This window comes from Aeromonas sp. 159, assembly GCF_963862045.1.
Classification (GTDB): Bacteria; Pseudomonadota; Gammaproteobacteria; order Enterobacterales; family Aeromonadaceae; genus Aeromonas; species Aeromonas veronii.
In genome coordinates this window covers 1-52,145 of the sequence record NZ_CAWLMI010000015.1, presented here as the reverse complement: position 1 = coordinate 52,145, position 52,145 = coordinate 1, and the positions used below count along the sequence as shown (strand labels likewise).

Sequence of the window (52,145 nt, the reverse complement as noted above, 5' to 3'; positions counted from 1 at the left end):
TGTCGGTCACGCTATCGCCATCACCATCCACACGGTCACGCTGTATTGCAGTTCCAGACTGTTCTGCCCACTGAGCAGCAGCGACAGTGATTCATCAAACAAACCGGAGTCGTCATGAGACAAGGCTTCAAACTGGGTGGTCTGCAGTTGGGATACCCCATCTACCACCACAATCTTGATGCTGAAGACCACACCTCCTTCACCATCAACCCCTTGCAGCTCGGTCGCGCTCGCTGCATTGAGGGTAATCGCACCACCTTTGGTGGCCGACAGGTTGGTGGCAACCCCCGCCTCGCCAATTCCGACAAAGCTGAAACTGCCGGTGATGCTACCTGCACCATCAGCACCGTAGCTGCCACTGCTGGTAAACAGTGACAGCAGACCACCTTCAATCGCAGTTGTAGCCCGGGCCAGTGCACCCTCTACGTCATCACTGACATAGCCGTCATTCACATCACTTTCGCTGTAGGTATCCTCTTTGCCAACCGTCTCGTCCAGACTGACCGACAATCCACCCAAATTAGCCTCTTCGGCCACCCCCACATCCTGGGTCGGCACATCATCCTGAATAACGATGTCCAGCGTTGCACTGGTTGTATCACCGTCATCATCGGTCAAGGTCACAGCGAGACTCTCACCCAATTGCAGATCAAACGCGGGTTGTTGATGGGCCTCGTTATCAAGGAGGGTATAGCTGTAGGAGACACTGCCGTTACCGGTAACGGGATCGTAGGTTATTGCAGTGATTTGCAATCCATTGCCAAGCGGAGTCTCAATGGATACAGGCAGAGCAATCACGGTGCCATTGCTGATCAACTGGATCGCCCCGATTGCCAGCGTTTGTACGCCATCAGGGGCATTAAAGGTAAACACCCCACTTTGAGTTAACGCGGCAGCGTTAGGTGCCGAACCGTCGGCCAGGTTGGCATCACTGACCAACACCTCTCCCCCTTCCAGGGTAAGCCCATCAAGGCCTACCGCCTCATCTACCGGAGTAATGGAGATAACGAGTGTTGAAGTCACTGTCTCCTGGCCATCAGTTACCTGATAGTTCACCGGCGGAACTGCACCATCATTGTTAGGAGCCGGAGTAAAGGTATAGCTCCCATCCGGATTGATGATCAGCGTGCCCACTCCGGTAATGGTGGCAGCAACACCGGCAGGGACTCCGATATTGATACCCCAGTCATATGAAACGATAGAGGCATCAGCAGGCCCATCTGGATTGGTACTATTGTCGAGCAAATTCCCACTGATCTGAGTGTCTTCCAGGGTCACGGCGGTTTCGCCCAAATCATCAAGCTGATTTTCAAGAATCAAATCTTCGGCCTGATTTTCATTGATGACAGCGGCCGTATCGTAGGTGGTATCAAACCCTGCAGCCGCTATCGTGGCATCGCCTGTTCGATCAATTGTTACGAAACCACCATTACCACTGGCCCCCGCAACTCCACCAATACCGCCACCACCACCGGCCGCTGGTGCCCCACCAGCAGCAGAAGCCTCAAAGTTTTGAGTCGGGTCAACACCCTGCAGAATCGATTCTTGCAATGCGGCAATATCTGAAGGTGCGCCTTCCTGGCTGGCCGCCACTTGCGGTTGAGCAGGTCCAGCGGACTCGGAACCTGCCGGAACATCCGATGCTGGAGTATCGTCATAAGGGGAAAGAGCCAGCTTGGCATCATCAGCTATGGCCAATTTTGCTCCGGGTTGGAGAATTTCCCCTTTTTGCAGAGGGCGGCTGCTTCCATCAGCCAGCACAATATCCACATTGCCTTCTATAGCTGAGACAACCACGGACTTGTCGATGATTTGGGTACGCATATCCATTGCTCCAAGGTGACAGATCTTGATGTCTACACCGTAGAAGGAGATAGCGCGCTGTTCCGTTGCAAAAAAGCGTACGTTCGAGAGGAATTCAACAAATGGACGGAAATAAATCGAAGAGTTGGTATTTCTTAATACAAATCAGAACCCTAGACCCAGCCCCATTCAAGGCTGACCTTGAGTTTGTTATAGAAAAATGGCGAAAAGAGAAGTGACTGGTATAAAAAAGGCCCCTATCGGGGCCATTTAATTCAAGGCAATGGGAAGGCGGGATGAACAAATCCCTGGTAACCATCGATATGCAACTTGGAAAGCAGTTCCACTTGATGTTGATCTTCGACTCGGGTTGCAATAGTCGTCACACCGGCATTGTGCGCAGCGCGACACACTGCAGCCAGGAATGAGGTGTCAGCCCCCGGCTCCATGACCTGACTGGTATAACCGTGATCAACCTTGACATAAGCCGGCGACAACTCCTCCAGATAGCCCAGAGACTGGAAGTGACGACCATAGTGGTCAACCCCCCACTGAAAACCATGAGCTTGCAAGGTGCAAACCAACGCAGCCACGTTGTCTTTATGTTTCATGATGGCAGCTTCAGGTATTTCAAATAACAACCGCTCTTTGAGCTCTGCATGCTCGGTCAGATAGCGCGTCAGCCAGGTTAAAAATTCATCCGAACAGAGCGAGCCAGCAGTGATGTTGATCGCCAGTACCAGATCAGACTGTTTTTGCAGTAATGGAACGCAAGCATCAAGCACCGCCTGGTCAAACTCGCCACCCAATTTGAACTGTTCAATCGCGGGCAAGAACTGACCGGCAAAATAATCAGTGCCATCCCGAGAGATAGAAGCAAATAGTTCGGCATGCAACCTTGCTCCATTATCAAACCGGCAAGCTGGTTGTGCTTTGAAGCGCCAAAGTTGTCGTGAAATGGCATCTTGTACCAGATCTCGCCAGGCCAAACGCCCCATCAAACCTTGCTCGGTCCCCCCTTCCATCACCACAGCACCACGGCGTTCATTGCGCGCCTTGCCAAGCGCATTATCGGCTTTGGTCAACAAGGCAGAGAGATCATCATTGCCATCACGACCAGCAATACCGATGACGGAGAGCGCATCCCCTTCGCCCATTGGATTCACCACCAGATCGGCAATGCGGCTATTAATCACTTCAGCCAGCTCTTTTAACTGAGTGAGATCGTCAGTTGGACAGAGCAGCGCATATTCCGTCGCGGAGATCCGTGCCAAGGCTGCGCCATCCCACCCTTTTAATTGCTCTTTCAAAGCCTGAGCTATCGATTTGACCATGTTGTCGCGGGCAGCAAAGCCTTCATCGCGATAGATATCATCCAGCATGTCGACCGCAACCAGCATGACGCCACCTTGGCCAGCCTCCGCGATCCATGCGTTTACCTGACCCACAAAATAGGCTCGGTTGCCAAGCCCCGACACGGCATCGACATAAACCCGCTCACGCAATTTCTCGGCCTCATCGGCTTGCTCTTTAAACTGCAACGCCAATTTGCTTGAGAGCGTGTTGATCGCCTGAACGACCTGCTTCAATTCATGGGTTTTAGGCTCCGGGATTGTATGACCGAAATGGTGCAGCTCAATCTCGACGGCTTGATCACAGATCTGTTTGAGTGGCTTGAGCAAGTAGTTGAGTGCTCTCATCAACAAAATTGTGGTGATCAAAAAGCCGACCAGAAACCAGCTCGCCAGCTCGCTCATCCCCCACCACAACTCGTAATAAGCCTGGCCGGGGTGACCCACTACTTTTAATTTTCCAAGCTGCAACCAGCCAGACGTCAGAATTGACTCGTTGGATACCTCAGGAAACAGTCCCAAATTTACAAACCACCGCGGTACCCCCTGAATATTGTTGGTATTTTCCTGCTCGATGACATCCTTTGATGCCAGCAGATCAAGGCGAACCAGTCGATAATAGCCACCATCAAAAATGGCCTGGATCACCGACTCGGCACCGACCTTGTCACCGTTTTCCAGATAGGGGGTGAGCGCAAGCCCCAGCGAGGTTGCCGTATTGATGACCGTTGTTTCCTGTTGCTGCGCCAGATAAGTGCGGGTTGAATTGAATTGCACCCAGTATGTGGCCGCAAATAACAATCCAAACAGCAGCAGCATGGTGGCTAATAACTGTCGATAGAGCGTCATAGGTTAATCATCCAAATTCACCACTGGCCGAGCCAATCGCCCCGAGGTCATGCGATTGCGTAAATCATTCCATAATCCCAAGCGGGATGATTGACCAGCCAGTTCCCCTTGGCCTCGTGCCTTCATCAACCACAAGTGACTACCGTTAAAACTGTAAATAGGCACCAGATCACGCCGCTGTGTGGCTGGGCGAATCGAGCCTATCAAATTATCCAAAATAACCGGAACGGACGAGGGTGTCTCATAATATGCCACCACCATGTGAAACTGGTTGTAATCAAGAGCCTTTACGTACACCATCCGCATTTTATCATCCGGGATCCCAAGCTCGAGCAGCGTAGAGTATTTAGCGATACTGAAATCTTCACAGTCTCCCCCGGCGGCTCCCAAAAATTCTAGCGGGGTTGCCCAATAATCCTTTTTGCGCCACAACTTGATATCGTCAATAAAACGCATCCGATTGAAAAAATTATTAACCCGCTCAAGCTTTTTTTCTTCGCTCAGGGCCCTGCCCTTCGTCTCCATGACCAACATACGCCAACTGGTTACACGCTTGCCGGCTCTGGCGCCATAGGTCTGCTCCGCCCGCTTGATCAAGTTGAGATCTTCCTGTGGCAGAGGCTGACTGGCACAGAGCAGAAGTGAGAAGGGTAACAGCAGGATCCATAAGGAGTGGCGCAGAGCGCGTAAGGATCTGTATCTCCATTCATTAAGAAGATAACACCATCGGCTACCGGTTCCGCGCTGGAGTGTCACATCATATTCCTGCTGCATTATTACTGCTGCACTCCTCAAAGCTCGTACAACAACCTGCGTTAGCCAAACATGGTGACTGCCAGCTGCAATCACCATGTTGGCGTTCATGATCCCTGCGGGATCATGAACAAACGGTTATTGCCTGGCCTGCCATTCAGCGGGTTGTTTGACGCTAAATGCATTGAGCAGACTGCCTGTCGCGTTGAGAATGCGATAGTCAGCCAGCAGTGCATCATACTCGGCAGTGATGTAGCTGCGACGCGCCTCGAACAATTCGTTCTCGGTGTTCAATACGTCCAGCAATGTCCGTTGACCCAAACCAAACTGCTTCTTGTATGCCTGTACGGTGTCATAGCTGGCGTCAACATGCTCTTTCAGGAAGGTCTTCTGCTTGGCCAGCGACTCTTTCGCGTTCCAGGCCAGACGAGTGCCTTCCTCCACCTGGCGGAACGCATTCAAATGAATGTCTTTCGCCTGAGAGTAGAGCGCCGATGTTGCATTGCTCTCTGCCACATCAGAACCGCCACGGAACAGGTTGTAACGCATCCGCACCATTGCGGTCAGATCATCGTTGCGCCCTTTGACCGCATCGATATCCTCATTCCAGTTCTGATCGACCTCGAATGTTACATTGGGGTAGAAACCGGATTTGGCACCTTCATGCTGATACTTGGCCGCTTCGATATCCTGCAGGGAAGAGAGCAGGGTCGGATGGACTTCGGTCGCTGTTTTCAGCGCACTATCGAGGCTGGTCGGGATAAGCTCGGTATTGGGAACCGGCTGTACCAGATCTTTGGGTACCTCGTTCACGACACGAATAAATTCACTCTCTGCGTCGCGATAGTTGTTTTCAGCAGCGGCCTGATTTGAATAGGCCCGGGCAACACGACCTTCAATCTGGGTCTGATCCGCAGTAGAGCCAAGACCTGAATCAGTCCGCTTGCTGATGTCGCTGCGGATCTGCTCGTGGGTTTCCAAGTTCTGTTTGGAGAGTTCCAGGATCTCCTGCTGGCGCAGCATATTGAGGTAGACCTCAGCTACTCGCAGCGCGGTATTTTCAGCTTCGGAGATCATCGCCAGACGCTGGGCATTGGCTTCAGCTTCGGTTCTGGAGACGTTGTTGCTGACATCAAAGCCATCAAACAACATTTGTCGCAGACTGAGTCCAGCCTCTTTGCGAGTCAACGAATCATCACTGTTTGGGTTAATTCTTGTCGAAGGACTGTCCGTTTTCTCGTAACCTACGCCGCCACGCAGATCGATCGTAGGATAATAGCCACCCTTGGCTCCATCATGCTGATAGAGTCGTGCCTGATACAGATCAAACGCTTCCTTTATCTTGGGATGCGTAGCAAGTGTCTGTGCCACCGACTCTTCCAGAGTCTGGGCCTGACCCAAACTCGGGATCAGGATGCAGCCACTGACCAGCATGGCAACAATCGTTTTTTTCATGTTATCTCCAGTCATGTTTTGTTTTTAGATTGTTGGCTTATCGTTCTCTCAGTGCCGACTGCTTTGCCCGTAAAATCGGCTTAAGCAAATAGTCTAGGACACTTTTTTTACCAGTAATGATATCAGCACTGGCTAACATACCGGGGATGATGGGAAGTGCGTTAAGCTCATCGCCCAAGTAACTTTTCTCTGTTCGAACCCGAACCAGATAAAAGGAGTTCCCCTCCTCATCCTGGATCGAATCCGCACTTATCTGTTCAACCTTGCCATGCAATCCTCCATAGATTGTAAAGTCGTAGGCAGTAATTTTGACGATGGCATCCAGCCCCGGTCGCAGGAAGGCGATATCTTTCGGTGACACCTTGGCTTCTACCAGCAAGGTATCCTCCAGCGGCACAATCTCCATCAAATCCATGCCGGGCTGAACCACGCCGCCCAGGGTGTTGATCTTGAGCTTCTTGATGGTGCCCTTGAGCGGTGCAATCACGCTGGTCCGGTCAACCCTGTCTCGCAAGCCAACCTGCCCTTCTGATAACTGGCCAAGCCGCCCCTGTTTCTCATTCAGTTCAGTCTGGGAATCTGCTCTGAACTTCAGCGCAATATCATTACGCTTGGAGATGGTCTCACGCAGTACCGAATTGAGTTTTGGGATCAGCAGACGGTTGCTCTCCAGCTCCCCCTGCATCTCGTTGACCTGCCGCTCAAGCTTGATTAGCTCCACTTGAGGCACTATACCTTCTTTCGCCAGCGGACGGCTAATATTCAGTTCCTGTCTGGCCAGATCCACACTGCGATTCACGGTGCGGATCTTGGCATTCAGTTCAATCAGCTCCTGCTCTTTCTGTTCGATTTGCTGACCAAGAATATAGAGCTGGTTCTTCAGGTTATTGAGGCGATCCCGCTGTACAGAGCGCTCACGGTGTGCGTATTCGGCAAAAACGGTTTCATAACCATCGGGAAACTGGATTGGCGCTTCACCTACCACGACCTGTTCACGCCACCCCAGTGCCGGGTCGTTTTTCACCTCGACGCTGGCCATCTCGGCGCGCAGACGAGCCACATCCCCCTTTAGAGTGACTACCTCTTGCTCCCGTTCTCTAAAGTCGGAGCGGAAACGGGTGTCATCAATGCGCAGCAGAGGCTGTCCCTTTTCGACGATATCCCCCTCTTTAACGAAGATCTCTTTGACGATCCCCCCTTCCAGGTTCTGGATCACCTGCAGCTGACGGGACGGAATAACCTTGCCCTGACCCACGGTGACTTCATCCAGTTCGGCCCAGGCCGCCCAGACGATGGCACTCATGAAAAAGAGGAAACAGCACCATAGCAGGATACGAGCTCCGGTCGGCGTGGTCAGCAGTACAGCTGCCGCGCCGTCATCGACAAACTCCAGATGCTCGGGTGCTGGCAATACCTCGCCGGAAGGCGTCTTTTTGCTGCGCTTGAACCAGTCCATGAGCCCCTTAACCATGGGACACCTCCTGCACGCGCACCTTGCCTTCCTTCAACTGCTGTAACACCACCTCTTTGGGACCATCAGCAACGATCTGCCCCTGCTCGATGACGATAACTCGCGATGCCACATCCAGCATCGAGGTTTTGTGAGTGATGAGGATCAATGTGGTTTCCGGGCCCAGTCTGGCGAGCTCCTGTTTGACCTGCATCTCGGACTGGTTGTCCATGTTGGAGGTCGGCTCATCCATCACCAGAATGGGGGGATCATTGAGCAGGGCGCGTGCCAGCAGGATCGACTGACGCTGGCCACCGGATAGCTGACGGCCCCCCTCGCCTATCTGCCGATCCAGCCCGTTAGGATCCCGGTTGGTAAAGTTAGTGACACCCGCCCGCTTGGCTGCGCGCAAGACTCTCACATCATCCACCAGCGGATTACCCAGCATGATGTTGTCCCGCACCGATCCAAAAAAGAGAATGACATCTTGCGGAACACAGCCGATATTGCGGCGGATCACCGCAGGCGGCAGTTGATCAAGTTCAAAACCATCGATACGTACCGAGCCATCGGTCGGTCGATACAACCCCATCAATAGCTTCTCGAGGGTCGTTTTACCCGCCCCAATCCGGCCGATAATCGCCACCTTTTCGCCCGGCTGAATGCGCAAATTGATATTGTGCAGCGTGCTGGTTTCCATTCCCGGATATTTGAAGGAGACATTTTCGAATTCAATTCGACCGGCAATCACCGGATGATGGATATATTGCTTGCCCTCCTCCTGCTCACCCGGGGTTTGCATAATTTTTTCCAGAATATCCAATGCAGATTTGGCCTGGTTATAACGGGTCGACAACACGGAGAGTTGCACCATAGGCGCAATGGCGCGGCTGGAGAGCATCACGGCAGCAATCATCCCCCCCATGGTAACCAAACCTTCGGAGATCTGGTAAACACCGACGATCACCAGACCGACCGTCACCACCTGCTGGATATAACTGGCCAGTGAGGACATGGAGTTGGTAATGCGGCGGGTCTGTACGCCCCAGGTGGAAATATGGGAGACGGCCTGTTCCCAGCGATGCTGGAACATGCTCTCGGCGCCGAAAATCTTGACGGTTTCCAGCCCGGAAATACTTTCAATCAGGTTGGCGTTCTTCTGGGACGCAAGGCGTGACCCCTCTTCGATGGACTGCTTGAGGGGCTCCTGAATATAGAAGCTGTAGGCGATGAGGATCAGCATGGCGACGATGGGAACCACCACCATTACGCCTGCAAACATCCAGATAATAAAAAGGAAGAAGACGGCAAAAGGGAGATCGATAAGAGTAGAAACCGTTGCGGAGGTGAAAAACTCCCGCACCGATTCAAATTCCTGCAGATGTTTGGCGAACGCGCCAGTGGAAGCGGGACGAGACTCCATTCTCATGCCCATCACCTTGGCGAAAATCTTGGCGGACAGCAGCACATCAGACTTTTTACCGGCAATGTCGATAAAGTAACTACGCAACTGCCGCATCACAAAATCGAAGGTAAAGACCACCATGGCCCCGACCGCCAGCACCCAGAGCGAATCAAACGCCAGATTGGGCACAATCTTGTCATAAACGTTCATGGTAAAGAGCGGACTGGCGATGGCAAACAGGTTGATCAGAATGGAGGCGATCAGCACATCGCGATAGATACCGCGGGATTCGAACAAGGTGCTCCAGAACCAGTGTCCATCACGGGTTTCCAGTACCTTGGGCGAGCGCTCGTCAAACTTGAACTGCTTCTTCACGTAGAAGAGGCGTCCCAGATACTCATCACCCAACTGGGCTGCTGTCAGCCATTGCGCGGCATCACCGGCCTGCGGGAAAATCACTTTCCCCTGGCTGCGATCTTCGTTCCATTCCAGCAAAATGCAGGCACCACCACTGCGCATCTGCAATACGCAAGGCAGCAGCAAGGGAGAAATATCGGCCAGTGGCTGGATCACTTCACGGGCGGATAACCCGCCCCGCTCGGCAGCACGGCAAAAGAGTGCGGTAGTCAGGCGTCCGGAGACCAGTGGCAACCCTGTCGTCAGGGCATCCTGGCTGTTGGGCACACCATAAAAACGGGTCAAGAAGACCAGACACTCCAATAACTCATCAATACGACTTGTTTCTGCTTGCATAGCATCCTGTCACTGCATAAATGAGGTAGATAAGAGCGTTCATCGCTCATATTTCCCTGCTATAGCCACGCTAAAACCGAGTGGCCTTCCCGCTGATGAGACTGATCAGGGGATAAACCTGTCCAGATAGATCGCGACACTCATCCCCAATTTCCCAGCACAGCAGCAATGGCGGCATGATTCGTTATTGGTAAAAATAATCGGCTCATCAACACCATGCTAACACTGCAATCAGGGTGAATGTTGGAGTTAATTGATAATGACATTTATTATGGCGCACCACTATATCAACCGGCACGTACCAAAACTATAGTTTAGGGTATGAAGTTTTTTATATAACCCTATGTTTTACGTGAAAATAATAATCTGGCGCTCAATTATAGGTCAGGAAGTATGAAGGGTCTGCCCAACGCGTGACCTTGCGGGCCATTCAATGAGAGTGCTTTGGCAATATCCGCCATGGCAGTCCAGCGATTTTCACACCAGGCTGGCGCCAACAGGGTTGGACGGCGCGCGGAGGCCGAAATCCGGTGATACACCACCTCGGGCGGCGTGTGCTGGATCATGGCAACGGCCGCCTCCACATACTGCTCCAGCGTCAATACCTCAAGGCGCCCCACCTGCCACGCTTTGCCAAGAGTACTGCCTTCAACCACATGAAGCGGATGCAACTTGATCCCCTCCACGCCGGTCTCAACAATACGATGCAGGGTATCGAGGCTGTCCATTGGCACCTCGCCCGGCAGGCCGACGATCAGATGAGCACATACCTTGATGCCGCGCTGATGGGCACGTCTTACCGCATCCTCATAGGCGGCATAACCGTGGCCGCGGTTGATCCGTTGCAGGGTCTTGTCATTGGCGCTTTGCAGCCCGAGCTCCAGCCACACCTCGTAACCCCGGGCCTGATAGCCCGCCAACAGATCCAGCACCGCATCCGGCACGCAATCGGGGCGAGTGCCCACACAGAGCCCCACCATATCGCTCACCGACAGCGCCTCTTCATACATCCGCTGCAGATATTCGACCTCGGCATAGGTACTGGTATAGGCCTGAAAGTAGGCAAGATAGCGCTTGGCACGGGTGACTTCGTCCCGGCGAGCCAGCAGTTGTTGCACCACTGAGAGTTGCTGAGCCGACTCGTCGGCAAAAGAGGAAACGTTACAGAAGGTGCAGCCACCACGGCCCAGGGTGCCGTCACGGTTCGGGCAGGTGAAGGCCCCGTGGATGGATAGTTTGTGGATCTTCTGACCATGACGCTGCTTGAGATCCTGACCGAATGTATTGACGAGTTCGTGTAACTGCATGACACCTCCGCTAAAGGAGCGCCATTGTACGAGCTTGCGCAAAACAGGGGCTGAGCTGGATCAAGCTAGCGGAGAGGGTAAAACATATAAATACCCGACCAATTTTGAATAAATATAGAGGAAAAGCGCAAAAAAAGGATTTTTACAGTTCTTTGACGATTCAAACAGTAAACATCCATATGAAAATGAGACCTGATAACCCACTGTTGAACAATGAAAAATTCAAAGAGACCCGACAGCACACAATTGCAAGCATGGGATATTGAAAATGTGATCCCTTCCGCTGTCGGCCACATCGGGTTGGTAAAATTACTACATTCGCCCATCGTCGCCGAGCGCACCATTGAGCCCGTCAATGGCGATATATTTAACCAACAAAATCAAACCACACAGAATAAACACTCCATAACTGCGAGCTAATCCCCCTAACCCGACATTTTGTTATGCGAATGTAACCATGAAGACAAACCTGACCTGCGATTGACCTCGCCAGAAAATCCCATTAGTTTGGAGATTCGCCACGTCAGGCAGACGGAACCACAAGAGCCAATCGCAATTTATGCAGTCAGGTGATGACTGTGCGATACAAGGCCGAGCAAGGGAGAAATGCAATGTCACTATATGATCCAAAGCTGGAGAGGGATAACTGTGGCTTCGGCCTGTTGGCCCACATGGAAGGGGAAGCCAGCCACAAGCTTGTCCGTCTCGCGATGTCAGCATTGGCTCGCATGCAGCACCGCGGCGGGATCTCCGCCGATGGCAAGACCGGCGATGGTTGCGGTCTGCTGCTGCAAAAACCGGACAGCTTCTTCAGAGCTGTCGCCGAGGAGAAGGGATGGCACCTTGGCCGCAACTATGCGGTCGGCATGCTGTTTCTCAACCCTGACCCCGTATTGGCCCAGCAGACCCGCGACATCATCGACGAAGAGTTGGAAAAAGAGACCCTGAGTCTGGTCGGCTGGCGCAAGGTGCCCGTCGATACCAACGTACTGGGTACCATCGCCAAAGCCTCCCTGCCCAGCATTGAACAGGTCTTTGTCAACGCCCCGCCCGGCTGGGTCGACAAGGATCTCGAGCGCCGTCTCTATATCGTGCGTCGCCGCATCGAAAAGCGCGTCAACGACGACTACTTCTACGTGGTCAGCCTCTCCAACCTGGTCACCGTCTATAAAGGGCTGTGCATGCCGGTGGACTTGCCGCGCTTCTATCTGGATCTCGCTGACATCCGTATGCAGGCGGCCATCTGCGTCTTCCACCAGCGTTTCTCCACCAACACCAGCCCGCGCTGGCCGCTGGCCCAGCCGTTCCGCTATCTGGCCCACAACGGCGAGATCAACACCATCGCCGGCAACCGCCAGTGGGCCAAGGCACGCAGCTACAAGTTTGCGACGCCGCTGATCCCCGATTTGCAGGAAGCGGCTCCCTTCGTCAACACCACCGGCTCTGACTCCTCCAGCCTCGACAACATGCTGGATCTCTTCCTCGCCGGTGGTATGGATCTGTTCCGCGCCATGCGCCTGTTGATCCCGCCAGCATGGCAAAAGCACCCGAACATGGATGACGACCTGCGCGCCTTCTACGACTTCAACTCCATGCACATGGAGCCGTGGGATGGCCCCGCTGGTATCGTTATGACCGACGGTCGCTACGCCACCTGCGCACTAGATCGCAACGGTCTGCGTCCGGCCCGCTACGTCATCACCAAGGACAAGTTCATCACCCTCGCCTCCGAGGTCGGCACCTGGGACTACACCCCGGACGAAGTGCTGGAGAAGGGCCGGGTCGGCCCGGGCGAGCTGTTCGTGGTGGATACCAGCAACGGCAAGGTGTGGACCAGCTTCGAGATCGATGACGATCTCAAGACCCGCCACACCTACAAACAGTGGATGGACAAGCATTGCCGCCGACTGGTCCCCTTCGAGCAGATGGACGACAGCAAGACCGGTAGCCGCGAGTTCTCCGACGACCAGTTGAAAACCTATCAGAAGCTGTTTGGCTACTCCTTCGAGGAGCTGGATCAGATCATCCGGGTTCTCGGTGAAAATGGTCAGGAGGCGGTGGGCTCCATGGGGGATGATACCCCGATGGCGGTGCTCTCCTCCGGCCCGCGTACCCTCTATGACTACTTCCGCCAGATGTTTGCGCAGGTGACCAACCCGCCCATCGACCCGCTGCGGGAAAACCACGTGATGTCGCTGGCCACCTGTATCGGTCGCGAGCAGAACGTCTTCAACGAAACCTTCGGCCACGCCCACCGGGTGCTGTTCCAGTCACCGATCCTGCTCTACTCCGACTTCCACCAGCTGCTGGCACTGGAAGGTGAGTACTACCGCCATCAGGTGATCAGCCTCAACTTCAAGCCCGAAGAGGGGCTGGAAGCGGCCATCGTGCGCATCTGCGAGGAGGCCAAAACTGCTGCCAAGAGTGGCACCGTGCTGCTGGTGCTGTCGGATCGCGATATCAGCGCCGACACCCTGCCGATCCCGGCCGCCATGGCGGTGGGCGCGGTACAGCGCACCCTGGTGGACAACAACCTGCGCTGCGACGCCAACATTCTGGTGGAGACTGCAAGCTGCCGTGACCCGCACCACTTCTCTGTGCTGCTGGGCTTTGGCGCGACCGCCATCTACCCCTATCTCGCCTACGAAACCCTGGCCAAACAGGTTGAAGAGGGCGTGCTCGCCATGTCCCTGCGCCAGGCCATGGTCAACTACCGCAACGGCATCAACAAGGGGCTCTACAAGGTGATGTCCAAGATGGGCATCAGCACGGTCGCCAGCTATCGCTGCTCCCAACTGTTCGAAGCGGTGGGTCTTGCCAAAGCCGTGGTCGATACCTGCTTCCGCGGCGTATCGAGCCGTATTCAGGGTGCCGATTTTGCCGATATCCAGCAGGATCAGCACAATCTGGCCCGTCAGGCCTGGCTGGCCCGCAAGCCCCTCCCCCACGGCGGCCTGCTCAAGTTCGTGCACGGCGGCGAGTACCACACCTACAACCCGGATGTGGTGCAGACCCTGCAAGCGGCGGTGCGCTCCGGCAACTATGCTGATTACAAGGAGTACGCGCGTCTGGTGAACGAGCGCCCGGTTGCAACCCTGCGCGATTTGCTGGCCCTGAAGAAAGTCGACAATCCGGTCGCGCTGGATCAGGTTGAGCCAGCCGACAAGCTGTTCCCCCGCTTCGACTCCGCCGCCATGTCCATCGGAGCCCTCGGTCCTGAGGCCCACGAGGCGCTGGCTGTCGCCATGAACCGCCTCGGCGGTCAGAGCAACTCCGGCGAAGGTGGCGAAGATCCCAAGCGCTTCGGTACCGAGAAGAACTCCCGCATCAAGCAGGTAGCTTCCGGCCGCTTCGGTGTCACCCCCCACTACCTGATGAACGCCGATGTAGTGCAGATCAAGGTGGCGCAGGGTGCCAAGCCCGGCGAAGGTGGCCAACTGCCCGGTGACAAGGTGACTGCCCAGATCGCCCAGCTGCGTTATTCCGTGCCCGGCGTGACCCTGATTTCACCGCCGCCGCACCACGACATCTACTCCATCGAGGATCTGGCCCAGCTCATCTTCGACATCAAGCAGATCAACCCGAGCTGTCTGGTGTCGGTGAAACTGGTCTCCGAGCCTGGCGTCGGCACCATCGCCTGCGGCGTGGCCAAGGCCTATGCCGACTTCATCACCATCTCCGGTTATGACGGCGGCACTGGCGCGAGCCCCCTCACCTCGGTCAAATATGCCGGCTCCCCGTGGGAACTGGGTCTGGCTGAAACCCAGCAGGCGCTGGTCGCCAACGGTCTGCGCCACAAGGTGCGGCTGCAGGTGGATGGCGGCCTCAAGACCGGTCTCGACATCATCAAGGCGGCCATCCTCGGCGCCGAGAGCTTCGGTTTTGGCACCGGCCCCATGGTGGCACTCGGTTGCAAATACCTGCGTATTTGCCACCTGAACAACTGCGCTACCGGCGTAGCCACTCAGGATGAGAAGCTGCGTCGCGAGCACTTTACCGGCCTGCCGGAGATGGTGATGAACTACTTCAAGTTCATCGCCGAAGAGACCCGCGAGCTGATGGCCCAGCTCGGCGTCACCCAGCTGACCGACCTGATTGGCCGCACCGATCTGCTGGAAGCCCTGCCCGGCCTCACCGCCCGTCAGGCCAAGCTGGATCTCTCCGGCATTCTGGCCCGTCCGGTAGCACCGGCAGGCTCCAGCCTGTTCAGCCAGCAGCACAACCCCACCTTCGACAAGGGGCCGCTCAACCTGAAAATGGTGGAGGATCTGCTGGAAGCGGTGGAAACCTCAAGCGGTGGCGAGTTCCGCTACGACATTCGCAACACCGACCGCTCGGTGGGTGCGCGCCTCTCGGGCGAGATCGTCAAACGTCACGGCAATCAGGGAATGGCGGCGGATCCGGTCAAGGTGCACTTCAACGGCACCGCAGGCCAGAGCTTCGGCGTCTGGAACGCAGGTGGCCTTGAGATGATCCTCACCGGTGACGCCAACGACTACGTGGGCAAGGGGATGACCGGCGGCAAGCTGGTGATCAAGCCCCATGTCGGTGTGGCGTTCAAATCCCATGAAGCGGCCATCATCGGCAACACCTGCCTCTACGGCGCCACCGGCGGCAAACTCTACGCCGCGGGCACTGCCGGCGAGCGTTTCGCGGTGCGCAATTCCGGCGCGCTGGCGGTAGTCGAGGGGATTGGCGACAACGGTTGTGAATACATGACCGGCGGCATCGTCACCGTGCTCGGTCAGACCGGCGTCAACTTCGCGGCGGGCATGACCGGCGGCTTTGCCTACGTGCTCGACGAGTGCGGTAACTTCGCCAAGCGCACCAACCCCGAGCTGGTGGAACTGCTGGACGTGGCGGATCTCGCCATCCATCAGGAGCACCTGCGCGGCATTATCACGGCGCACCTCAATGAGACCGGCAGCTCGCGCGCCGAGGAGATCCTGGCCAACTTCGACTCCTATGTGCCCAAGTTCAGGCTGATCAAACCCAAGTCCAGCGACGTGAAATCGCTGCTGGGTCACACCAGCCGTTCCAGTGCAGAACTCAGAATCCAGGCGCAATAAGGAGGGAACCCTATGAGCCAGAACGTATTTCAGTTTATCGATGTCCAGCGGGTCGACCCGCCCAAGAAGCCGCTCAAGATCCGCAAAATACAGTTTGTGGAGATCTACGAGTCCTTCAATCAGCCGCAGGTACAGATGCAGGCGGATCGCTGCCTCGAGTGCGGCAACCCCTACTGCGAGTGGAAGTGCCCGGTCCACAACTACATCCCCAACTGGCTGAAACTGGCCAAAGAGGGGCGCATTCTGGAGGCGGTGGAGCTCTCCCACCAGACCAACAGCCTGCCGGAAGTATGCGGTCGGGTCTGCCCGCAGGATCGCCTCTGCGAGGGCTCCTGCACCCTCAACGATCGCTTCGGCGCGGTGACCATCGGCAACATCGAAAAATACATCACCGACAAGGCATTCGAGATGGGCTGGAAGCCCGATCTCTCGAACGTGGTCAAGACCGACAAGCGGGTCGCCGTCATCGGCGCCGGCCCTGCGGGTCTTGCCTGTGCCGATGTGCTGGCACGCAATGGCGTTACCCCGGTGGTGTTTGACAAATATCCGGAGATCGGTGGCCTGCTCACCTTCGGCATCCCCTCCTTCAAGCTGGAAAAAGAGGTGATGCAGCGTCGCCGCGAGATATTCCAGGGGATGGGTGTGGAGTTTCGTCTCGAGACCGAAGTGGGCAAGGACATCACCTTCGCCGACCTGCTCGGCGAGTTCGATGCGGTCTTCCTCGGGGTCGGCACCTACAAATACATGAAGGGCGGCTTTGCCAACGAAGAGGCGCCGGGAGTCTATGACGCCCTGCCCTACCTCATCGCCAACGCCAACCGCTTGCTGGGGTTCGAGAAGGCACAAGCCGACTACATCGACTTCGCCGGCAAGCAGGTGGTGGTGCTGGGCGGTGGCGATACCGCCATGGACTGCGTGCGTACCGCCATCCGTCAGGGGGCTGACAAGGTGATCTGCGCCTATCGCCGCGACGAGGAGAACATGCCGGGCTCCAAGCGGGAGGTGAAAAACGCCCGCGAGGAGGGGGTTGAGTTCATGTTCAACCTGCAACCGGTGGCGGTCGAGCTGGATGCCAGCGGTCGCACCGTCGGCATCAAGGTGGTAAGCACCGAGCTGGGTGAACCCGACGCCAATGGCCGCCGCAATCCGGTGGTTATCGAAGGCTCCGAGCAGGTGCTGGCCGCCGATGCGGTGGTGATGGCGTTTGGCTTCCAGCCCAACCCCCAGCCCTGGATGGCAGAGTTCGGCATCGAGCTCGACAACCGGGATCGCATCAAGGCCCGCGAGCAGGCGGAATACGCCTTCCAGACCAGCAATCCCAAGGTGTTCGCCGGTGGCGATGCGGTACGTGGCTCCGACCTGGTGGTGACCGCCATCTACGAAGGGCGCAAGGCAGCCGAAGGGATCATGGACTATCTGGCGGTCTAATCCGACCGGCCAAGGCCATGATGAGCTTTCACAATCAGCCCCGCCAATGCGGGGCTGATTTTTTGTAGCTACCCCTACAAACGCACCACCAGCCACTCCCCCTTGCCGACCGGCACCAGCGAGGTGGTAAAAGCCGGATCCTGCCCGACCTCGTTCATCCACTCCACCATCTCGCTGCGATGGGAGATGGCGTTATCGACCACCAGCAAGCCACGGGGTGCCAGCAGGCGGCGGATCTGCGGCCACCATGCCCGGTAGTGCTGACGATCCGAATCGAGGAAGATGAGCTGATAGCCGCCTTGCGGCAAGGTCGGTAACAGCTCGCCTGCATCCCCTGCCAGCAAGGTTACCCAGGGGGCCAGCCCTGCCCTCTGAAAGTTGTCATGGGCCAGCACGCGCTTATCCTCATCCAGCTCAATGGTGGTAACGTGCCCCTCCAGCCGACGCACAGCTTCTGCCAGCCATAGTGTGGAGTAACCATTGGAGGTGCCGATCTCCAGCACCGCCTGCGCCCCACGGGTCTGCACCAATACTGACAGCAACTCCCCCGTGTCGCGGGTGATATTGAGCAGCTTGCGGTGGCGTGCCTGCTGCATGCTGTCATTGCGCTCGCCAAGCTGCTCCAGCTGGCGTTTTAACTGTTCCAGTTCCATCAATATCCCTTTCGTCCTTGCCCAAAACCGTTAGCCCACACCTCCAAGCTTGGCATTTGGGAGTCAAATGATTGCTTTCAACCGTCATTCACACCACAAAGGATGAGAAAAGGACAACCATTTGAGGCAGAATTTGTGACGTCTATCTGTTACACTTCGCGCCCGCCATTTTCCGGCTCACTCTCTGACTTGATGTCAGGCGCAGCCGTCGGTGGTTACAACCTCCGTCTCGCTCATGCCGAGCTAACCAAGCCAAACACAGCCCAGCTGGAACACAGGAACCCATTATGAGATTTGAATCGTTCGATTTTGCCCCCGAGATTTTGCGTGCTGTCTCAGATTGCGGTTATCAGGAGATGACCCCTGTGCAGCAACAGGCGATCCCGGCCATTCGCCGTGGCCGCGATGTGCTGGCCAGCGCCCAGACCGGTACCGGCAAGACCGCCGCCTTCGCCCTGCCCATCTTGCAGCGTCTGGTAGACAATCCGGCGCCGGTCCAGCCTTCCAACGCCCGTGTGCTGATCCTGACCCCGACCCGCGAGCTGGCGGCTCAGGTGGCGAGCAACATCAATGACTTCGCCAAGTATCTCGATATCACCACCATCACCATCGTCGGCGGTGGCAAGCAGGACGTGCAGGCCAAGAAGCTCAAAGCGGGCGCTCACATCATTGTGGCCACCCCGGGCCGTCTGCTGGAGCACCTCACCGCCTGCAACCTCAGCCTCTCCGGCGTCGAGTGTCTGGTGATGGATGAAGCGGATCGCATCCTCGACATGGGCTTCAGTGCCGATGTGCAGAAGATCCTGCAAGCGGTCAACAAGACCCGTCAAAACCTGCTCTTCTCCGCCACCTTCTCCGATGCGGTGAAGAAGCTGGCCAACCTGATGCTGGATCGCCCGCAGATCGTCAGCGTCAACAAGCAGAACTCCACCGCCGACACCGTCAGCCACACCGTCTATCCGGTCGAGCAGAAGCGCAAGCGCGAGCTGCTCTCAGAGCTGATTGGCAAGCAGAACTGGCAGCAGGTGCTGGTGTTCGCCAGTACCCGCGAGAGCTGTGATGTGCTGGTCGAGGAGCTGAACCTCGACGGCATCAAGTCCGCCGTGGTCCATGGCGAGAAGGCCCAGGGCAACCGTCGCCGCGCCCTGCGCGAATTCATGGAAGGCAAGGTACGGGTACTGGTCGCCACCGAAGTGGCCGCCCGTGGTCTGGACATTCCGGATCTGGAATACGTGGTCAACTATGATCTGCCGTTCCTGGCGGAAGATTACGTGCACCGCATCGGCCGTACCGGTCGTGCCGGCAAGCGCGGCATGGCCATCTCCTTCGTCAGCCGTGAAGAGGAGCGTACCCTGCTGGAGATCGAGGCCCTGATCGGCCAGAAGATCCGCCGCATCATGGTGCCGGGCTATGAGGTGAGCAGCCGTGACGAGCTGATCAAGCAGTTGCAGGAGCGTCGCCGCTTCGGTAAGCGCCCGCAGCGTGAAGATAACGCCGTGGCCCAGGTGATGGCCGAAGCCAAGCTGCAGGGTCAGCGCCTCAAGCGTCTGGCCGCCGCCAAGAAGCCCCGTCAGCCGAAATAAGGCGGGCAGTTGCTCTATTGAACCGCAAAGGCGCCACTGGCGCCTTTGCCATCTCTGTCATCGGTGTTGACCTGTGGTGGTCAACTCAAGGATTGCTTATGACCTCTCCAACCTACAATCAGGCCCTGCTCGAGATGGCCACCCAGAGCCTGGCCGAACTGGCCCGCACCGCCGAGCAAAAGGCGGGCAAGCGCACTCCGGCGCAAGAGAGCCACTTTCTCTGCACCTGGATGGCCGACTCCCTCAAGGAGAAGCGCTTCTCCCGTCTGGTGATGGAAGATTTGAAAGCTTGGGTGCAGCTTGGCCGCACCCTGGGCGCGGGTGCCGATCTCAAGGGGCTACTAGAGCGCATCGCCTTCCAATACCAATGCGCCATGACCAATCCGCAGCAATTGGGGGCCAAGCTGGCAGCCCTGCTGGAGGAGCTGGCAACGGCAGGCTGGCTGGTGCTGACCGAAAGCGAGGTAAACGCCAAGCTGCGCCTGCAATCGGGCGGTCAGGCCAGTCTGGTGGTAAGCCACAGCGAATATGAAGGCCATATCGAGGACGGTGAGCTTGTCAAACCCCTCACCCTCTATGTGCGCGGTGACGAGAAGGTGCTGGCCGAGGCGGCCTTCAAGCACGGCCTGCTGCTGAGCCAGGGCAACAAGAAGACCACCCTGGTCAAGCACCACAAGGCCTACCGGCTGATGCCGGACAACGCCCAACCGGCGCTGGCACTGCTGAGCGAGGCTCGCCAAGGCGCCTGATCCCGCCTGTTTTCAGCAATAAAAACGGCAGACCCTTGCGCAGGATCTGCCGTTTTTTATTGTTCGATCTTTGGTGATGAGGTTGGGTAGTCGTTTAGCGGATCTTGATGCCAATCTGGCCCGCGTCACACCACTCGAACATCACCTCTTCGCTCTTGCCGCAGCAACTGCCACCACAGACCCGGCTTTCACGCTTGATGACCCGCCCCTTGCGCATCCAGACGCCGAGCATGGCCTCCACCGCATCTTCCGAGGTATGGAAGTGGCGAGCCAGATCACGCCGGCTCACCTTCTGCTGCGCGGCGAGGTAATCCCCCAGCTCGCGCAGGATCATAAGGTCACCACCTTGCGGGCAACGATGTCACCGTGACGGCGACCAGCCCACCAGAGCAGTACCAGAGAGAGGCCGTAGCTGACGATCCAGAACAGGCTCTGCTCCGGATGAGTGGCAAAGGTCGCGACCTGATAGAAGAGCGTCGCGCACATAAAGGCCATATAGTTGCACCATACCGCCGTCATTAGCGCCCACTGACGACCGGTTTCCCGCACCAGCGCGCCCATGGCGGCGGCGCAAGGCATGTAGAGCAGCACAAACAAGAGGTAGGCAAAGGCACCGGCCGCCCCGTCGAAGTGGGTCTGCATGTTGCCGTAGGTGGAAACATCGACCTCCTGCGCTTCGGCGGCAGCTTTCTGGTCGTCAAGGTTGCCAACATCAAGCCCCATGGGGTCACTCGGGTTGATCTCCGCCAGATTGGCCGCCACAGCATCGATCGCCTCGTGGAAACTGGCCACCAGCGAGAACTCGCTCGCCTCCTCTTCATCTGCGCCACCACCGGCGTAGAGGCTGTTGAGGGTACCGACCACCGCCTCTTTGGCGAAGATACCGGTGACGATACCGACCGTGGCCTGCCAGTTGTCATCGCGTACACCGATGGGGTGCAGCACAGGGGTCACCGCCTGGCTGATCTTGCTCAGGACCGAGCTCTCCTGCTCCTGATGGCCAAAGCTGCCATCGGTACCCAGGGAGTTAAGCACGCTCAGCACGGCAACCACCAGCACGATGGTTTTACCTGCGCCAAAGACGAAGGATTTGAGCTTCTGCCAGGTCTTGATGGCAACGTTGACCGGACGCGGCCACTCATAATCCGGCATCTCCATCAGCATGGAGTCGCTCTTGCCCGGCAGCAGAGTGCTGCGCAGCAACAGGCCGGTGAGCACCGCCACCAGAATGCCGATGAGGTAGAGACCGAACACCAGGTTCTGACCTGACTCGGGGAAGAAAGCCACCGCAAACAGGGCGTAAACCGGCAGACGTGCACCGCACGACATGAAGGGGGCCATGGCGGAGGTCATCAGCCGCTCCCGCTCGGAGTTGAGGGTACGGGTCGCCATCACTGAGGGGACGGTACAGCCAAAACCCATCAGCATCGGCACAAACGCCTTGCCCGGCAGGCCGAGGCGGCGCATCAGAGCATCCACCACGAAGGCGGCACGGGCCAGATAGCCTGAACTCTCCAGCACCGCGAGGAACAGATAGAGGCAGCCAATCACCGGAATAAAGGTGGCGACGGTCTGCAAGCCGACCCCGAAGCCATCAGCCAGAATGGCGCCCAGCCACTCAGGGGCATTGACCAGTCCCAGCAGGTGGTGCACCCCATCGACAAACAGGGCGCCGCCCATGATGTCAAAGAAGTCGATAAAGGCGCTGCCAACGTTGATGGCAAACAGGAACATCAGGTACATGACAAACAGGAAGAAGGGGATGCCAATCCAGCGATTGAGCAGCACCCGATCCAGCCACTCGCTCTGGGCCTCGGTGAGCTTGCCCTTCTGCTGACGAGCCTGTTGTACCCACTGATGGATATGGCCGTAGCGAATATCCGCCAATTGCAGGTCGATATCCTGTCCCTGATGGGCGCGAGCCACTACATTGGCGGCGGCCGCCTGCTGACCGGGCAGCAGGGTCTCCTGCATCACCGCATCCTCTTCCAGCAGGCGCAGGGCGCGGCCACGGGTAGTGAGGTGATGCGGGGCGAGCAGGGTCTCCAGCTCCGCCAGATCGGTTTCAAGCTCGTGGCCGTAATCGAGCTGCAAGGCGGCTTGCGGCTGACCGATAAACTGGCGGATCTGTTGCTTGAAGGCGGCAACCTGCTTGCTGTTGTGGGCAGAGAGGGCCACCACCGGGCAACCGAGGGATTTGCCGAGCTTGCTCTCGTCGATGACGATGCGGCGCTTTTGCAGGATATCCAGCTTGTTGAGCACCACCACCATGGGCAGGCCCAGTTCGCGCAGTTGCAGCGTGAGGTAGAGGGAGCGCTCCAGATTGGCGGCGTCGATGACGTTGAGCAGCAGGTCGGGTTGTTGGCCCTGGGCAAAGCGGCTGGCGATCTGCTCGTCCAGACTGCCATCCTGACTGGCCAGGCTATAGATGCCGGGCAGATCCATCAGCTTGAAGTGATGCTCACCCGCGCTGAACTCACCCATCTTCTTGTCGACGGTGACGCCACTCCAGTTGCCTACCTGCTGGCGGGCACCGGTCAGGGCGTTGAACAGGGAGGTCTTGCCGCTATTGGGGTTACCTACCGTTACCAGGGAATAATTCATACCAGCTCTACCTCTATTTTCTTCTGAACCCGCCGCGTGTGTGGCAAGCCGCTTTGCAGGTTCGACTTCTTGTCTCTGAACCGCTCCCGGTGACTTTCTTGACCGGAGCGGCAGCCGAGCAGGGGGTTATACCGGCTCGACTTCTATTTGCTGGGCCAGACTCTTTTGCATGGAGAGACAGATCCCCTGGCACTGGATCTGGAGCGGATCCCCCAGGGGGGCGGAGCGCAGATAGATGACTTCAGTCTGGGGCAACAGGCCCATCACCATCAGTTTGCGGCGCAGCGGCCGGGCGAGCTGATTCATATTCTTGATGCGAGCACTCTGTCCCGGTGACAACTGCGTGAGTACCATGACTGACTCCTGAAGTTAAACAATAATAATTCGCTTTTACTTGGGGCATTATAAGCTGTGTCTTCAACTTTTATTTGAGTAAAATCAAACTCCGCTTAGCTAACCCATAAAGTAATGCCATGAGTCACGACAACAACAGCCGCCTCGTTTACAGCACAGATGGCGGCATGATCAAGGAGCAGAGCGCTCCCCAATCCGCCTCCCCCTTCCCCACCGACGGCACCGTGCGCATTCGCCGCGAGACCAAGGGGCGCAAGGGTGCCGGGGTGATCACCATTCATGGCGTACCCGCCGATCAGCAAAAATCCCTGGCCACCCTGCTCAAGAAAAAGTGCGGCACCGGAGGCGGTATCAAGGAGGGAGTGATCGAGATCCAGGGGGATAAACGGGACCTGATCAAAACCGAGCTGGAGAAAGCCGGTTTCAGCGTCAAGCTGGTGGGTGGCTGATCCCCTTGTCACTCATGCGGTTTTTCCCTAGAATGCCCGCTCCCATCGAGGGGGAGTAGTCTCGCACGCCGGTGCCATCCATTGCATGAATACCGGTTTGCGACCCTGATCAACATACTTGGTGCCAAATCACCATGGTCAGGGTGATCCATGCCAGCCATGGATTTGACAAGACCTTTGACGGGCCAGTGCCAATACCGGGGACGGATGGCGCAGGCTTGTCTTTGGTTTATAACAATTCCGTCCCCCGGTCATTTTTATGGAAGCCTTGTTAACCTCAACCCTCAGCGTCGCTATTGCCGAAATCGGCGATAAAACCCAGCTGTTGGCGTTGCTGCTCATCTGCCGTTTTCGCAAGCCCTGGCCCATCATCGCCGGCATGCTGGCGGCTACCTTGCTCAACCATGCGGGCGCTGCCTGGATTGGCGAGTTCATCAGCCGCTGGCTCGATCCCAAGATAATGACCTGGCTGGTCGCCATCGCCTTTATCGCCATGGCTATCTGGATTTTGGTGCCGGACAAGATGGATGACGAGGAGAGCTCGCTGGATAAATACGGCCCCTTTATGGCCACCTTCGTGCTCTTCTTCATCGCCGAGATTGGTGACAAGACCCAGATCGCCACCGTATTGCTGGCCGCCAAGTATGACTCGCTGGTGCAGGTCATTACCGGGACCACCCTCGGCATGATGCTGGCCAACGTGCCTGTGGTGCTGATCGGCAAGCTGGGGGCGGACAAGCTGCCGCTCAAGGGGATCCGCATCGCCTGCGCCATCCTCTTCGTCGGCCTCGGGGTGAGCACCCTGATCTTTGCCTGATCGCCTTTTCCGCTGACCAAGCCCTCCCCTGTGGAGGGCTTTTTTGTTTGCTGCTGTGTCTATTGCGTAATCCGCTGTCGCAACCACCTGCCTTACAGCCAAGGGGCAGTGCACGGTTGCGGGTGCCTCATGCCATAATGGGGCAAACCTCGTGGAGTCCCCCCATGCACAACGTATCAAGAGAGACGCTTCTCGAATGGGTCAAACAGGGACGGCTGGCGCCAGAGAAGCTGGCGGACGCCCTGACCCTCACCGATCTTCCCCCCCATCCGGCGCGCTGGCAGTGGCTGTTTGACCGGCTGCTGCTCTGGCTCGGTGCCCTCTGCATCGGGGCTGGCCTCATCTTCTTCGTCGCCTTCAACTGGCAAGAGCTGGGCCGGGTCTCCCGCCTCGCCCTGCTGGAGGCGCCGCTGCTCGCCATGCTGCTTCTGCTGTGGCGAAAGCCCCTTGGGGATACCCCCCGTCAGGCGCTGCTGCTCGCCATCGCCCTCAATATCGGCGCCCTGCTGGCGCTGGTGGGTCAGACCTACCAGACCGGCGCTGATCCTTGGCAGCTGTTCGCCACCTGGGCGCTAATGCTGGTGCCACTGGCGGTATTTGGCCAAAGCCCGCTGCTCTGGACCTTGAGCTGGCTGCTCGGCCAGCTGGCGCTGGTGCTCTACTGGCGGCTCGGTTTGTTCACGTTCTTCTTTACCTTCGATGAAGAGGGATTGGGCTGGTGCCTTACCCTGCTCAACGCCGCCCTCTGGGGTCTGCTTCTGCTGGCGCCAGCCCGCTGGCGCCTGATGCCGAGCTGGCTGGCGGGCCTTGCTGCCGGTCTGGGAGCTACCCTGCTCACCCTGCTGGCGCTGTTTGATGCCGCCTCTGCGCTGGTGTGGCCACTCTGGCTTGGCTGGCTCGCTGCGGCCTATGCCTTGTGGCACCACAAATTTATCGCCGGACTCGCCATGGGGTGCCTCAGTCTGATTGCCGTCATCCTCGCGGCGCTGGGCAAGTGGATGGAGCCCGACATCAACGGCTTCTTGCTGCTGAGCCTTATCGCCATCGGCCTCTCGGTCGCCGCCAGCCGCTGGCTGCAACAACAACGGAGGTCCCATGAGTGATCTGACCCTTTGGCAAGCACTGCAACAGGCCAATCTGGTGGAGGGGGATCAGCCCCGTGATACCCAGCCCCACTGGTCGAGCCGCTTTCTGCTCGGGCTGGTGGGCTGGATTGCCGCCCTGTTCCTGCTCTTTTTCCTGTTTCTCACCTTCGAGCAGCTGACCCGCGAAGCCAATAGCGCCCTGCTGCTGGGGGCCGTGCTGCTTGCGGGGGCCTACGCCCTCAATCGCAGCCAAAGCGGCGATCTCTGGGATCAGTTCGTGCTGGCCCTCACCCTGGCGGCCGATGCCTGGCTGCTCTATGGCCTGCTCGATCAGCTGGACCTTCATCACGCCCTGCTCTGGTTCGGGATGTGCCTGCTCTCCCTTGCCATCGCCGTGCTGTTCGATCACTGGCTGGTGCGGCTGTTTCACTGCGTGGCGGCGGCCCTGCTGCTCACTCTTGGTCTCGCCTGCCTCGGGTTGCAACTGCTGGCCCTGCCGCTGGTGATGGCGGCCATCACCTTCTGCTGGCTGCGGGCAGATAGAGATCCAGAGCGCCACCAGCTCTACCACTCCATCACGTTGGGGCTGGCCCTCTCCCTGCTGGTGCTGGGCCGTCTGCACCACCCGCTGTGGGATGGCGGCGGCAGCGTGCTGAACGAGCTGGGGCTTTCTCGCCTGCCGCTCTGGCTCAATCCCCTGCTCTGTGCCGCCCTGCTGCTGGCGGTGATGTTGAAACTGAGGCTCCCCCTGCCGTTTGGCCTGCCGCTGGTGCTGATCAGCGCCGTTATCCCCGGCATGGGGGCGGGCGCACTGGTGCTGATCCTCGGCTTTTATGCCGGCAGTCTGGGGCTGATGACCCTCTCGGCCCTGCTGCTGCTCGGTTATGGCTCGCTCTATTACTACGATCTGGGGCTCACCCTGATGACCAAATCCTGGCTGCTGCTGGGCTCCGGCATCCTGCTGCTGGGTGCCCGCCAACTGCTCACCACCTTCGCGGCAAGGAGCGACTCATGAAACTCGTCACCCGACAGCTCGCTCTGTTGCTGAGCGGCCTCGCCATCCTGGCAGGCATCAATGCCACCGTCTGGCGCTATGAGCACGCCATGAGCAGCGGCGAAGTGGTGCTGCTGCGGCTCGCCCCGGTCGATCCCCGCTCCCTGATGCAGGGGGATTACATGCGGCTCAACTATGAAATTGCCCGCGAGCTGACCAGCCGCGACGCCCGTACTACTCAAAATAAGGGCAGCGACACCCTGGTGATCCGCCTCGATGCCCATCAGGTGGCCAGTCTGGTGCCCGATGGCAAACCGGATCGGCTCGCCAGCGATGAGCGGCTATTGCAGGTGCACCAGAGCGAGCGACAGTGGCAGATTGGCCCCGATGCCTACTTCTTTGAAGAGGGGTCGGGGGAGCAGTACGAAGCGGCCCGCTACGGCGAGTTCCGGCTGCAAGCGGATGGCAAGACCCTGCTGGTGGGGCTGCGGGATGAGGCCTACCAGCCTATCGGGCAGATCCGCGCCCGCTGGTAACGGCAGTGAGTGGCTATTTACTCTGTTCATGGTCACACTCAAGGGAAGGTTGATCGCTAAGGATGTTCCCTATGAGGATATGGCTGACCTGTCATCTGTTGCTGCTCTGCTGGGCCTCGACGGCCCGGGCTGATCTGGGCAAGCTCGAGTACCTCACCGAAGAGTACCCCCCCTACAACTACAGCGATCCGCAAGGCCAGCCTACCGGCCTTGCGGTCGATCTGCTGCAGATGATCTGGCAACACAGCGGCGTGACGCCCCAGCCGGTGCGCATCCTGCCCTGGGCGCGAGGTTATTACTTGCTAACCCAGAAGCCCAACGTGGTGCTCTTCTCCACCGCCCGCACCCAGGCGCGGGAGGATCTCTTCAAGTGGGTCTGCCCCATCGGCTACTCGGAGTACATACTGCTGGGCCGCAAAGCGCAGAACATCACCCTGACCGCCTTCGAACAGATGAGCCAGTACAAGATCAGCGCGGTGCGCTCGGACGCCGCCGAGCAGCTGCTGCTCAACAACGGCATGGATGACAACAACATCATCCCGGCCAACCGCCTGTCGCAGGGATTGAAGATGCTGCTCTCCGGCCGCGCCGACCTGCTCGCCACCAGCAAGCTGGCGGGATATGACGCCATCCGCGAACTGAAGCTGAGCAGCGACGACTTCAATGTGGCCATGGTGCTGAGCGCCGAGCAGCTCTGCTACGCCTTCAGCCGTCAGGTGCCCGACAGCGAGATCACCCTCTTTCAGCAGGGCCTGACCCGCGCCCTCGCCTCGGAAGAGTTTCGCAAATTGCAGGCCAAATACCTGCCGGTGCGCTGAGCACTCACTCACCCGCTGGGCAGCAGTTCGCTGCCCATTTTATTGATGAAAGATGCAATAGAGGTGGCTAGCTATTCCCGCCACAAGCAGTCAAACTGGGCTACATAGTTGATTGCAAAGGATCTTTCCCGTGCGGACATGGCACTTACCTCATCTGCTACTGCTCTTGTGGGCCACCTTCGCGCAGGCCGATCCGGGCAAACTCGAGTATCTGAGCGAAATCTCTCCCCCGTTTAATTTCAGCGACCAGCAAGGGATGCCAACCGGATTGTCGGTGGAGCTGATGCAGCTTATCTGGAAAGCGCGGGGCGTGTCGCCCCAGCCCATCCGCATTATGCCCTGGGCCCGGGGCTACAACCTGCTGCAACAAAAACCCAATGTGGTGCTGTTTGCCACCGCCCGCACCCCGCAGCGGGAAGTACTCTTCAAGTGGGCATGCCCCATCGATCACTCGGAGTTTGTGCTGCTGGGGCGCAAGGCGGACAACATCACCCTTGGCTCCGTGGCCGAGATCAGCCGCTACAAGGTCGGCGTGGTGCGCTCCACCGTCTCCAAACAGCTGCTGCTCGAACGCGGTATCGATGAACGCCAGCTGATGCTGGCCAACCGTCTCACCCAGGCGGCCAAAATGCTCACCTCAGGTCGCGCCGATCTGTTTGCGACCAACAAGCTGGCGGGCTATCAAACCCTGCAGCAGATCGGCTTCAAGCCGGATGACTTTCATGTCGCCTTCGTGCTGGATGCCAGACCGCTATGCTACGCCTTCAGCCGTCAGGTGCCCGACAGCGAGGTCGCCCTCTTTCAGCAGGCGCTGACCCAGGTCGTCGCCTCGGCGGATTTCTCGGCCCTGCAAGCCAAATACCTGCCGCTGCGCTAACGCCCTGATCGCCGCCGACATTGGGCGCAGGATGGCGGCCGCCCCTCGCGCTTTTTTGCCAAACATGCTCCGTCACCTTGGCGAAATCGGCCAGCTTGGTCACACTTGAGCAGATATTCCCTTGATCAGGATGGCAAAAATGAAACCATGGATTGGATTGGCCGGGGCGCTGCTGGCCACCCTCGCACAGGCGAGTCCTGAGCTCGGCAAACTGCACTACATCACCGAAGAGTACAAACCCTACAACTACGCCGATGCCAACGGCACCCCCACCGGCCTCGCGGTCGAGCTGCTGCAACTGATATGGAAAAAGACCAATACGCCAGCGCAGCCCGTCACCATCATGCCGTGGGCGCGCGGCTACTACCTGCTGACCCAAAAGCCCAATGCGGTGCTCTTCTCCACCGCCCGCACCCAGGCACGGGATCCTCTGTTCAAATGGGCCTGCCCCATCGGGTATGCCGAGATCGTGCTGGTGGGGCTGGCCGATCGCAATATCACCATCACCAAGCTCGACGATGCCAAGACGTTCAATATCGGGGCGGTGCGAGCCGATGTGGGGGAGCAACTGCTGCTCAACAACGGCTTTGACGAGACCAAATTGATGGCCGCCAACCGGCTGGCACAGGCGCTCAAGATGCTCACCTCTGGCCGGGTCGATCTGGTCTCCACCAACAAGACCACCATGGAGCAGCTGATCGTCGAGCAAAAACTCGACCCCGCCCGCTTCAAGGAGCAGTGGGTGCTGAGCTCGGAGCAATTCTGCTTCGCCTTCAGCCATCCGGTGAGCGACGAGCTGGTCAAGGAGTTCCAGACCGGCTTGACCCAGGTGTTGGCGAGCAGCGAATACCCGCTACTGCACAGCAAATACTTCCCTACCCCCGCCACCAAATAGCGGCGTCGAGCGCCAATAACAAGGGGCCCACTGCGGGCCCCTTCGCTTTTTTCCGTTTGCGCTCCCCTCTTTTTACCGTTTGCACGCCTCTCGCGGCGTCATCCCACCGCCCCGCCAGCTCCAAGCCCCGACAACCAACAACTAATCACCAATTAATAAAAGTTTGTGCCAGCGCAAAAAATCACTCTTTTCTGATAGTTAGCTCATCAAAACCATAGATAAGACCACTCTGGCTCCGTAATATGGCGACGGGCGTCTGTTGACCCCTTTTCCGAGATCAATGGTCAACGGCGCAATGTGGCAGCGACAGTCAGGGGCGGTAGCGACTTTAGCGTAGGGTCGATTAGCGAAGCGTAATCGTCCGCGGTCGCCATTCCCTCTCCCCTTGCGGGAGAGGGCTAGGGTGAGGGGTCGGTAACGTCTTTGCCCTGCAACAAGGTATTGGCATGGCTTCGCCAGTAGGGTCGATTAGCAAAGCGTAATCGTCCGCGGTCGCCATTCCCTCTCCCCATGCGGGAGAGGGTTAGGGTGAGGGGGTCGGTAACGTCTTTGCCCTGTAACAAGGTATTGGCATGGCTTCGCCATGCAGGACGCGAGGACTCCGTCCTCGACGGGGTTTCGCCGCCGCTGCGCGGCTTGGCGAGTGACTTTGGAAAGACCCGCTCTCTTTGGCAAATAACACCAAAAGTCTTCTCCCCCACTTGTTCGCCCTCCTGCGTCGGGTTCCCTCGGTTCACCCGTTTGTCCCACGGCACGCGCCGATGAGCTTTGACCTTCGCCATCCCTGGCGTCGGTCAAAGTCCGCTACGGACATCCATGTCCTTGCGCCAAACCGGGCCGAGCGTTGCTCGTCCAATACCGGTTTGGCCCATGGCCCAGCGGCGCTCGCTCGGCGTCCTGCCTCGCGGCCTGGACAAACGGGCTCACCTCGGCGAACAACAGGGGGCAACACCCAACCCGCAGCCCCGAGGTTGGTTAACAGCATCCGGTGTATTCGAGACTGTGATCGGGAGAGACGTTATCTCTGATCCGCCCCTCGCCCACTCTATTACGAGATTAGATTGTCGCACTTATGCAACAAGCACCATCGACATAGTTGCATAGGTGAAAAAAATCATGGTGGATATACAACGGCAAGTGGCAGATATCCCTATCGGGAAACGGTTTTATATTGAAGGCCCGATAGTGAGTCTTTCACCGTTATGACACCGTATTTCTCTAACGTCCTAAAACACTATTTTAAATAGAGAATAAAGTATTTAATCTACGCCAAACTCATATTTATCAAACGAGACAATATTATGCATGTCGTTTATGGAAGCAATATTAATGGCGTTATAGTAAATGCCATAGAAAAGATATTTTTAGATGGTATTAATACCTCATCAAGAAACGGGAAAACATTAACACTATATGATGTAAGCATCATATTAAATGACCCCAGGTCAAGACACCTAAGCTTATTAGGTAGAAAAAACAATATTTTTGCCACGTTTGCAGAAACTCTTTGGGTATTGGCAGGAATGAACAAAATCGCCCCTTATTTATCGTTCTTTGTACCTAGGGCAAAAGAATATTCAGATGATGGTATTACCTGGCGTGCTGCTTACGGTGAAAGGCTCTATGCATATGGGCAGATAGATAATGTAATTAAACAATTTAAAAGTGAAGGTATATTCACAAGAAGAGCTGTAATAAGTCTTTACATGCCAAATAGGGACACAAGTGAAAGCCTACTTGGTGTGAATTTAGAAAATAGCCTAGACATCCCTTGCAATAACCTAATCCATTTTTTTGTCACGCCAGACAAAAAACTAAATATCAAGGTAACTCAACGAAGTGGAGATTTAATTTTTGGAGTAAGCCATATAAATATTTTTGAATTTAGTCTTTTGCAAGAATTAGTCCTTTCTATGTTACAAAAAGAGGTTGATAGTGAATTAAGGTTAGGTTATTTGCATCAGTCAATTACAAACTTGCACATCTATGAAGATAAGATAAAGCAGGCCCAAGACATACTTTCCAACAAAGATAAGCAAAATCTAGACATTAAAAACCAAGACAATATTTATTTTGCTAGCTCTCTGAAGGAAACTAAACATTTATTACATGACATAGTCTTATTCATTGAAAATATGATAACAATGAATATTACAGATTTGCCACCAATAGAGCTGACCAGAATTGAAATGCAAGCTATATTTACACATTACGATGTAGACTATAATGGTAATCTTCTTTGGGGATATTGTGATGCGACACTGACATATGTTTACCAAAACAGACTCATGCAACCAATTACTTTACACTCAAGATTAAGTCAAGACTTTATATTATCTATCACTAAAAACAAATTCAATCAACATATAAAGGTCGCACCATGAAAATTGCTTTTATGGGAGTCTCTGGCAGTGGAAAAGATTATCTTGCCAATTATTTAATAAACAACTATGACTTTATTCGTCTCTCATTCAGTGATCAGTTAAAAAAACTTGCTCACCACATATATCCTTGGCTAGAAAAAGACTATCAACCAGAGGAAAAATCATTACCTTTAAATATAGTTTTATCTACTGGAGAAAAAATAACATATTCACCAAGAGATATCTGGCTCAATCTCAACTCTTTAAGAAACATAGAGGAGCAAATATTCATCAGAATGCTCACTGAAGAAATAAAATCCATCGATAATACTAAGAGCATTATAATAACAGATGTACGTTCAACCAATGAGCTATTATGGTGCAAGAATAATAAGTTCACTATTATCTATATAGAGAGAGAAAATAATAACTACGAAAATTATGAAATTGATAAATATGTAGTGGAAAACAAATCAAAATCCGACCACGTATTTAACAATGCTACTTTAGGTACAAACGCGTTTAGTAATTTCTTTAAAGAGGCTTTCATCTGTGGATTACAAAAATGACATATTATATTGTAACGTTAGTAAGCAGAAAATAAAGTCTGCCAAACCAATACTAAATGATCGAGTAATAAAGGAGTGGTTTTATCATCAACGGGAAAGAACATCTATTTATTATAAAAAAAGCATTCTAGAACTTCCTCCCTTTTGGACTACTGATGAAATATTAAGAAAGTATAAGTTTGTAAATACCAAGAGAACATGGGATAGAGAAACGAAATGGTTAATCTCTAATGTGATTAACAATGCATCTTTGAGCTATGAAAACAAAATATTAAACATATTTTTATTTCGTGTCATAAATAAAAGCGATACGCTACGCTCACTTGGCGCACCATTTCATTTCTCTAATATGCGCTTAGATTATATCGATGAAGAAGTAAGAAACAAACTATCAGCAATAGCTTCCAACGATCCCAAATATGTATTCTTTAGCGCAGCATATATACTTGGTGGACCAAAAGTAAGCTTTGGTTCCTTTCTAGAGAAGCGAGAAGGTAAAATAGAAAAAAACATGATCATAAGAATGATCAAGTTTGTTTTCTACAATCAGGATTCAATTGTGAAAGGAGTCACTAATGCAGCAACACAAGATATCGTATATAGCAATCTAAAATCATTCCATGGCATAGGTAGATTTCTGGCCTACCAAATTTTTATCGATCTGACGTACCTTAATGACTTTCCATTTACAGAACATAACTTTGTGATTTCAGGCCCAGGATGCGAGAGGGGAATTAACTGGATTTTTGAAAATAGAGATGGCATGAGCAGCGAAGAGTGCTTGTTTTGGTTTACAGAAAATCAGCATATGATCGCAGAAATATATAATGAAAGTTGGGATATGGATGAAATATTTCATTTTCTACCACAAGCACAACGATGCTACACATTAATGGATATGGAAAATAGTGGTGCATGTGAGATTGATAAAAGGTGCCGGACCAAATTTAACAATAAGAGACCAAAACAAACGTATAATTATAAGTTCAAAAGTAACTTCGAACTTTTTTAACTATATTAGTGAGGATTAAAATGGTTAATACTATTCAACGAAACGTATTTATTAGTCATCACCACAAGGATGATGCAAGTGTTGATGGGATTACTCGCTTAGCATCATCTAAAGGTTATCAATTCAGGAACAGCTCAATAAGAGTAAAACCAGAGAACCAAGCGCGCATAGACCAAAAGAAAATCAGTGACAGAACTATTGAACGTCTTCTTAGAATGAAAATGAGATGGGCAAGTCAAGTTATCGTTGTTATAGGTAAGGAAACACATACAAGGCCGTGGGTTAATTGGGAAATAAAAGTAGCCCATCAGCTTGGAAAACCAATTATTGGCGTTTATGAGAATGGTTTAAAAGACGATGTTGAACTACCTGACAATCTTAAAAGATATGCAACATCTATTGTTGGATGGAGAGCTGAGTCGATTATCGAGGCGCTAGATGGCAATAGCCAATTCCAACATGCTGATGGTCGAGAGAGAGAGAAAATTAATGGGGGAAATATCATATGCTGATATCTCCAAACTCATTTTTGTACGCTTATGCAATCACTCGAGACTTTGGGTTCGCACCTAATCCATTTCATGGAGCTTGTACTTTAGCAACTTGCAAGCCACGAATAAGAAAATCGGCAAATGTAGATGATTGGATTTTAGGAATTGGAGGGGCAAAGTTACGCACAGCAAATAAAAAGTGCATCTTATTAATGAAAATAACAGAAAAAATAAGTTTTAATGATTATTGGTCAGACTCACGTTTTTCTCTGAAAAAACCGTCTAGAAATGGCAGTCACGTGCAAATGTTAGGAGATAATATATATCATCAAGATATAGACGAAACATGGATACAAGAAGATTCACATCATAGTAACCCTGATGGCAGCTATAATATCACAAACTTAGAGAGAGATACTAAATCTACATTTGTCCTAATCTCAAATCACTTCTATTATTTTGGCAATGCAGCAATTGATATTGACTTACAATCAATTAGATACAATAAAATAAGAGACTACAAAAAAATAGATATAGCCCAATCAGAAGGGGCAAGGGATATAATAGAAAGTATACACCGCAACAATAAATCAAAATTAAACATGGTTATTTCAGACCCCTGTCAATTTGCTGATTTTTATAAACGGGTAGACCAAAAGTCTGGTTTGATATTAACGTAAACGATTTATAATAATGATGGGTAGTAAATAAGGATAGTTACATCATGTCTAGTTTAATTCCAGTAGCACAAGCTACGGCAACTCAACCAATAGAATTAAATATTATCTCAATAAGTTTAGATGGGTTTAACTCAGCGCTAAAAATAAATTTCCCAGTACCACTATTGATAACAACCGCTCTAGTATTATTAATTATATTATTCAAGAAAATACAACCAGCATTAAAAGATTACAAGACCGATGAAATCACAATCAAGGAACCATTTACAGGAACTCAAATAAAAATCAAGCCTAATATAGAGGATAAAAAAATTGCACATAAGATATGGACTGAGCTAGTAACAAGAAAAGCAGCCTTACCTTTTCAACGAGATAAGGATGTGATCGTTGAAGTATACGATAGCTGGCATACATTATTTCAATGTATCAGAGAACAAATAGCAGCGCTTCCGGTAGAAAAACTATCAGGAAAAAAGAAAGAAGATACTGAAAACCTTATTGATATATCAATGATGGTTCTAAATGATGGTTTAAGACCACACCTAACTGAATGGCAGGCCAAATACCGTTCATGGTATAAAGTAGAAAAGGAAAAAGAATGTAATAAATCAATCTCACCTCAAGATATTCAAAGGACTTACCCTTATTATGAACAACTAGTAAGTGATATAGAAAATGTAAATAGGAAACTTCAACTTTTTGCTAATGAGTTGAAACAATTTGTCAGAAGTGACTAAAAGCAACTTAATAACACATGTTTAATGTCACAATGTATCGACAAGACCATTTAAAAACAGTATTAAACAATATAATTATCCTTCGGTTTACTCTTCATCAGTTAAATATTAACTCTAATATATTCCATGTCATTGATAATTGCGCAAACATCTTTTATATAAAATACCTAAACAAGGCTATTACTTCTAGACACTTAGGACAAAGTCCCCTTTACATTGCATACCACACAAAACCGCAGCCTTGAGCTGCGGTTTTTATTTCTATTTCTCTGACACTTTTTAACTCAAGCCAAAGCCCTATTTCCCCCCCACTCTTGTACAGCTATCCCCTTTCAGCGGAAAAGGCGGTCAACATGCACGCTAAAGCCACGGGCGGGCACGGTATTGGTTCCCCCTGCAAACCGCCGAGTCGAGTTCAACGGGTCAGGAGCGCCATCAGGGATGATGGCGCAGCCGCAGTCGGCACATGGATGTGCCGTCTGCGGCGCTCCGTCCGACCCGTTGGACGAGACGAGGGAACCCGCGAAGCGGGCGGGTTGCCGGGGGAGAAGACCTTTGGTGACTTTGGGTCTTTCCAAAGTCACTCGCCAAGCCGCGTAGCGGCGGCGAAACCTCTTCGAGGTCAGCGCCCTCGCGTCCTGCATGGCGAAGCCATGCCAATCAGGAGAGAGGGAAGGTGTCAGCCCTCCGGCAGACCACAAAAAAAACCGCAGCCCAAGGGCTGCGGTTTTTTATTGGCTCAACCTGTTGGCACCAGACGCCAACAAGGCCAACCGTCCTTACGCACGGCGCCAGCTGGTTTTGCCGGCGCTGTCTTCCAGCACGATCCCCATCTCGGTGAGACGGTTGCGGGCGGCATCGGCAGCAGCCCAGTTCTTGTCGGCACGGGCCTGATTGCGCTCGGCGATCAGGCGCTCGATTTCGGCAACCTCTTCATCCGCTTCGTCACCCTTCAAGAAAGCCTCGGGGTCTTGCTGCAGGATGCCGAGCACGGCGCCCAGCTCGCGCAGACGGGCGCCCAGCGCGGCGGCAACGGCCATGTCTTCACCCTTCTGGCGGTTGATCTCGCGCACCAGATCGAACAGGGCGGAGTAGGCTTCCGGGGTGTTGAAGTCATCGTCCATCGCTTCCTTGAAGCGCGCCACCTGCTCGTCGCCACCGGCAGCAGCGGCTACCGGCAGATCGCGCAGGGCGGTATACATGCGCTCCAGCGCGGCGCGGGCTTGCTTGAGGTTATCTTCCGAGTAGTTGAGCTGGCTGCGGTAGTGGCCAGACATCAGGAAGTAACGGACGGTTTCGGCGTCGTAGTGGGCCAGGACGTCGCGGATGGTGAAGAAGTTGCCAAGGGATTTGGACATCTTCTCTTTATCCACCATCACCATGCCACTGTGCATCCAGGTGTTGACGTAGTCGCCACCGTGGGCGCAGCAGGACTGGGCGATCTCGTTCTCGTGGTGCGGGAACTGCAGATCGGAGCCGCCGCCGTGGATGTCGAAGTGGTTGCCAAGGTGCTTGGAGTTCATGGCGGAGCACTCGATGTGCCAGCCAGGACGGCCCGGGCCCCAGGGGCTTTCCCAGGTCGGCTCGCCGGGCTTCGACATCTTCCACAGCACGAAGTCGAGCGGGTTGCGCTTGGCATCCACCACGTCAACGCGGGCACCGGCTTGCAGCTGCTCCAGATCCTGACCGGAGAGCTTGCCGTAGTCGGCATAGGATTCGACGATAAACATCACATCGCCGTTATCAGCCACATAGGCGTGCTCTTTTTCCAGCAGGGATTGCACCAGCTCGATGATCTCTTCGATGTGCTGGGTAGCGCGCGGTTCGATATCCGGACGCACCATGCCGAGGGCATCGAAGTCGGCGTGCATGTCGCCAATCAGACGCTCGGTCAGCTCGTCGCAGGTGACGCGGGTTTCAGCGGCACGCTTGATGATCTTGTCATCCACGTCGGTGATATTGCGCACGTAGGTAAGGTCGTAACCGGCGTAACGCAGGTAGCGAGCCACCACATCAAAGGCGACGAAGGTGCGGCCGTGGCCGATATGACAGTGATCGTAGATGGTGACACCACACACATACATGCCCACCTTGCCCGGGTGGATAGGTTTGAATTCTTCTTTTTGACGAGTGAGTGTGTTGTATATCTTCAGCATCTTCTAACCACTGCCTGTGAGTAAAATGGTTGGTCATAATACCCCGTTCGGGGGCAGAAAACGAGGCAGAAAACGTGGCCAATCCCGCCTGCCAGCACGGTTACGGCGCCTGAGAGACTATGCCGCCAGCCCCTGATGGGCTAGAATTGCCACCACTTTATGCCATACACCTGCGGGCACTTCGTCGCTCGCATCAAATGAAAGGACATATCATGGTCACTCTGCACACCAATCACGGCGACATCACCCTCACCCTGAACGCTGAAAAAGCCCCGGAAACCGTGGCCAACTTCCTGCAATACTGCCGTGACGGTCACTACGACAACACCATTTTCCACCGCGTCATCGACGGCTTCATGATCCAGGGCGGCGGCTATGCCCCGGGCTTTGAAGAGAAAGACACTCGCGCTCCCATCAAGAACGAAGCGGCCAATGGTCTGTCCAACAAGATCGGCACCATCGCCATGGCCCGCACCATGGAGCCGCACTCTGCCAGCGCCCAGTTCTTCATCAACGTGAACAACAACGACTTCCTCGACTTCAAATCCGCCACCACCCAGGGCTTTGGCTACTGCGTATTCGGTGAAGTGACCGCCGGCATGGACGTGGTCAACAAGATCAAGGGCGTCAAGACCGGTAACTACGGCCGCATCCACCAGGACGTGCCGGTAGAAGACGTGGTGATCACCAAGGTGACCCTTGCTGACTGATCTCTGCCGACTCGGCACTGACAAAACTGCGGCCCCGGCCGCAGTTTTTCCATCTGCCTCCCCCACTGCCAGTCCGAACTGGCGCCGCCTCGACTATCTGGCCCACGGCAACCCGCGCCAGCGCTCGGCCCATGCCCTGCTCACCGCCGGTGTGTGGGATGAGCTGGCAGCGCAGTGCGCCGATATGGCGCTGGTGAGCACGCTGGCCATCGGCCTCGATCGGCCGGGCAGCGATCTCGATATTCTCTGCCAGCATCCCGATCCTGCGGCGTTTGCCACAACGTTCGAGGCTCAAGGTTGGCAGGCGAGCGACAAGGGCGGCAATATCTGGCTGCTGGAGCGCACCTTTTCCTGCCTCGACCAGAGCTGTGCAGATACCGGTTCTGACAAGAGCGAGGCCAGCTGGCCGCTGGAGCTCTACGTCACCCCCGCCCCTATCGAGACGCTGAATGGCTGGCGCCACCTCACCCTGATGGCGGCCCTGCTCGAGCGGTTTGGCGATGCTTTCTACCGTGAAGTGCTGCGCCTGCGCCTTGAAGAGGGATTGAAAGGGGAAGCGGCCATGTGCCTGTTGCTGGGTCTGGCGGGCGATCCTTATGAAGCGCTGCTGACGCTGGAGGAACGAAATCTGGCCGAGCTGTCATGGCAGCCGCCATCCCGTGACGATATCCATACCGCAACTGGCGCGATGGCGCCCGCAGCGCACTGTTCGTCCCCCGTTGTTTCTACTATCTCTGCCACCCCTGTTTGCCCTGTTTCGACCGAGAGCCCGACCCCCACATCATGAGCACCCTCTTTATCAGTGACATTCACCTCTCTGCCCAGCGGCCCGATATGACCGCGGCACTGGTGCGCTTTCTCGAGCACGACGCCCCCGGCGCCGATGCCCTCTATGTGCTGGGGGATCTCTTCGAATTCTGGATTGGCGACGATGACCCCAATCCGCTCCATCAACAGATGGCCGACGCCTTCTTGGCCCTGAGCCAGCAGAACGTGCCCATCTACTTTATCCACGGCAACCGCGACTTTCTGCTGGGACAACAGTTTGCCAAGCGCGCTGGGATGACATTGCTGGGGGACCCTTGCGTCATCGACCTCTATGGGGAGCGGGTAGTGCTGAGCCACGGCGATCTGCTCTGCACCCTGGATGAGGGGTATCAGAAGTTTCGCCGCATCACCCAACTCAAATGGCTGCGCTGGCTGTTCCTGCGCCTGCCGCTCGCCCGCCGTCAGGCCATCGCCAGCAAGATGCGCGGCCAAAGCCAGATGGAGAATGCCCATAAGAGCCAGATCATCATGGATGTGACGCCCGCGGCGGTGGACGACACCCTGCGCGCCCACGACTGCCGGATGATGATCCACGGCCACACCCACAGACCCGCCATCCACGACTTCACCCTCGATGGCCACCCCGCCCGCCGCATCGTGCTGGGAGACTGGTTCGAGCAGGGCTCGGTGCTGATCTGCCGCCCTGGCGAGCAGCGGCTGGAAACGCGGGCGCTGGCAGAGGCTTGATAGCCTGCCAATCCGGTTGACCACCAAGCGCCGGCCCCCCATCACTTCCCATCGTTCGCGCCATCCGGTTCACTGCTCATCAGGCGCGAGCGAATAAGTGGTGATCGCTCACAGATCAGCAAAGCAAACCTACACTCCTCCTTCAGTCCCCGGGTTGTGTGAACCCCGTCACCTTGCCCCTTGCCAATTGAGAGGATGATGGCGCTCAGGCAGAAACGTCTTTCTCGCCAGTATTTCAACAAGTTGAGGTTTGTATGCCTGACAGCAATGCGGTCGCTCACCCGTTCGATGCCAAGAAGATCAATGTCAACGATCCCTATGAGATGAAGCAGTGGATCAAAATGTTCGAGTGCACCGAGGTCCAGCTGAAACGGGCGGTCAAGGCAGTCGGCACCTCAGGCAAGGCGATCAGAAAACACCTCAAGAAGTGAGGGCACAACCCCGTCACAAACCCGGCCCCGCTCGCGGGGCTTTTCTCATCTTGGCCTTTACGTGGGCCATCCCCGCCCCTGTTTGGCAGCGCACATACCGTCTTTCAACCGCTCATAACCGGACTGTGCAGCCCGACCAGCGCAGGCCGCCGTCCGACAGCTTGTGACCGGCCAGCGCCATCCGGCCCTTCGCATCCCGGCATCCCTGCCTATAATGCGGGCTCAAACACACAGAGAGGATTAATCCATGGGCTTTATCACCTGGATCGTATTGGGACTGTTGGTGGGTATTCTGGTGAAGTGGATCATGCCAGGCCGCGACGGTGGTGGTTTCTTCATGACTGCCCTGCTGGGGATTGTCGGCGCCATGGTTGGCGGCTATGTGGGTACCCTGCTGGGGCTGGGCTCGGTGACCGGTTTCAATATCCCGAGCATCGCGCTGGCGACCGTGGGCGCCCTTATCGTCCTGTTTGTCTTCAACAAGATCCGCAGCTGACCCCCAACGCCATCTATGTGTAGATAAACAGGGCACCGAGAGGTGCCCTCTCTTTTTTTATCGCCCTCACGATGTTGCCAGCGGCAAGATCAGCCTCACCAGCAAGCCACCCAGCTGGGTGGCCGGCAGCAACACCACTTCGCCGTGGTGGTAGTGGGCGATATCGCGCACCAGCGCCAGACCAAGCCCCGCTCCCGGCTGTTCGCTCCCCTGCTCGAGGCGCTGGAACGGCTGCCAGACCCGTTCCGCCAGCTCGGGGGCGATGCCGGGGCCGCTATCCTCCACCTCCAGCCAGATCTGCCCGTTGCTTCGCACCACCCGCGCCGTCACAGTGCCGTGGGGCGGGGTGTATTTGATGGCGTTGTCGAGCAGGTTGGCACAGAGTTCCCCCAGCAGCAGCGGCTCCCCCGCCACCATGATGGCGGACTCCTCCCCTTCGTAACCGAGATCGATCCCCTTGCTGCGGGCCTGCGCCAACCGTGACAGACAGGCCTGCTGCACCAGCGCCGTCAACTCCATGGGCTCACGCTGGCGCAGCCCGGAGCACTCGTCCGATTTGAGTCGGGCCAGCAACAGTAACCGTTCGGTCAGGGCGATGGTGTGATCGAGCCGCACGGCCATGGCATCGAGGCTTTCGCTCATCAGGGCCGGATCGCCACTGCCGCGCGCCACCTCAACTTGGGTTTTCAAAATGGTGAGCGGGGTGCGCAGCTGATGGGCGGCATCGGCGCTAAAGCGCTCCTGCCGGGCCACCAGCTGGCGCAATCGGGCCAGCTGGCGATTGAACGCCTGCACCAGCGGCCGGGTCTCCTGCCAGGGGAGCAAGTCGGGCAAGGGTGCAAGATTGGCGGCATCGCGGCGCAAGATCTCCCGCGACAAACGGCGCATCGGGGTGAGCAGCCGTTTGAGCAACAGATAAGCGAGCAGCAGAGTGAGCACCACCAGCGCCCCCTGGGTCAACAGGGCCGACCAGAGCAGCTGCTCCGCCAGTTGCTGGCGGCCGAGCAGAGTTTCCGCCACCGTGATGCGGGCCATGCCGTTGACGCCCCCTTCACCTACCGGTTGCAGCAGCATCACGGCGCGGATTGGCGCCTCCTGATAGAGCCCGTCGTAGAAGTAGGCGAGCGCCGGATAGCGGTCGGTCAGGGGCGTGCCGTCCGGCATGGGGGGCAAGTCGTCAAAGCCGGAGATGACCCTATCGTCGATGCCGCGCACCTGATAGAAGAGGCGATCGCGCATGTTGCGCTCGAAGCTGTCGAGCACCACATAGGGCACATCCACCCTGAGGCTGCCTTCGGCTGCCGTCAGCCGCTCGGCAACGGTGCGAGCCGAGGCGAGCAGGGTACGATCATAGGCCGAGGTAGCCGCCGCCAACGCGCCGTAGTAGCTGTACCAGGCCGAGGCGGCCCAGAGGATCAGCAAGGGGCCCCCCAGAAACAGCAGCAGTTGATGGAGCAGGGAGCGGCTAATGGGAGGCCTCCGGCGCCGCTTCCAGCAGATAGCCGAGACCGCGCAGTGTGGTGATCACCACCCCGCTGCCCACCAGCTTTTTGCGCAGCCGGTGGATATAGAGATCGATGCTGTCGAGCCCTACCTCGTCATCGAGGTTGAACACCTGCTCGAACAGCTGCCCCTTGGCGACCGGCCGCCCGTGGCGGTACATCAGCGCTGTCAGCAGCGCCTGCTCACGCGGAGTCAGGGCCAGGCGGGCATCGGCCAGCAGAAAATAGCCGTCGGGGTGCAGGGTCAAGTGCCCCAGTCGCAGCTCGGCACCACCGCTTTCGCTGCGCCGCAGCAGGGCTCGCAACCGGGCATCCAGCTCCCCCAGATCGAACGGCTTGGCCAGATAGTCATCGGCTCCGGCATTGAGACCGCAGATCCGCTCCTCCACCGCGCCGCGGGCGGTGAGCAGCAGCACCGGCACCCCCTGCCCCCGACTACGCAACCGGCCGAGTACCGCCAGCCCGTCGAGCTTGGGCATCTCGATATCGAGCACCGCCAGCGCGTACTGTTCGTGGCGCAGCAGGTGGTCAGCCTGAGCCCCGTCAGCCACCCAATCCACCGCGAAACCGGCGCTGGTGAGTGCCCGCGACAGCCAGTGGGCCAGTTCGTGATTATCTTCCGCCAACAGCAAGCGCATCCCTCTCCCCTTGTTCCTAACCACGGCATTCAGCCGCACTGCTTCAACTGCATCCCTTCGTCACTGCTATTGCGGGAGAAGGTGCGATCAGGGTCACACTCCCGGCTCTTGGTCAGCGATTGAAAGGTGAATGAAAGGTTGTTGTTTTAACAATTTCGCATCACTTCGTCTATCGACGGAGTCACACCCAGGAAAAACAACGACAAGATGGAGCACACAACCATGAAGCAACGCACACGTCATGCCCTCGCCCTGCTGACCCTGCTCGGTGCCCTGCCACTGCAGGCGGCCGAAAGTGCCACGACCCCGAGCCGTACCGAATGCATCGCACCGGCCAAACCGGGCGGTGGTTTCGATCTCACCTGCAAGCTGCTGCAGGTGAGCCTGCAGGAGACCGGCACCATCGACAAGCCGATGCGGGTCACCTATATGCCGGGCGGGGTCGGCGCCGTGGCCTACAACGCCATCGTGGCCCAGCGCCCTGCCGAGGCGGGGACCGTGGTCGCCTTCTCCGGCGGCTCCCTGCTCAACCTCTCACAGGGTAAATTTGGCCGCTACGGGGTGGACGATGTGCGCTGGCTGGCGGCGGTGGGGACCGATTACGGCATGATCGCGGTGCGCCACGATGCCCCCTATCAGAACCTCAAGGAGCTGGTGAGCGCCATGGAGCGCGATCCCAACAGCGTGGTGATCGGGGCAGGCGCCTCCATCGGCAGTCAGGACTGGATGAAGACGGCGCTGCTGGCCAAACAGGCGGGCGTTGATCCGCACAAGATGCGCTACGTCGCCTTTGAAGGGGGCGGCGAGCCGGTCACCGCGCTGCTTGGCAACCATGTGCAGGCGGTCTCCGGCGATTTGAGCGAGATGGTGCCCTATATCGGCGGCGACAAGCTGCGGGTGCTGGCGGTGTTCTCTGCCGAGCGGCTGCCCGGCAAGCTGGCCACCATCCCCACCGCCAAGGAGCAGGGTTATGACCTGGTGTGGCCGGTGATCCGCGGCTTCTATGTCGGCCCCAAGGTAAGCGACAGCGAATACCAGTGGTGGAAGCAGACCTTCGATCAGTTGGTGAAGACCGACACCTTCAAGGCGCAGCGGGATCTGCGCGGCCTGTTCGAGTTTGACCTCACCGGCGAGGCCCTCGACAGCTACGTCAAGGAGCAGGTGGCGCAATATCGCGAACAGGCCAAAGCCTTCGGTCTGGCCAAATAGGAGCCGCAGCCATGAGCGATCGCATCTTCGCCGCCATCTGGCTGCTGCTCTGTCTGGCGGGTGCCGCCATCGCCTGGCAGATCCAGAGCGAATACAGCTATGAGCCGCTGGGGCCACGCCCCTTCCCGCTCGGCATCATTGGCCTGATGGCGCTCTGCGCCCTGTTGCTGCTGCGCCGCCAGCCGGACACCGTCAGCTGGCCGCCGCTGCGTACCCTGCGCCACCTCGCCATCATGGTGGTGGCGCTGGCTGGGTATGGTGCCAGCTTCGAGTGGCTGGGCTTTCCGCTGGCCACCACCCTGCTCACCTTTGTGCTGGGGCGCCTGTTTGGCGCCTCTGCCAAAGCCGCCCTGCTCTCCGGCGTCGTCGGCGGTCTGGTGCTCTATCTCGCCTTCGACCGGCTGCTGGATGTCACCCTGCCCCTCGGCGTCTGGTTCTCTTAAGGAGTCAATATGGATACCTGGATGTACCTATCCCAGGGCTTTGCGGTGGCACTCACCCCGGAGAATCTGGTGATTGCCCTGATCGGCTGCTTTGTCGGCACCGTAGTCGGCCTGCTGCCGGGCCTTGGCCCCATCAACGGGGTCGCCATCCTGTTGCCGCTGGCTTTTGCCCTGAAACTGCCCCCCGAATCGGCGCTCATTCTGCTCGCCACCGTCTATATCGGTTGTGAGTATGGCGGGCGGATCTCCTCGATCCTGCTCAACGTGCCGGGGGATGCCGCTGCCATCATGACCGCGCTGGATGGCTACCCCATGGCCCAGCAGGGCAAGGCGGGAGTGGCCCTCTCCATCTCGGCGGTCAGCTCCTTTGTCGGCTCCATGCTCGCCATCGGCGGCATCATCCTGTTCGCTCCGGCGCTGGCGCGCTGGTCACTGGCCTTCGGCCCGGCGGAGTATTTCGCCCTGATGGTGTTCGCCATCGCCTGCCTCGGCAGCATGATGAGCCAGAACCCGCTCAAATCCTTTATGGCGGCGCTGATTGGGCTCGGGCTCGCCACCGTTGGAGTGGATGCCAATACCGGCGTCTATCGCTTCACCTTCGACAGCGTTCACCTCTCGGACGGGGTGCAGTTTATCGTGGTGGTGATTGGCCTCTTCTCGGTGAGCGAAATCCTGCTGATGCTGGAACACACCAGCGGTGGCGGCAAGCTGGTGCGCACCACCGGGCGGATGCTGTTCAACTTCAAAGAGCTGGTCCATTGCACCGGCACCATGTTGCGCTCCTCCACCATCGGCTTCTTCGTCGGCATTCTGCCCGGTGCCGGTGCCACCATCGCCAGTGCCATCACCTACATGACCGAGAAGCGACTGGCGGGGCCCAATGCCAAATTCGGCGAAGGGGACATTCGCGGCGTGGCCGCGCCGGAGGCGGCCAACAACGCCTCAGCCTGCGGCTCCTTTATCCCCATGCTGACACTGGGAGTGCCGGGGTCGGGCACCACGGCGGTGATGATGGGGGCACTGACCCTCTACAACATCACTCCGGGCCCCACCATGTTCACCGAACAGCCCGATGTAGTGTGGGGACTGATCGCCGCCCTCTTGCTGGCCAACGTCATGCTGCTGGTGATGAACATCCCCATGGTGGGGCTCTTTACCCGCATGCTCTCCATCCCGCTCTGGTTTCTGGTACCCGCCATCGCCAGCGTCTCGGCGGTGGGAGTCTATGCGGTGCACAGCACTACCTTCGATCTGCTGCTGATGGTGGCCCTCGGGGTCTTTGGCTACCTGCTGCGCAAGATGCACTTCCCCATGTCACCGCTCATTCTGGGCTTCGTGCTGGGTGAAATGCTGGAGCAGAACCTGCGCCGCGCCCTCTCCATCAGCAATGGCGACACCGCCATCCTGTGGAGCAGCGGCATCAGCCAGACCCTGCTGGTACTGGCCATTGCAGTGATCACCCTGCCCCCGCTGGTACGCCTGCTGCGCCGCCGCAAAGCCGATCCGCTGATCCCGGACGCCCGCCCGGAGCAGGGAGCCTGATCCCCTCTGAACAGAAAGAGGCACGCCAGCAAACTGGAGTGCCGTTAACAAACAAGGGCCCCACACAGTGGGGCCCTTGTTTATGAATGGCGTGTTGACGCCATCCCGCGATTCAAGTCAGTAGGTCACTGCGCGTCCGGCTGGTTGGCCGGGGCCGCCTTGATAAAGGCTTGCAACTGTTCGCAGTTGGCGACGATGCGGCGGATAGTGGGGTAATCGTCCAGGGTCATGTCGTAGCGACGAGCGTTGTAGACCTGGGGCACCAGCATGCAGTCGGCCAGGGTTACTTCGTTGCCGACGCAGTAGACACCGGCGGTGGTCATCAACAGCTGTTCGAGGGCGGTGAAGGTCTCGTCAATCCAGTGGCGATACCAGCGAGCCTCCTGCTCGTTGTTGGCCCTGAAGTGTTCTTCCAGATAGTTGAGCACCCGCAGATTGTTGAGCGGGTGGATATCGCAGGCGATCATGTTGACGATCTGGCGCACCCGGGCCCGCGCGTCGGGGGAAGAGGGCATCAGTGAGTAGGCTGGATAGGTCTCGTCAAGGTACTCCATGATGGCGACCGACTGACCGATCTGCACATCGCTATCCACCAGAAACGGCACCAGCCCTTGCGGGTTGATCCGGCGATAAGCCTTCTCGCTCTGCTCGCCTTGCCGCAAATTGATGGGGTGCTGCTCATAGGCGAGCCCCTTGAGCTGCAACACGATCCGCACCCGAAAACTTGCCGACGAACGCCAATAGCCAAACAACTGCAACATAATCTGTCCCTGCATCTTATCTGGGCCCGAAGCCCGGCAGGTGCTCACCACCTGCCTCCTTGTGTATCCGGCACCGGTTGAGGGTTCGTCGTGATCCGGACATATCCCGAAAATCCTTGCCGCCAACCGGCGCTGGCCATCAACCTCCCTGACCGCTCGCTGGCACCACCTGTTGAGAGATGGTGCCAAACAGGTTTTGGCCAGAGCGATCTTCCATCGCGATCGACACTCTATCACCAAACTGCAAATAGGGGGTTATAGCTTGATCACAATCAAGAATTTCCAGCATGCGGCGCTCGGCGATGCAGGATGAACCGGCGCTGCGATCGTAGTTGGAGACGGTGCCCGAGCCGATGATGCAGCCAGCGCCAAGGGGACGGGTCTTGGCGGCATGGGCAATCAGATCGAAGAAGCTGAAGGTCATGTCCACCCCGGCATCAGGTGCGCCAAACAGGGCACCATTCAGATGGGTGTGCAGGGGCAGCAGCACCTTGCCATCGCGCCAGTCATCGCCGAGCTCGTCCGGGGTGATGGCCACCGGCGAGAAGGCGCTAGACGGCTTGGACTGAAAGAAGCCAAAGCCCTTGGCCAGCTCCCCCGGAATGAGGTTGCGCAGGCTCACATCGTTGACCAGCATCAGCAGCTTGACGTGACTGGCGGCCCCCTGCGGGCTCACCCCCATCGGCACGTCGTCGGTGATGATGGCGACTTCCGACTCGAAATCGATCCCCCACTCTTCCGAACCCATCACGATGGGGCCACGGGGGGCGAGAAAACTGTCGGAGCCCCCCTGATACATCAACGGATCGTGCCAGAAGCTCTCCGGCATCTCGGCGCCGCGCGCCTTGCGCACCAGCTCCACATGGTTGACGTAGGCGCTGCCATCGGCCCACTGATAGGCGCGCGGCAGCGGAGAGAGGCAAGACGCTTCGTCAAAGGGGAACGCCTCGGCCGCACGGACTTCGTTAAGCTGCTGATAGACAGCCTCCAGCCTGGGGGCAACCTCGGCCCACTCGTCGAGAGCGGCCTGCAGGGTGGGAGCAATCTCGCTCACCCGTACAGCCCGGGTCAGATCCCGGCTCACCACCACCAAAGCGCCATCGCGCTTGCCATTGTTCAATGTTGCCAATTTCATAAGCGATTCCTTATTTGCCGGCAGCAGCGTCCGGGCGCTGCCAGCTGGAGACATACCGGGTGTTCTCGATCCCTTCGCACAGACTGCCAACGTTCAGCGCATCGCGGGTATCGAGCATCACCGCCACCTCGTCGGTGAACTTCTTGGCATAGGCCTGCCCTGCCGCAAACGCCTTGGGATGGGGGCCGTGGGTGAAACCGGCGGGATGGAAGGTGACCATGCCCCGCTCGATATTGTCCCGGCTGAAGAAGTCCCCGGCGTGGTAAAAGAGCACCTCATCATAATCGTCATTGCTGTGATAGAAGGGCACCTTGAGGGCGCCGGGATCGCTCTCGATGGGGCGCGGCACAAAGGTACAAATCACGAAGCGGCTCGCCACAAAGGTCGAATGGGCCGACGGCGGCAGATGGTAGCGGTGGCTCATCAGCGGGCGAATATCCCGCCAGTTGAGGCGCACCACGCACAAATCCCCGTGCCACCCCTGCGCATCCAGCGGGTTGAACGGCCAGGTGATGACCGATACCTGATCGTGGCGCTTCACCTGCAGCGACCAGGGATTCTCATCCTGCTGGGCTAAAAAGTGCTCATTGATGGCGGGCACATCGAGCGCCGTCGGGTCGAAGATGGCGTGATTACCCACCAGCCCCTTGTCCGGCAGCTGGTAGCTGTCGTTGGTCGCCTCGATCATCAGGATAAACAGGGGCGCCGTCGGCTCGATGCGCCACATGGTGCCGCGGGGGATCACCACGTAGTCGCCATCGCGCAGAGTAAGGTGGCCGTAGTCGCAGAAGAACTCGCCGCCCCCCTCGTGGATAAAGAGCAGCTCGTCACCGTCGGCGTTGCGCACCAGAAACGGCATCGCCTCGGAGAGCCGCCAGATGCGATAGCGGCAGTGGGGGTTGCTGAGAATGTCGGGAGCCACCCAAGGGGAGAGGGAACTCACCTCCTCTTGCAGGGCATTAAGGTCAAACAACCGTGGCCGCAGCGGCCCCTCCCAACTGCTCCAGTCGGTGGGGGCATGCTTGTGGTGCATGTGGGTAGCGGGGCCAAAAAAGCCGCTGCGCCCCAGCTCGCGCTCATAGATGGCCTGTTCCGGCAGGTCGGCATGGGCCTGTCGGGAGTGGGTCCCCTCCCGATGGGGGAAGTTAATCCAGTTACGCATTGCTCGCTCCCTCTTTGCGGGCACCCTTCTCATCCTCACCGCCATCCAGCACGCCACGGCGGATCTGGTCCAGCTCGATCGATTCAAACAGTGCCTTGAAATTGCCCTCGCCAAACCCTTCGTTGCCCTTGCGCTGGATAATCTCGAAGAAGACCGGGCCTATCACGGTGTCGGTAAAGATCTGCAGCAGGATGCCATCCTTGGTGGGGGAGCCGTCGATGAGGATGCGCAGCTCTTTGAGGGCCGCCAGATCCTCCTGATGCCCCTCGACCCGGCTGTTCACCTTCTCGTAGTAGGTATCGGGCGTCGGCATAAAGCCGGTACCGCGACTGCGCAGGGTACGGATGGTGTGGTAGATATCGCTGGAGGCCATGGCGATGTGCTGGATCCCCTCCCCCTTGTACTGACGCAGGTACTCCTCAATCTGGGACTTGTCATCCGCCGACTCGTTGATGGGGATGCGGATCTTGCCGCAGGGGGCGGTCATGGCGCGTGAATGCAGCCCGGTCAGCTTGCCCTCGATATCGAAGTAGCGAATTTCGCGGAAGTTGCCGATCCGCTCATAGAAGTTGGACCAGACATCCATATTGCCGCGATGCACGTTATGGGTCAGGTGATCGATCTCCATAAGACCGGCATCTACCTCTGCCATACGGGACTGCCAGTCGGGGTAGAAGACAAAATCCACGTCATAGATGGAGCCCTTGTCGCCATAACGGTCGACAAAGGAGAGCGTGCTCTCGCCGATACCGTAGATGGCGGGAATATTGAGTTCCATGGGGCCAATTTTGCCAACAAAGGGCTTGGCCCCCTTGGCGATGGCGTACTGCTGGGCTTTGCCCGCATCGCTCACCCGAAATGCCATGCCGCAAACGCTCGGCCCGTGCAGGCTGGCAAACTGCTCCGCCTGGGAGTGAGGCTCAGCATTGACCACGAAGTTGATATCCCCCTGCCGGTAGAGCCAGCACTGCTTGTGTTTGTGCTTGGCGACCTCGGCAAACCCGAGCGAAACAAACAGGCTCTTGAGGGCGGCAATCCCCTTGGCATCGGGGGCTGTGTACTCGACAAACTCGAAACCGTCTGTGCCTAACGGATTGATGGTATGGGTGGCGGAAGAGGTGGCATTCATCGGGCGCTCCTTGCTCTTGATTCGGTTAAAACGGATTGCGGCACGCAGCGGCGCAGCAAGTGTTAACAACTTGTTTCATTAGAGGCAGGGTGTAGCAGGAAGAGAAGAGGCGGGTTGCAGATAGTTTTTCGCAGCTGGCAGCAAAAGATGTAAATGAATTGTGACATTCAAGCCGCAGCCCTGCGGATCAAACGGTGACGACCAGTATGGCTGTCAGCTTTGCATTACAGTTGCCAGTTTTTGACCATCAGATGGGGCAAGCAGGCCCGGGCCTTTTGCAGTCGCACAGGCGTCGGATTGATCAACCACGCCTCTTTCCCCAACTCCAGCAGCGGCAGATCGTGCAGGCTGTCGCTCAAGGCCAGCTCGGCATCGAGGGCGCAAATCTCTGGCAACAGCTTGTGCTGGCCGTGGCAATAGAAGCGGGGCATCAGGCCGCCAAAACGGTAGTGCATCTGCGAGCCAATGATCCGGTGGGGCAACTGGCCGGGCAGTTGCTGATAGAGCTGGGCCCGCACCAGCGCGCAGGGGCTGGCGGAGATCACCCAGCAGCGCGCCCCCTCGCTTTGCAGCAATTCGCGAGCCTGACGATACAGCCCCGGCCTGGTGCGGCAATAGGCGCGCACCAGCTTGCGCCAGCCGAGGGGAGAGAGCCAAAGCGTGATGGCCCACCAGATCAGGGAGATACCGCGCCGCCGCTGACTTGGCAGCAAATAGACCAACCCACCCAGCGCAATCACTGGCAACAGCAGCAGCGGCCAGATCCGACGGCGCAGGATATAGCACAGCAGACCGGCGTGGCTGTCGCCGGGGGCCAGGGTGTCGTCAAAGTCGGCCAGGATCCAGCGCGGAGTGCCCCCGTCAGGATCACGATCTATCGCTGAATGGATAATGGTGTCAGACGCTGGGCGCATAAGCATCAGGGCGCAAGGGCAGCGATGGCTGCCGTGAGCTCGGGAGTGACAAATTCACTCCCCACATCGGGCGGACATACAAAGTCGAACGGCTCGCCCGCCAGGGTAAAACTCAATCGCCAGGCATGCAGATAGCCGCGATCGGCTGGCGTGCCGCCATAGCGCTCATCCCCGAGAATGGGGGCGCCGATACTTTTGAGGGCAACCCGGATTTGGTGGGTCTTGCCGGTCTGCGGTTTGATGCGATAGAGCCGCAGCCCCTCGCGCACCGGCACCGAATCAAACCAGCTGATAGCAGGATTATCCAGCGTGCGCGCCAGCATCCAGCTGCCGCCGCGCCCCTTTTGCATATCCCCCTTCACCCAACCCTGCTTCTTCTTGGGTTTGCGATCGGAGAGCGCCAGATACTGCTTGCTCACCTCGCGGGCCGCAAAAGCCATGCTCAGCTCACGGTTCGCCTCTGTGGTGCGGGCCAGCAGCACCAGGCCGGAGGTCATCTTGTCGAGCCGGTG

Annotated in this window: 46 protein-coding genes and 1 pseudogene; 26 read left to right on the top strand and 21 right to left on the bottom strand. The window is 56.8% G+C overall.

Annotated elements, in window-relative coordinates:
• Positions 1–6: 6 nt before the first annotated feature.
• The 7 genes from AACR14_RS03265 to AACR14_RS03235 form a co-directional block, all read right to left on the bottom strand.
• Positions 7–1,824: a retention module-containing protein gene (locus AACR14_RS03265; protein WP_237714688.1), complete on the bottom strand. Its 1,818-nt coding sequence runs from the start codon at positions 1,822–1,824 to the stop codon at positions 7–9.
• Positions 1,825–2,078: 254 nt separating this feature from the next.
• Positions 2,079–4,004 (bottom strand): EAL domain-containing protein, encoded by a 1,926-nt coding sequence (locus AACR14_RS03260; RefSeq protein WP_019445100.1) that lies wholly within the window; start codon positions 4,002–4,004, stop codon positions 2,079–2,081.
• A gap of 3 nt (positions 4,005–4,007) precedes the next feature.
• Positions 4,008–4,760 (bottom strand): transglutaminase-like cysteine peptidase, encoded by a 753-nt coding sequence (locus AACR14_RS03255; protein ID WP_005350994.1) that lies wholly within the window; start codon positions 4,758–4,760, stop codon positions 4,008–4,010.
• A 135-nt stretch (positions 4,761–4,895) separates the two neighbouring features.
• Positions 4,896–6,212 carry a TolC family outer membrane protein gene (locus tag AACR14_RS03250; protein WP_019445098.1) on the bottom strand — a complete coding sequence of 439 codons (1,317 nt, stop codon included), beginning with the start codon at positions 6,210–6,212 and terminating at the stop codon, positions 4,896–4,898.
• Positions 6,213–6,249: 37 nt separating this feature from the next.
• Complete coding sequence (locus tag AACR14_RS03245; RefSeq protein WP_005350982.1) at positions 6,250–7,683, bottom strand: HlyD family type I secretion periplasmic adaptor subunit; 1,434 nt, start codon at positions 7,681–7,683, stop codon at positions 6,250–6,252.
• A complete protein-coding gene (locus AACR14_RS03240) occupies positions 7,676–9,820 on the bottom strand; it encodes a type I secretion system permease/ATPase (RefSeq protein WP_005350980.1) in 2,145 nt (714 codons plus the stop codon). The genes AACR14_RS03245 and AACR14_RS03240 overlap by 8 nt, the downstream gene beginning before the upstream one ends.
• Positions 9,821–10,197: 377 nt before the next feature.
• Positions 10,198–11,127 (bottom strand): TIGR01212 family radical SAM protein, encoded by a 930-nt coding sequence (locus AACR14_RS03235; protein WP_019445097.1) that lies wholly within the window; start codon positions 11,125–11,127, stop codon positions 10,198–10,200.
• Positions 11,128–11,738: 611 nt separating this feature from the next.
• On the opposite strand from AACR14_RS03235, the gene gltB reads away from it, so the two are divergent.
• Both gltB and AACR14_RS03225 read left to right on the top strand, forming a co-directional pair.
• Positions 11,739–16,196, top strand: coding sequence for a glutamate synthase large subunit (gltB, locus tag AACR14_RS03230; protein ID WP_019445096.1), 4,458 nt, complete (start codon positions 11,739–11,741; stop codon positions 16,194–16,196).
• 12 nt (positions 16,197–16,208) lie between these two features.
• Entirely contained in the window at positions 16,209–17,624 is a 1,416-nt protein-coding gene (locus tag AACR14_RS03225; protein WP_019445095.1) for an FAD-dependent oxidoreductase, read from the top strand.
• Between the two features lie 74 nt (positions 17,625–17,698).
• On the opposite strand, the gene AACR14_RS03220 is transcribed toward AACR14_RS03225, so the two are convergent.
• The gene (locus tag AACR14_RS03220; RefSeq protein ID WP_019445094.1) at positions 17,699–18,277 is read right to left on the bottom strand and encodes an O-methyltransferase; all 579 of its coding nucleotides are present in this window, start codon (positions 18,275–18,277) and stop codon (positions 17,699–17,701) included.
• Between the two features lie 287 nt (positions 18,278–18,564).
• Between AACR14_RS03220 and AACR14_RS03215 the strand changes: the two genes are divergently transcribed.
• Together AACR14_RS03215 and AACR14_RS03210 are read left to right on the top strand one after the other, a co-directional pair.
• Positions 18,565–19,860, top strand: coding sequence for a DEAD/DEAH box helicase (locus AACR14_RS03215; RefSeq protein ID WP_005337380.1), 1,296 nt, complete (start codon positions 18,565–18,567; stop codon positions 19,858–19,860).
• Between the two features lie 98 nt (positions 19,861–19,958).
• The gene (locus AACR14_RS03210; RefSeq protein ID WP_019445093.1) at positions 19,959–20,609 is read left to right on the top strand and encodes a DUF2913 family protein; all 651 of its coding nucleotides are present in this window, start codon (positions 19,959–19,961) and stop codon (positions 20,607–20,609) included.
• Positions 20,610–20,703: 94 nt separating this feature from the next.
• Here AACR14_RS03210 and AACR14_RS03205 read toward each other — a convergent pair whose 3' ends face one another.
• From AACR14_RS03205 to AACR14_RS03195, 3 genes are all read right to left on the bottom strand, one after another.
• Positions 20,704–20,943: a FeoC-like transcriptional regulator gene (locus AACR14_RS03205; RefSeq protein WP_005350974.1), complete on the bottom strand. Its 240-nt coding sequence runs from the start codon at positions 20,941–20,943 to the stop codon at positions 20,704–20,706.
• Positions 20,940–23,213: a Fe(2+) transporter permease subunit FeoB gene (gene feoB / locus AACR14_RS03200; RefSeq protein WP_019445092.1), complete on the bottom strand. Its 2,274-nt coding sequence runs from the start codon at positions 23,211–23,213 to the stop codon at positions 20,940–20,942. Before feoB ends, AACR14_RS03205 begins: the two co-directional genes overlap by 4 nt.
• Positions 23,214–23,339: 126 nt before the next feature.
• Entirely contained in the window at positions 23,340–23,567 is a 228-nt protein-coding gene (locus AACR14_RS03195) for a FeoA family protein (protein ID WP_005337384.1), read from the bottom strand.
• A 119-nt stretch (positions 23,568–23,686) separates the two neighbouring features.
• Here AACR14_RS03195 and AACR14_RS03190 point away from each other — a divergent pair, with 119 nt between their 5' ends.
• The 14 genes from AACR14_RS03190 to AACR14_RS03125 all read left to right on the top strand — a co-directional run bounded on the left by AACR14_RS03190 (position 23,687) and on the right by AACR14_RS03125 (position 35,890).
• The gene (locus tag AACR14_RS03190; RefSeq protein WP_005337385.1) at positions 23,687–24,016 is read left to right on the top strand and encodes a translation initiation factor; all 330 of its coding nucleotides are present in this window, start codon (positions 23,687–23,689) and stop codon (positions 24,014–24,016) included.
• 259 nt (positions 24,017–24,275) lie between these two features.
• Positions 24,276–24,833 carry a TMEM165/GDT1 family protein gene (locus AACR14_RS03185; RefSeq protein WP_005337386.1) on the top strand — a complete coding sequence of 186 codons (558 nt, stop codon included), beginning with the start codon at positions 24,276–24,278 and terminating at the stop codon, positions 24,831–24,833.
• 164 nt (positions 24,834–24,997) lie between these two features.
• Positions 24,998–25,936, top strand: coding sequence for a DUF2157 domain-containing protein (locus AACR14_RS03180; protein WP_019445091.1), 939 nt, complete (start codon positions 24,998–25,000; stop codon positions 25,934–25,936).
• Complete coding sequence (locus tag AACR14_RS03175) at positions 25,929–26,933, top strand: DUF4401 domain-containing protein (RefSeq protein WP_019445090.1); 1,005 nt, start codon at positions 25,929–25,931, stop codon at positions 26,931–26,933. The genes AACR14_RS03180 and AACR14_RS03175 overlap by 8 nt, the downstream gene beginning before the upstream one ends.
• Positions 26,930–27,448 (top strand): GDYXXLXY domain-containing protein, encoded by a 519-nt coding sequence (locus AACR14_RS03170; RefSeq protein ID WP_019445089.1) that lies wholly within the window; start codon positions 26,930–26,932, stop codon positions 27,446–27,448. The genes AACR14_RS03175 and AACR14_RS03170 overlap by 4 nt, the downstream gene beginning before the upstream one ends.
• 71 nt (positions 27,449–27,519) lie before the next feature.
• A complete protein-coding gene (locus AACR14_RS03165; protein WP_019445088.1) occupies positions 27,520–28,266 on the top strand; it encodes a substrate-binding periplasmic protein in 747 nt (248 codons plus the stop codon).
• Positions 28,267–28,396: 130 nt separating this feature from the next.
• Complete coding sequence (locus AACR14_RS03160) at positions 28,397–29,143, top strand: substrate-binding periplasmic protein (protein WP_019445087.1); 747 nt, start codon at positions 28,397–28,399, stop codon at positions 29,141–29,143.
• 139 nt (positions 29,144–29,282) lie between these two features.
• Positions 29,283–30,038 carry a substrate-binding periplasmic protein gene (locus AACR14_RS03155; RefSeq protein WP_019445086.1) on the top strand — a complete coding sequence of 252 codons (756 nt, stop codon included), beginning with the start codon at positions 29,283–29,285 and terminating at the stop codon, positions 30,036–30,038.
• A 1,301-nt stretch (positions 30,039–31,339) separates the two neighbouring features.
• Positions 31,340–32,422, top strand: coding sequence for a thymidylate synthase (locus tag AACR14_RS03150; protein ID WP_019445085.1), 1,083 nt, complete (start codon positions 31,340–31,342; stop codon positions 32,420–32,422).
• Positions 32,419–32,970 (top strand): hypothetical protein, encoded by a 552-nt coding sequence (locus tag AACR14_RS03145; RefSeq protein ID WP_019445084.1) that lies wholly within the window; start codon positions 32,419–32,421, stop codon positions 32,968–32,970. The genes AACR14_RS03150 and AACR14_RS03145 overlap by 4 nt, the downstream gene beginning before the upstream one ends.
• Positions 32,954–33,982: a nucleotide kinase domain-containing protein gene (locus AACR14_RS03140; RefSeq protein WP_026034901.1), complete on the top strand. Its 1,029-nt coding sequence runs from the start codon at positions 32,954–32,956 to the stop codon at positions 33,980–33,982. The genes AACR14_RS03145 and AACR14_RS03140 overlap by 17 nt, the downstream gene beginning before the upstream one ends.
• Before the next feature lie 20 nt (positions 33,983–34,002).
• Positions 34,003–34,494 carry a TIR domain-containing protein gene (locus tag AACR14_RS03135; protein ID WP_083851933.1) on the top strand — a complete coding sequence of 164 codons (492 nt, stop codon included), beginning with the start codon at positions 34,003–34,005 and terminating at the stop codon, positions 34,492–34,494.
• A complete protein-coding gene (locus tag AACR14_RS03130; RefSeq protein WP_083851932.1) occupies positions 34,488–35,153 on the top strand; it encodes an Nmad2 family putative nucleotide modification protein in 666 nt (221 codons plus the stop codon). Before AACR14_RS03135 ends, AACR14_RS03130 begins: the two co-directional genes overlap by 7 nt.
• Before the next feature lie 44 nt (positions 35,154–35,197).
• Positions 35,198–35,890, top strand: a complete 693-nt coding sequence (locus AACR14_RS03125) for a hypothetical protein (RefSeq protein WP_019445082.1) — start codon at positions 35,198–35,200, stop codon at positions 35,888–35,890.
• A gap of 779 nt (positions 35,891–36,669) precedes the next feature.
• On the opposite strand, the gene cysS is transcribed toward AACR14_RS03125, so the two are convergent.
• Positions 36,670–38,046, bottom strand: coding sequence for a cysteine--tRNA ligase (gene cysS / locus AACR14_RS03120; protein ID WP_019445081.1), 1,377 nt, complete (start codon positions 38,044–38,046; stop codon positions 36,670–36,672).
• 212 nt (positions 38,047–38,258) lie between these two features.
• Here cysS and AACR14_RS03115 point away from each other — a divergent pair, with 212 nt between their 5' ends.
• The 5 genes from AACR14_RS03115 (at position 38,259) to AACR14_RS03095 (ending at position 41,198) form a co-directional block, all read left to right on the top strand.
• Positions 38,259–38,756, top strand: a complete 498-nt coding sequence (locus AACR14_RS03115; RefSeq protein ID WP_005337417.1) for a peptidylprolyl isomerase — start codon at positions 38,259–38,261, stop codon at positions 38,754–38,756.
• On the top strand, positions 38,746–39,543 hold the full coding sequence (locus AACR14_RS03110) for a DUF4269 domain-containing protein (protein ID WP_019445080.1): 798 nt from the start codon (positions 38,746–38,748) through the stop codon (positions 39,541–39,543). Before AACR14_RS03115 ends, AACR14_RS03110 begins: the two co-directional genes overlap by 11 nt.
• Positions 39,540–40,271, top strand: coding sequence for a UDP-2,3-diacylglucosamine diphosphatase (lpxH, locus tag AACR14_RS03105; RefSeq protein WP_019445079.1), 732 nt, complete (start codon positions 39,540–39,542; stop codon positions 40,269–40,271). The genes AACR14_RS03110 and lpxH overlap by 4 nt, the downstream gene beginning before the upstream one ends.
• A gap of 254 nt (positions 40,272–40,525) precedes the next feature.
• Positions 40,526–40,702 carry a DUF3606 domain-containing protein gene (locus AACR14_RS03100; RefSeq protein ID WP_019445078.1) on the top strand — a complete coding sequence of 59 codons (177 nt, stop codon included), beginning with the start codon at positions 40,526–40,528 and terminating at the stop codon, positions 40,700–40,702.
• 247 nt (positions 40,703–40,949) lie between these two features.
• Positions 40,950–41,198 (top strand): GlsB/YeaQ/YmgE family stress response membrane protein, encoded by a 249-nt coding sequence (locus AACR14_RS03095; protein ID WP_019445077.1) that lies wholly within the window; start codon positions 40,950–40,952, stop codon positions 41,196–41,198.
• A gap of 66 nt (positions 41,199–41,264) precedes the next feature.
• Here the strand turns inward: AACR14_RS03095 and AACR14_RS03090 are convergent, their stop codons facing one another.
• Positions 41,265–42,620: a sensor histidine kinase gene (locus tag AACR14_RS03090; protein WP_019445076.1), complete on the bottom strand. Its 1,356-nt coding sequence runs from the start codon at positions 42,618–42,620 to the stop codon at positions 41,265–41,267.
• A gap of 43 nt (positions 42,621–42,663) precedes the next feature.
• Positions 42,664–43,338 (bottom strand): transcriptional regulator TctD, encoded by a 675-nt coding sequence (gene tctD, locus AACR14_RS03085; RefSeq protein ID WP_019445075.1) that lies wholly within the window; start codon positions 43,336–43,338, stop codon positions 42,664–42,666.
• Between the two features lie 222 nt (positions 43,339–43,560).
• On the opposite strand from tctD, the gene AACR14_RS03080 reads away from it, so the two are divergent.
• From AACR14_RS03080 to AACR14_RS03070, 3 genes are read left to right on the top strand one after another with little or no spacing between them, the layout of a single operon-like run.
• Positions 43,561–44,547 (top strand): Bug family tripartite tricarboxylate transporter substrate binding protein, encoded by a 987-nt coding sequence (locus tag AACR14_RS03080; RefSeq protein WP_005350924.1) that lies wholly within the window; start codon positions 43,561–43,563, stop codon positions 44,545–44,547.
• A gap of 11 nt (positions 44,548–44,558) precedes the next feature.
• Positions 44,559–44,990 (top strand): tripartite tricarboxylate transporter TctB family protein, encoded by a 432-nt coding sequence (locus tag AACR14_RS03075; RefSeq protein ID WP_005350923.1) that lies wholly within the window; start codon positions 44,559–44,561, stop codon positions 44,988–44,990.
• Positions 44,991–44,999: 9 nt separating this feature from the next.
• Positions 45,000–46,532, top strand: coding sequence for a tripartite tricarboxylate transporter permease (locus AACR14_RS03070; RefSeq protein WP_019445074.1), 1,533 nt, complete (start codon positions 45,000–45,002; stop codon positions 46,530–46,532).
• A 125-nt stretch (positions 46,533–46,657) separates the two neighbouring features.
• On the opposite strand, the gene maiA is transcribed toward AACR14_RS03070, so the two are convergent.
• The 7 genes and pseudogenes from maiA to AACR14_RS03040 all read right to left on the bottom strand — a co-directional run.
• The gene (gene maiA / locus AACR14_RS03065; protein ID WP_026034898.1) at positions 46,658–47,293 is read right to left on the bottom strand and encodes a maleylacetoacetate isomerase; all 636 of its coding nucleotides are present in this window, start codon (positions 47,291–47,293) and stop codon (positions 46,658–46,660) included.
• 139 nt (positions 47,294–47,432) lie between these two features.
• Positions 47,433–48,146 carry a fumarylacetoacetate hydrolase family protein gene (locus tag AACR14_RS03060; protein WP_443110865.1) on the bottom strand — a complete coding sequence of 238 codons (714 nt, stop codon included), beginning with the start codon at positions 48,144–48,146 and terminating at the stop codon, positions 47,433–47,435.
• A gap of 108 nt (positions 48,147–48,254) precedes the next feature.
• A pseudogene (locus AACR14_RS16130) lies at positions 48,255–48,428 on the bottom strand (fumarylacetoacetate hydrolase family protein); the annotation flags it as partial.
• Positions 48,429–48,438: 10 nt separating this feature from the next.
• Positions 48,439–49,590, bottom strand: coding sequence for a homogentisate 1,2-dioxygenase (locus AACR14_RS03055; protein WP_019445071.1), 1,152 nt, complete (start codon positions 49,588–49,590; stop codon positions 48,439–48,441).
• Positions 49,583–50,719 carry a 4-hydroxyphenylpyruvate dioxygenase gene (gene hppD, locus AACR14_RS03050; RefSeq protein ID WP_019445070.1) on the bottom strand — a complete coding sequence of 379 codons (1,137 nt, stop codon included), beginning with the start codon at positions 50,717–50,719 and terminating at the stop codon, positions 49,583–49,585. Before hppD ends, AACR14_RS03055 begins: the two co-directional genes overlap by 8 nt.
• 224 nt (positions 50,720–50,943) lie before the next feature.
• Positions 50,944–51,639: a haloacid dehalogenase-like hydrolase gene (locus tag AACR14_RS03045; RefSeq protein ID WP_019445069.1), complete on the bottom strand. Its 696-nt coding sequence runs from the start codon at positions 51,637–51,639 to the stop codon at positions 50,944–50,946.
• Positions 51,639–52,145 (bottom strand): pseudouridine synthase (locus AACR14_RS03040; protein ID WP_019445068.1); only part of this gene is annotated, 507 nt, incomplete at its 5' end. The genes AACR14_RS03040 and AACR14_RS03045, both read right to left, overlap by 1 nt.

Excerpts from the sequence above, each read along its gene's own strand:
- AACR14_RS03215 (WP_005337380.1), top strand. The coding sequence starts at position 18,565 with ATGAGATTTGAATCGTTCGATTTTGCCCCCGAGATTTTGCGTGCTGTC.
- AACR14_RS03145 (WP_019445084.1), top strand. The coding sequence starts at position 32,419 with ATGAAAATTGCTTTTATGGGAGTCTCTGGCAGTGGAAAAGATTATCTT.
- AACR14_RS03150 (WP_019445085.1), top strand. The coding sequence starts at position 31,340 with ATGCATGTCGTTTATGGAAGCAATATTAATGGCGTTATAGTAAATGCC.
- cysS (WP_019445081.1), bottom strand. The coding sequence starts at position 38,046 with ATGCTGAAGATATACAACACACTCACTCGTCAAAAAGAAGAATTCAAA.
- AACR14_RS03245 (WP_005350982.1), bottom strand. The coding sequence starts at position 7,683 with ATGGTTAAGGGGCTCATGGACTGGTTCAAGCGCAGCAAAAAGACGCCT.
- AACR14_RS03130 (WP_083851932.1), top strand. The coding sequence starts at position 34,488 with ATGCTGATATCTCCAAACTCATTTTTGTACGCTTATGCAATCACTCGA.
- AACR14_RS03135 (WP_083851933.1), top strand. The coding sequence starts at position 34,003 with ATGGTTAATACTATTCAACGAAACGTATTTATTAGTCATCACCACAAG.
- AACR14_RS03220 (WP_019445094.1), bottom strand. The coding sequence starts at position 18,277 with ATGGAACTGGAACAGTTAAAACGCCAGCTGGAGCAGCTTGGCGAGCGC.
- gltB (WP_019445096.1), top strand. The coding sequence starts at position 11,739 with ATGTCACTATATGATCCAAAGCTGGAGAGGGATAACTGTGGCTTCGGC.
- AACR14_RS03190 (WP_005337385.1), top strand. The coding sequence starts at position 23,687 with ATGAGTCACGACAACAACAGCCGCCTCGTTTACAGCACAGATGGCGGC.
- AACR14_RS03195 (WP_005337384.1), bottom strand. The coding sequence starts at position 23,567 with ATGGTACTCACGCAGTTGTCACCGGGACAGAGTGCTCGCATCAAGAAT.
- maiA (WP_026034898.1), bottom strand. The coding sequence starts at position 47,293 with ATGTTGCAGTTGTTTGGCTATTGGCGTTCGTCGGCAAGTTTTCGGGTG.
- AACR14_RS03225 (WP_019445095.1), top strand. The coding sequence starts at position 16,209 with ATGAGCCAGAACGTATTTCAGTTTATCGATGTCCAGCGGGTCGACCCG.
- AACR14_RS03205 (WP_005350974.1), bottom strand. The coding sequence starts at position 20,943 with ATGATCCTGCGCGAGCTGGGGGATTACCTCGCCGCGCAGCAGAAGGTG.
- hppD (WP_019445070.1), bottom strand. The coding sequence starts at position 50,719 with ATGAATGCCACCTCTTCCGCCACCCATACCATCAATCCGTTAGGCACA.
- AACR14_RS03155 (WP_019445086.1), top strand. The coding sequence starts at position 29,283 with ATGAAACCATGGATTGGATTGGCCGGGGCGCTGCTGGCCACCCTCGCA.
- AACR14_RS03100 (WP_019445078.1), top strand. The coding sequence starts at position 40,526 with ATGCCTGACAGCAATGCGGTCGCTCACCCGTTCGATGCCAAGAAGATC.
- AACR14_RS03250 (WP_019445098.1), bottom strand. The coding sequence starts at position 6,212 with ATGAAAAAAACGATTGTTGCCATGCTGGTCAGTGGCTGCATCCTGATC.
- AACR14_RS03260 (WP_019445100.1), bottom strand. The coding sequence starts at position 4,004 with ATGACGCTCTATCGACAGTTATTAGCCACCATGCTGCTGCTGTTTGGA.
- AACR14_RS03115 (WP_005337417.1), top strand. The coding sequence starts at position 38,259 with ATGGTCACTCTGCACACCAATCACGGCGACATCACCCTCACCCTGAAC.
- AACR14_RS03080 (WP_005350924.1), top strand. The coding sequence starts at position 43,561 with ATGAAGCAACGCACACGTCATGCCCTCGCCCTGCTGACCCTGCTCGGT.
- AACR14_RS03180 (WP_019445091.1), top strand. The coding sequence starts at position 24,998 with ATGCACAACGTATCAAGAGAGACGCTTCTCGAATGGGTCAAACAGGGA.
- AACR14_RS03170 (WP_019445089.1), top strand. The coding sequence starts at position 26,930 with ATGAAACTCGTCACCCGACAGCTCGCTCTGTTGCTGAGCGGCCTCGCC.
- tctD (WP_019445075.1), bottom strand. The coding sequence starts at position 43,338 with ATGCGCTTGCTGTTGGCGGAAGATAATCACGAACTGGCCCACTGGCTG.
- AACR14_RS03055 (WP_019445071.1), bottom strand. The coding sequence starts at position 49,590 with ATGCGTAACTGGATTAACTTCCCCCATCGGGAGGGGACCCACTCCCGA.
- lpxH (WP_019445079.1), top strand. The coding sequence starts at position 39,540 with ATGAGCACCCTCTTTATCAGTGACATTCACCTCTCTGCCCAGCGGCCC.
- AACR14_RS03070 (WP_019445074.1), top strand. The coding sequence starts at position 45,000 with ATGGATACCTGGATGTACCTATCCCAGGGCTTTGCGGTGGCACTCACC.
- AACR14_RS03265 (WP_237714688.1), bottom strand. The coding sequence starts at position 1,824 with ATGCGTACCCAAATCATCGACAAGTCCGTGGTTGTCTCAGCTATAGAA.
- AACR14_RS03240 (WP_005350980.1), bottom strand. The coding sequence starts at position 9,820 with ATGCAAGCAGAAACAAGTCGTATTGATGAGTTATTGGAGTGTCTGGTC.
- AACR14_RS03045 (WP_019445069.1), bottom strand. The coding sequence starts at position 51,639 with ATGCTTATGCGCCCAGCGTCTGACACCATTATCCATTCAGCGATAGAT.
- AACR14_RS03185 (WP_005337386.1), top strand. The coding sequence starts at position 24,276 with ATGGAAGCCTTGTTAACCTCAACCCTCAGCGTCGCTATTGCCGAAATC.
- AACR14_RS03125 (WP_019445082.1), top strand. The coding sequence starts at position 35,198 with ATGTCTAGTTTAATTCCAGTAGCACAAGCTACGGCAACTCAACCAATA.
- feoB (WP_019445092.1), bottom strand. The coding sequence starts at position 23,213 with ATGAATTATTCCCTGGTAACGGTAGGTAACCCCAATAGCGGCAAGACC.
- AACR14_RS03235 (WP_019445097.1), bottom strand. The coding sequence starts at position 11,127 with ATGCAGTTACACGAACTCGTCAATACATTCGGTCAGGATCTCAAGCAG.
- AACR14_RS03210 (WP_019445093.1), top strand. The coding sequence starts at position 19,959 with ATGACCTCTCCAACCTACAATCAGGCCCTGCTCGAGATGGCCACCCAG.
- AACR14_RS03095 (WP_019445077.1), top strand. The coding sequence starts at position 40,950 with ATGGGCTTTATCACCTGGATCGTATTGGGACTGTTGGTGGGTATTCTG.
- AACR14_RS03175 (WP_019445090.1), top strand. The coding sequence starts at position 25,929 with ATGAGTGATCTGACCCTTTGGCAAGCACTGCAACAGGCCAATCTGGTG.
- AACR14_RS03075 (WP_005350923.1), top strand. The coding sequence starts at position 44,559 with ATGAGCGATCGCATCTTCGCCGCCATCTGGCTGCTGCTCTGTCTGGCG.
- AACR14_RS03165 (WP_019445088.1), top strand. The coding sequence starts at position 27,520 with ATGAGGATATGGCTGACCTGTCATCTGTTGCTGCTCTGCTGGGCCTCG.